Raw genomic sequence first — 57,671 nt, forward strand, 5'->3', positions numbered from 1 at the left:
GCATGCCTTGTCTGCGAGCGCTTCTACACCGTTTCGTTACGCAACCTGGTGAAATATGCGGACTGAACGGATGAGTCTCATTGGAAGTAATAGACTCCGGTTCTGTTGCATGTTCTCTTTCAGTAAGATTCCTCTGTTTCAACTTCTGTTTCTATAAGAATGTAAACCTTCGAATAATCCACAGGATTGGCAAGGTAAGCCAGAATTCCGTGCGGGGATATTCTGAAAGCGACACTGCTGCCGTATGGAAGGTCTGGCGCATTACAGGAATAAAGATACTCTCCCTCTATGCTGTAAATGTCGAAGAGTGGTACAAGGATTCCACCTCTGCGTGCCCAGATCCGTTCGCCATCCGTTTTGATATCTGTAACCGCGTCTGCCCAGGCATGGAATTCAAACTGATCAGCATAAGAAGGATCGCGACCGTTTCTTCGCATCGCAGCCCGCATCATTTCCCGTTCTATCTCGATTTCTTCTTCAGATCGCCTTGTTCTTTCGAATGGTCGATGGATTTCCCAGTCGATCTCACCTTCTGGAGTGTAACAGGTAATAATGTATTCCTCAGCACTCAGAGGCGAAGAGATAACTCTTCCATCCGGAAGTGCACAGCAGTTGATTGCCGTGCTGCGGAATACTTCCTGAGGGTTTTGCTGGTTGAATTCACCCCTTCTTGAGAAATAGGTGAGTTCCGGCTCGGTTTCACCTGGTTCCCACCTGTGAAGGGAGTTGCTGAGGTTCCCCTCTTCATTATTGAAGATGAATCTTGTTCCCACGATATGACCGTCATCAAGGATCACCGGGTTATTTGGGGGATTCGGAATGAAACCCGACAGTTCATGACTGAATTCAAGAAGGGAATCGTAGAAAATGAATTTGCCACTCATCATATCGGTAACCATGAAGCCGCCACCTGGTGAAGGTGTTATTCCGGAGGGAGCGGCATACTCACCTGGTCCTTCCCCCTGCCTTCCACCGGAGCAGATGTACTCTCCCCCGGAAGAGAACATGCTCATCCTCATAGAAGCTATATCCCCTATAACGACGTTTCCGGCTGTGGTGAAATCAGCTGCTCTGATAACACCGAACACATAATTGGAATCACCCATCTCTATCCCGATTGAATCAACAGGTACGAGAATGGTCCGTAGTGTGTTTTCTACTGATGATACTGATTCGGGGTCTGCATCTCCACCGGTGCAACCGATGATGAATAACAGTATCAGGATCAGAACCGGGTTCAGCATTTTCATAATCAGCCCCTCTTTAAACTGGTTAATCAGCGTATTGCGGATATTCTACACCCTCCGTCCAGTAGGGGTAGACATCCGGCATTCGCTGCCACTGTGATCCGCATTCATGCATGAATGCAATGCAGTCATCAGCGGCTTCGAACAAGCTGCCCTCCAGTTCCTCCGGAGTGAAAGAAAGCCTTATCTCGAGGGCGTTCTGAATCTGTTCATCTGTCATCCCCAGGAAGTGCGCTGCTTCAATTGCTTCAGCGGAAAATCCGTTTTCCTCGAGATTATTCAGATATGCCGAAGCCATGGCAACGGTTATGTATGTGTCCTGCAATCCTTCCGAACGGCAGACATCGAGAAGACAGTCGAACCTGTCAGCTGCTATATCCATGAATAAACCGGAAAGATCCTTGTAGAACACGTAGCATAACGCCTGTTCAACAGCCCAGAATTCATCATTGTCATTAAGCGCGCCGCCCATCCTGTCCAGGGATATCTGCGCAGCATCCATAACCGCAATGAGTCCCATGGCGGCTTCAGCGAAGGAGTTAAGCGCGGCAGCTTTCCGAGGTGAAAGCCCGTCCCCCGGTATGAGGGAATCAACATGAACGACTATAGGAATTGCATACTCAGTATAATCCGATCTTGGAGGGTCCATGCCGAGAGCCTTTATGGCATCACTCCACTTGTCAATCAGCATGTCAAGCATATTGCCGGAGATCCAGCCTAGTATCTCGGACCCAACATCAAATATACTGGTAATATCTATCGAAATAATACCGGCTGCTGATGAAAACATATCCATTGAATCCCTGATCTTCTTAATCGCTTCATCGACCTGTTGAGGAGATTTACCGGTTGCTATACCCAGCCTCTGCCTTGCTGAGTTTCCGGGCTGTGCTACACCTATCGGTGGCTTGAACCAGGGCAGAGTACGCGATCTGTACGGTGACGGTGGTGGTGGCGGAACAGGGCAGTCCTTGAGCCAGGGCAGATCCTTTCGCAGTCCAGCACCGCCGGCCTTAGTGAGAGTATTTCCGTATGAGAGTTCAGTGTTCTCATCCTCTGGAACCCATAGTTCTATCCGGGTATGACTGTATCCGCTCGGGAAGTATCGGATGTAGTAACCATTTGGATGCCAGGACCATCTGCCTTCAGGAATATCTCTCTCATTGTACTCTTCGGGAGGATCACCATGGATGATCGCGATTTCTTCCAGTTCCTCGTATGAGGATTCAGCTCTGGAAAGAGTGTTTCTTATTCCGGCTTCAGCTTCCAGCACTGACCTGACCGGTCCGGTAATGTCTCCGAACAGATCATCCATCATACCGTCTGGAATAAGTTCCAGCGCCCCGCCGTTGATTTCGAAGATTTCCTCTGGAGTAAGCAGAATAAATGCATTACTCTGCATATTATCATTCATATCAGAGAGCTTGCATCTTGCGAGGATTGCCCAGATAAGTGATTGAACATCACGTTGAGAAATTTCACCATGATCGGATGAACGATCCAGGATCGCCTGAATAATATCACTTCTGCTCCCTTCCAGAGGCGCGTAAATGTATCCGTTGCCTCCGGTATCGGAAACGTAAGTACCGGCATGAAGACAATAGCTTCTTGCTTCAAGTTCATAAGCTCCCGGAAGAAGGAAGATCAAGCCATCTGAATTCATCGGCATATCGTACAGAGGAGTAAAGAACTCCGGTTCAAAGCCGTCCATTTCAGGACGTTCGAAAACGGCATCTTCCAGTCCAGTTGTTATCACCGGTTCCTGTTCAAGAAGATCTCCGAGGTCAGGGAGATCAATTGGAATGTCAGGTATCGACGGGATCGAGAACTGTGCCTGTGCGGCTCCGGATACCAGGAGGAGTGTGACAAGTAAAGACAGTTTATATCTCATGGCTGTTTCCTTTCAAAAAATGTTACTCAAACTAATACAACTTAAATCATGGTGACTGCATGGGCAAGTCCTCTTCAGATAATCAATTCAGGCTGGTATCCTGAGATAATTTCAGTGACACTCATTAATTGCTGGAGTAGATTGCAGGTTAGAAGCAAAAGAACATCTGAAACGAATCTGATTGGAGAAAAAATGCCAGGTAATCCTGTTATCGAATCGCTTATGCAGAGGAAATCCATCAGGAAGTACACAACTGAACAACCTTCTGATGAAGTTCTGGAAGCAATCGTACGTGCCGGTCAGCAGGCACCGTTCGCGATGCAGCTCGGCAGTTTGCTGCTCTCGCGGGATATTGAAAATAATGTATTCAGATCACCTCTCCAGTTTACCATATGTGTGGATATACACAGGATGGAGAAGATCATGGACAGGCGGGGCTGGAAGAGAGAAGCATCCGATCTGTTTACACTTCTGTTTGGGATTCAGGATGCCGCATATATGGCTCAGAACATGGTTACTGCCGCTGAAAGCTTCGGTCTGGGAAGCTGCTTTATCGGCAATGCTCCATTCATGGCGGGGAAGATAAGGGAGGAGTATGAACTTCCGGAAAGGATCTTTCCACTGGTCATTCTGACGATGGGATATCCTGCGGAGGAACCGCCTGTCAGACCCAGGTATCCTGTGGAATTTCATCTGTTCGAAGACAGATATCCGGAATTCACTGATGAAGTCGTGTCTGCCGCGACGGAAGAAATGGATTCGGGTTTCCTTGACCAGGATTATTACAGGAATGCCGGTTACATGATCCCTCTTGAAGATGGGAGGGAGGAGACCTGCAACTTCGATAATTATTCATGGACAGAGCATATCTCCCGGAAACTGGGACAATGGGGAAAGGATCCAGAGGATCTTCTGCAGAATATCAGAGAGTGCGGGTTCAATATCTGAACGGCGTTTGCATTCTGCGAAATGTAAACATATGTTCAGTATTATATTAATCATTGCCGGGAGGGGTTTCTTTGATCCGAGAGATACAGACCCGCACCATTATTAACAGAGTAAGCGCTCCTGATTCCTGGTTCGGTCTGCATTACAACATGAACCTTTACCGGGGGTGCAGTCATAGGTGTATCTACTGCGATTCCCGCAGTGAGTGTTACGGCATTGATTGTTTCGATAGAGATGTGCTGGTAAAAACAAACGCTGTTGATCTTCTGAGAGACAGGCTTCCCCGACTGAGAATCAAAGGCACAATAGGAACAGGCTCGATGAACGATCCGTACCAGCCTGTTGAAAAGAAGATCGAACTCACCCGCAGGGCACTCGAAGTAATCGCAGAGAACCATTTTCCGGTTCATGTAATCACAAAAAGCGATCTTGTCCTCCGCGATGCAGACCTGCTTGAGAAAATCAGTAAGGTTTACTCCGCAGTTACTTTTACTGTAACAACCGCTGATGAGACACTTGCCGGGAAACTCGAGCCTTTTGCTCCTTCTGTGACGGCGCGGTTCAAAGCGATGAGACAGCTATCGGAGCGTGGCATTCATACGGGAATCACTCTTATGCCGGTTCTACCTTTCATAACGGATAATCCGGCAAATATTCTTGCCATTCTTGACATGGCAGCTGAATCAGGTGCGGAATACATTATTCCTTTTTTAGGCGTTACTCTCAGGGATGGTCAGAGAGAGCATTTTCTGAGGGAGATAGAGCAAGTGTTTCCCGGCATGAACCGGAAATACAGGGAACATTTCGGAAACATGTACCACTGTACGGTAAGCAACGCAGGCCTCCTTGAAGGAATACTCAGGGAAGCCTGCGATAAAAGATCGATTCTTCTTGAAATGCCCTTTTATGATCCTTTCGATAACGGACAGATGGATCTGTTCTAGACCCGCATCCGGAACCAAAACAGTGCCACCCACCATTAAAACGACAAACGAAGGCTAGAACTCATATTCCAGCAATGCCAACAGTTCTAAAACTTCCACTATGAGGTGCCGGAAATTCTGCTTTTACTCCACGAGTTCGAGAGTATAGAGTTTCTGATATCCGTCAGCCGGGTCAAGGGACCAGGCAAGTATCCCGTAATCATCAACCTTGACTTCCCAGAGCAGACCGGAATATCCTGAGATCGCAGGTATGTTAACAGTGAACAGGTGGTTTCCATCGAGATCGAAGATATCGAATGTAGGAATTTCCTCAGTTCCCCTGCGGACCCAGAGTCTTTCCTGGTTATCAATACCCATTGAATGAACCATCCATCGGAATGGATCAGGTTCGAAGTTGGTCCGGGCATTGTATCCCATATTCCTGGCTCTCTGGTTATAGAATGCGGCTTCATCCTGTATTTCCGCTTCGGATTTCTCTACACGAGGCAGATCAAGGGATATTTCAACGAATTCATTTCCATCTGCGTCGAAACCGGTAACAAGGTATTCTTCTGAGTCTCGAGAAGCTATGAATACGATACCATCATAATTGGAAGCCCAACCCCTGGATAAATAGCCTTCCTCAATTATCAGCGTGAAATCGTCGAAATTGACCGGTAATGAGTTTTCCCAGTAAATCAGAGACGGCTCTGTTTTATCGATATCGAATCTTCCGACTTTCGTATTCATAATAAACTGTCCGTCAATTATGTCAAAGGTGGTCAACAATGCTATGTACCTGCAGCTGTCGGCGGCAGTCATATTAAGAACAGGTTCCCTGTTAATTTCCGCGGAAATTCCTTCCCATTCACCATCCGGAAGGAACGTATGGATACCGCCTGCCTGCATATCCATCATAGCGATCCTGCCATCGGACAGTCTCACCATCGAGAGTGGATTCACGAATTCACCAGGGCCGGTTCCACGCCTGCCGAAACTTCTGACGAATTCCCCTTCAGGTGTGTACTCGCGAGTGCAGCATGCCGGTCTGTCAAGAATCAGAATATTACCATCTGCAGAGTGCGAAGAGCTTTCGATGGATCCGAACACATAATTTGAATCGCCCAGTTCGACTCCGATGGAATCAAGAAAGACGAGTTCTCGAACGGTCTCGGGTTCAGCAACCAGTTCGGCAGTATCGGTTTGTTCACCGCCGCAGGATGCCAGCAGTGAGACAAGAAACAGCAATGAAACAATTGGAAATAGATATTTCATAATAACCTCCATGGAAAGTTCAGTTAAAAAGGTAATATATGGATCAGCCGCAAATGTCTAGATTGCATCTGAGTAAAGGTTGACCCATACCTGCGGGAATGAATAGCTTATAATGTATAAAGTATATCAAATGACTGGAGGATAAAAATGCTGCTGATGCTATGTCTTCTGGCTTCCGCTCCGGATACCCTGTGGGCAAATGTTACAAGCGGAGGTGTTTATTCAACCGTATCCCTCGGAGATCTGAACGGTGACAGTGTTGATGATGTTGCCTGCGGAGTGAATTTCTGGGATGAGGAGCCGACTCTCTGGTGTCTTTCCGGGTCTGACGGAAGTGTTATCTGGACAAGTGATCAATACAATGGAATCTACCAGGATGAGGGATTACTTGCCGTTTCTGATGCGAATAGTGATGGGCATAAGGATATCCTCATGGCTACTCCGGGCGGATATGCCCCCCCGGGAAGATGCCTTATCCTGATTTCAGGAATTGACGGTTCTCTTATCTGGGAGTGGAGCGCCTACAATAATATTCCATCCGGAGCCGGCTGGGGTTACAGCTGCGCTGAAATGGAGGATCAGACAGGTGATATTGTGCCTGAATTCATTGGCGGATTCGGCTCTACAGGATCCGCGAACAGCTCTGCTGCCGCATGTCTGAATGGTGCTACAGGTGACACTCTCTGGACAAGAACCGCAGCGGACGCGGTCGAGGACATACTTGTTATTCCGGATGTTACCGGAGACGGAGTTCAGGAGGTTTATCTGGGAATAGGCGGAAGCGGTTATGCGGACAATACGCTTGAGCTTGTTGATGGTTCTGACGGAACTCTGGTCTGGGGTCGGAACGGCGGGGGAGATGTCATGTGTGTGTCCGCCCTTGACAGGGAGGATACTTCTCCCTGGCTGGTGAGTTCTTCATTCGACGGCGGTGTGCAGTGCTATACCCCCGGAGGAGATTCTATATGGGCTCGAGGTCTTGGCGGTTTTCTTCTTGATGTGGAGGGCGGCCCTGATCTTAATGGAGATGGAATTGCTGAAGTAGCTGTCGCCGGAGACAATTCAGGTACGATATGTCTTGATGGAGCGACTGGCGTAACACTGTGGAGCTATCCTACAGGAGCGAACACCTGGAGTGTAGTCTGGTCTGATTCCGTCTATCATGAGGGCCTGTGGATTCCCTGCATTTCCGGGGGGAGCGTTAACGGTAAAAAGATTACACTCGTGAATGCTCTGGATGGCTCTCTGATCTGGGAGCAGTCTTTTACGGAAAGAGTATATAACGTTTCAAGTGTATATATGACGAACCTTTCACCCTCAGCAATAATAATTGCGGGATTACAGGATCAGCAGAGCCAGCCGTATCATGCATGGGCATTTCTTTCGTCTATTGAAACATCCTGTGAGGAAACTTCTTTCAGCAGTTATTGCGGAAATCTGGTGGAACGGAATCCCGCCATAGGAATCATGAATCTGAATCCTCCGGAGGGAATCTGGAGGTTTGAGATATACGATCTGACCGGAAGGCTTGTCTGGGAGGATGATATTTCTGAAGTCAGGTCAGTTAATATCTCAGGGTGGAGTGCAGGTTGCTATCTTGTTCGTGCTTCGTACGGGACCGCTTTACTTACACGAAGAGTTACTGTTCTGAAGTAACTATGTGTGGAATATAAGCAGGATTAACCGAATCCCTTATGTGACAGGCTTGACATTGAAAATAGTATACATATGTTTACTATACAATCATGCTCAATGTAAGTTGCGCTAAGGGAGGGCAACATGAATCCGGTAACCAGGCGTTATGTAAAACGATACAGGAATCTCTGGAAAAGGGGCGAGGCTTACCGTAAAGCAGTATCTCAAGATAGTATTCGTGCCGGATTCTATGCAAGGCAACACCGTTTCGCCCGATCAGAAGCGATGGGGAAGAACTATTTCTCCGAATACACCGAAGAAAAATACGATTCGGTCACCGAATGTCTGGCTTGCTACAGGTGGTTCATAATACCTGATCGACTGAGGCAGGCTTCAGGAAGATTTGATGTAACCAGTATTGATGAACTGCTTGATCTGGCCGGCTACTCCAAATCCCTGATAGCTGAAGAACTGTTTCACATGATCGATTCCTGTCTGGAGTCCGGTGTTTGCCTCAAGAGTGACCTCGAAATGATTCGCTGCGCGTACAATGGTTTATCCGGATTTGAAGATCTTTTTGTGAACAGGATTACCGATTGGGGACCTGTCGGATCTGATCGGAGTGCTATTACCGTTCAGCAGAAAACAGAATTCATTCGAAAAGGTTTTAACAACCCGCAGATATATTCACATGCGGATGTATCCTGATGTGATACAGTCCGGAAGTTCGTAGAACACTTGTTTGTTCGCACATAATTATTGTCTATAATACTTGCGTTGTCTTCTCGGTTTCTTTCGAGAAAAGAGATCTATTCCGTTATTTGTTTGGTAATCTCAATCTGGAGGTTCAGAGATGGATAAGGGCTTCAACGCTTTTGAAATGGCACAAAAACAATTCGATCAGGTTGCAGACCAACTTGATCTTGAGCAGGGAACAAGAGCATTTTTACGCTGGCCGATGAGGGAATATCATTTCATCATTCCTGTACACATGGATGATGGTTCTGTACAGGTATTTCGTGGATTCCGGGTACAGCACAGTGATGTTCGCGGTCCCTGTAAAGGTGGAATAAGGTTCCATCCACAGGAAACCGAGGATACTGTCAGAGCTCTCGCGACATGGATGACCTGGAAAACCGCTGTTGTCGATATCCCTCTTGGAGGGGGCAAGGGCGGTGTTATCTGCGATCCTCACGAACTTTCAATGAGAGAGCAGGAACAGATCTGCCGCGGCTGGATCAGGAATGTCTGGAGAAACATCGGTCCCGTTCAGGACATACCTGCTCCTGATGTAATGACATCTCCACAGCACATGCTCTGGATGATGGACGAGTACGAAACGATAGTTGGCGGGAAGTATCCCGGTGTTATCACAGGGAAGCCCGTTGGGAGCGGTGGATCTCTTGGAAGAACAGAGGCCACGGGATACGGTGTGATTTACACCGTACGGGAAGCGTTAACCAGAATGGGACTTGATATCAGAGAAACTACCATGGCCTGCCAGGGCTTTGGTAACGTAAGTCAGTACGCGGCTGATCTGTTCATCAAATATGGAGGTAAAGTAGTCTGTGTATCCTGCTGGGATCAGAGCGATATGACTTCTTACACCTACCGTAAAATGGATGGAATAGATATTGAGTTTCTGCTGAGCATCACTGACAGATTCGGAACGGTAAATCCCGAAAAGGCCATGGCAGCCGGATACGAACAGCTTTCCGGAGATGCCTGGATTGAAACCGAGGCGGATGTTCTGATGCCGGGAGCCCTCGAAAACCAGGTTAACGGTGAGACAGTTAACAAAATACATGCCAGAGTGAAAATCGTTGCCGAGGGTGCGAACGGCCCGACAACACCTGAAGCGGATGCTTACCTGAAAGAGAACAATATCTTTGTGATTCCGGATTTCCTCTGCAACGCAGGAGGCGTTACCTGTTCATACTTCGAACAGGTTCAGAATAATATGAACTACTACTGGGAGAAGGATGAAGTCCTTTCCAAACTTGATACAAAAATGACTTCAGCTTTCCATGCTGTTGCTGATCTTGCTGACAGCCAGTCAGTATATATGAGAGACGCAGCCTACATGATTGCTATCGACAGAGTAGCAACTGCGGCACGAATGAGAGGGCTTGTCTAGGCAACCCCCTGATGGGTCATAAGCATCATCCGACATGCACGCTCTGGTTCGTGTCCCCGAATAATGCCCCTGCCTCTACCTGTTTCTGATTCGGAAAGGATATCTGATGACTGAAAAAGCCGTAACTCCACATGCAAAATTAAAAGATGAAAACAAACCCGAATGGAAAATCATCGTTGATCTTCTTGGAGATACAGATCCAGTTCTGCTGAAGCGTTTGAGCAGGAAGATGATGAACTACCTTTTCAAACGGAAAGTCAAGAAAATATCCGAGATTATGGAGCAGTTCCATTTAAGAAAAGCAAATGGAAACAAGACGGGTGATCCTTATGGAGAAAATCAACCCGCGCCCAGGATTGATTACCAGGATCTGGAAAGCATCACAAGCCAGGTTTTCAGCGTTGCTGAAGAGGAACTGTCACCTGAGGAGCTTTCTCAAGCTATCCACAGATGGCTCCGATATGAAAGCACCAGGTTTCTTTCTGTAATTGCTGACCGCAGAGATGTTCCTCTGGGACAGCTCAGGGAAGCTCTGGAAAAATATGTTCTGCTTCCGGACAAAAACAAAAAGATGGACAGAAGCGAACAGAGGGGCATAATTGTAGACATTACAAGGCGAATATTCAACGATGATCTGCAGTATATCAACACGATCAGCAAACATGTCCGGATAGAGGATTTCAGTGAAGTGCTTGATCATACTATCGGGCCTCTCAATGGTAACGGAAAAGTCGGCGGAAAAGCTTCAGGATTGTTCCGGGCTCAAAAAATTCTTGATTCACACAGAAAGCACAATGTAGTACTCAGGAATCTCAGGATACCAAGAACGTGGTACATCTCATCCGATTCTATTCTGGAGTTCATTCATTACAATGCGCTTGAAGAGATGCTTGCAATCAAGTATTCGGATACTGATGAAATAAGGCAGGAATACGAGCTTCTGGAGCAGGTATTCAAACATTCCCAGCTTCCATCATGTGTTCTGAGCGGTTTGAACTTTGCGCTGGACCATCTTGGTTCATCGCCTCTGATAGTCAGATCATCAAGCCTTCTCGAGGACAGCTCCGGTGCTGCTTTCGCTGGGAAATACAAAAGCCTTTTTGTTGCCAATACAGGCACCAGGAAAGAGAGACTGGAAGCCATTTCTGACGCGATCCTTGAAGTATACGCAAGCGTATTCGGTCCTGATCCCATTGAGTACCGCCGCGAACGGGGATTGCTGGATTTCAATGAAGAGATGGGTATTCTTATCCAGGAGGTCGTCGGCAACAGGATAGGCAAGTACTATTTCCCACCTCTTGCCGGTGTGGCATTCAGCCGGAACGATTACAGATGGTCTCCGAGGATCAAAAAGGAAGATGGAATGGTCAGGCTGGTTACCGGGCTGGGAACAAGAGCTGTAGATCGAACAGGAAAAGACTTTCCTGTTCTCATGAGTCCCGGACAGCCAAAGATCAGAATCAATGCAGCTGAGGAGGAGATACTTCGCTACGCACAAAAGCATATGGACGTGATCAACCTTGAGAAAGGCTGTCTTGAAACCGTCAGCGTAGAAAGCATTATCAAGGAATGCGGCAGTAAATTCCCATGTCTTTCCTATATAGTCTCCATTGATGAAGGTGACCACATCCAGCTGTCTCCGGGTTCGATGTTCAACATTGAAAACAAGGATACAGTGGTAACATTCCATAATCTTCTCGAGAAGAGCCCGGTTCCTTTACTTTTTAAGACAATGCTCAGTATTCTCGAGGATGAAATTGGTATGCCGGTTGATATTGAATTTGCGTACAGCTCTGATATACATACACCTTACCTGCTTCAATGCAGACCGCAGAGTATTGGAGACGGGCTTGCAGACACATCAATTCCGAAGAACATCCCGAAGGACGATATACTTTTCACAGCGGACAGGTACATCATGTCCGGTCTATGCCATAACATAGAATATCTTGTTTATGTTGATGGAGACGAGTATGACAGGATTTCATCAAGAGAAGGGCTTCTTCAGGTTGGTCATATAATAGGACAGCTGAACAAGAAACTTCCCAATAAGAAATTTGTGCTGATCGGCCCTGGAAGATGGGGAAGTAAAGGTGATATCAAGATGGGTGTTCACGTTGGCTACTGTGATATCAACAACACTGCTATGCTGATAGAGGTTGCAAAGAGCAAACAGGGCTATGTACCAGATCTTTCCTTCGGAACCCACTTTTTCCAGGATCTTGTAGAAGCTAATATCAAATATCTCCCCTTATACCCGGATGAACCAGGAGTGATATTCAGAGAGGATATATTCAGTACATCCAAAAACATACTTCGAAAGCTTGTAAGTAATGCGGAAGAGTTTGAGCAGGTTATCAAGGTTGTAAAGATTTCAAATGAATTTCCCGGAGCGTCTGTCTGTATAATAATGGATAGTGACTCCGATTCAGCACTCGCGTATCTGAAGAGGTGAGAAGGGGTCGGACGTCCGACCCCCCCAGGTTCTAGACTACGCCCTGAGCCATCATGGCATCGGCGACCTTGCGGAAGCCGGCTGCATTTGCTCCAAGCACATAGTTTCCAGGATCACCGTAGAATTTTGCTGCTTCGTAAGCCTGGCTGTGTATACTGATCATGATGTTATGAAGTTTCTCATCGACCTCTTTGCGGGTCCAGCTTGAGAATATGGCGTTCTGTGCCATCTCAAGACCTGAAGTCGAAACTCCACCGGCGTTAGCGGCTTTTCCTGGGCCATATAGAACCTTGTGGTCAAGGAATATGTTTACACCCTCAGGAACCGTAGGCATGTTGGCTCCCTCGGAGACAAGGAAGACGCCATTGTTGATAAGGTTCTGAGCATCCTTCGCGTTGATCTCATTCTGTGTAGCACTCGGGAATGAGCAATCCGCCTTATGATCCCAGAGAGGATTGTAGTCGAGATCAGGATCGACAGCTGTGTAGACAGCGTTCGGATATTTCTCTACGTATTCCTTTATTCTGCCTCTTTTTACGTTCTTGAGGTCCATCACATATGCGAGTTTATCGGCATCGATACCGTCCTCATCGTAAATGTATCCACTGGAATCTGAAAGAGTGACCACTTTACCACCGAGTTCTGTAATTTTCTCGGTAGCAAACTGGGCAACGTTACCTGATCCCGAAACAAGACAGACCTTATCCTGGTAGCTGTCACCACGTGTTTTGAGCATCTCTTCGCCGAAGTAGACAGCGCCGTAACCGGTGGCTTCCGGTCTGATAAGACTTCCGCCATACTCGCGGCCTTTACCAGTGAGTACGCCGCTCCATTCATTGCGAAGCTTTTTGTACTGTCCGAAAAGGAAACCGATCTCACGTCCGCCAACACCAATATCGCCTGCCGGAACATCAGTGTTCGGCCCGATATGACGGAAAAGCTCGGACATGAAGCTCTGGCAGAAGCGCATTACTTCAAGGTCGGATTTTCCCTTGGGATCAAAATCGGATCCACCTTTACCGCCACCCATGGGGATGGTTGTGAGAGCGTTCTTGAAAACCTGCTCAAACGCGAGGAACTTGAGGATGCCAAGGTTCACCGAAGGGTGGAATCGAAGACCGCCCTTATAGGGTCCTATAGCACTGTTCATCTCGATACGGAATCCACGGTTCACATGGATCTCTCCACTGTCATCTACCCATGGAACACGGAACATGATAACGCGTTCAGGTTCAACTATACGCTCAGGAATTTTCGCACTCCTGTATTCAGGGTGCTTATCAAGCACCACTTCAAGCGATTCAAGGACTTCCTGTACAGCCTGATGGAATTCCGGCTGAGAAGGATCCCTCTGTACTACCTTCTGGTAGAGTTCTTCGAGCATTTTCAGTCCCCTTTCAAAGGATAAGTTGAGGTTTCAATAGGATCAAATCTTTACAATGAATGTGTTAGCTTAATCGAGGACGTATCACTCTGTCAATAGCATACCAGTTTTCAGGAATACCGGGTGTTTTATATCTTTACTTGACCTTATGCTTTGTCGGAAGATATGATGCTGACTTGGTGCGCTTATCTGTAATTACATCTGGAGAGTTTTCTTTAAGCAAAGAATCCAGTATCAGCGAGAGGAACTCGTGTGACGGAACTGATCAAGGGAAGAAAAAAAAGGCTTCAGCTGAGGAAAATTGAATCCCGGCTGGACAGCCTTATGAAAACCAGAATTCGGAATATCCTGCTCATATGCAGTCTATATGATTACTATATGATAGAGGAGGATGGAAGACTTGGTGACCTTCTTGGAAACACCTACACGATAAGTGACGCAGGGAATATTCCTGTAATTACTCAGATATCAAATGCTGATACCGCCCTTGAACTTCTCGGAAAAGACGCGGGGCAAAGTATTGATCTTATCATCTGCATGGCAAGAATCGGAAGTATGGATTTTCCTGAATTCATCAGGAACATCAGGACTATTCGCTCCGATCTTCCGATTGTTGTACTGGCTCACAGCCCTGAGGAACTGTTGAGGCTGCAGGAAAAACACTGGACTGATGAAACCAACAGGGTTTTCACCTGGCTCGGGCGCGGAGAGACTGTACTTGGAATAATCAGACTTGTTGAGGATTCAAGAAACGCGGAGCATGACTGCGCTGAACTTGGAGCGCCCTGCCTTCTGCTTGTTGAGGATGATGTCCATTTTTATTCAAGATATCTGTACGAGGTTATGACCATAATACAGGAAAGAACCATAGAAATTCTCGACAGTTTTTCATCTTTTACAAAAAGAAATCTCAGAGCCAGAACCAGAACGAAAGTATTGATGGTTACCTCACTTGAGGAAGCTGAGAAGATACTGGAAACTCATGGAGACGCGCTCATCGGAGTGATCACCGATATGAAATTTCTCAGAAAAGGTGAACTGGATGAAAAAGCGGGAAAAATTCTTATCAGGAAGATAAAGGAAACTCTGCCGGAAATGCCCGTTATCCTGCAGACATCTGAATCAAAAGGGCAGAAGATCGCTGCCGCGCTGGGTGTTGAATACATTTCAAAGAACTCACCGGCGCTGATGAGCGATCTCAGAAAATGTCTTGCAGAGTCCTTCGGATTCGGCGATCTTGTCTTCAGAAATGATGATGGAGAGATCATCAGATCAGTTTCAAATATTAAAGAAATGAATCAGCTGATCGATAAAATACCTGCTGAATCTGTTTATCGGAGTTTGAGTACCGGCGAGCTGGTGCGCTGGCTGAAGATACAGACAGAACTTGAACTCGCATGCAGGGTACAGGAAAATTTATCAATGAACGGAACCCCGCTCGAAGTCAGAACCGGACTGGTTGATATTTTCAGCGATTTCAACAAAGAGAGCAGGCGGGGATATGTGTCAAATTACAGCAGATCCTTCCATGAGGATCAGATTCTTTTCAGCAGACTGGGATCAGGTTCAATGGGTGGCAAAGGAAGAGGGCTGGCTTTCATTGATCGGGTGCTGGCAGCCAATTTTGATGAAAGCAGATTCAAGAAAGTACATGTCTCTGTTCCACGTACACTTATAATAACGACGGAGTTCTTCGATAAATTCGTGTATCAGAACAAATTGCTGGAATTTGCTCTTGAATGCGATAATGATCTCAGAATTTTAAGACAGTTTTTAAAGGCTGACCTTCCCCCGACCATTCTCGGTGATATCAGAGACTATATCAGAGCAGTCCGGTCACCGATTGCAGTGAGATCTTCAAGTCTCCTTGAGGACGCGATGTATCAGCCATTCGCCGGCATCTACGCCACAAAAATGCTTCCGAATAATTCCCGGAGCGAAGACAAGAGATTCAATGAACTGGCGGATGCCATTAAATTCGTTTACGCATCCACATTTCTCAAAGCCGCGAAGTCATATATCACAGCGACGAACCACCGCGTGGAGGACGAGAAGATGGCTGTTCTTCTTCAGGAAGTTGTTGGCAGGAATTACGGACATTCCTTCTACCCGCATTTCGCCGGAGTCGGCCGGTCTTATGATTTCTATCCAACCGGTTCCGCAAAACCGGAGGATGGAGTTGTAAATGTCGCGCTGGGACTTGGGAAATCGATTGTTGATGGTGGCGTATCACTTCGGTTTACGCCGAAGTTCCCGAGGGTTCTTCCTCAGTTCGCAACTCTCAAGGATATGATGAACAACTCTCAGCACAACTTCTATGCTGTGAGTATGGGTCACTCCGAATGGAGTTCTTCCCTTGATGAGGATCAGTACCTGATTCTGCAGGATCCTGGAGTTGCGGAGAGTGATGGAACCCTGGAATACCTGGCTTCAACGTACGATGCGGCTAATGAGAGAGTACTGGATGGCATCACACGATCCGGACCCAGAGTGATCAACTTCGCGCATGTACTCAAGAATAAAGTCTTTCCACTCGCCCCTCTTACTGATGTGCTGCTTACTATGGGCGAGGATGCTATGGGGTGTCCTGTAGAGATCGAGTTCGCGGTTACTCTCGGCAAAAAGCGACCCCTTCCAGCTGAATTCAGTCTGCTCCAGATAAGACCCATGGTGGTCAGTGACAGGCTGGTGAAAGTAGATCTGACCAATATGGAGAAAAAAGAACTCTTCTGCTGGACGGACACAGCGCTCGGTAATGGAATAATCGATACGATCAAAGATATTGTGTATGTAAAACCGGACCAATTCGATGCATCTAAAACCCGTGCAATTGTAAAGGAAGTGGACAAACTAAACAGAGAACTGAGCAATGAAGGTAGATCTTACATGCTCATCGGACCAGGCAGATGGGGTTCAACAGACCCCTGGCTTGGTATACCGGTAACCTGGAGCCAGATTTCAGGAGTGAAGGTTATAATGGAGGCAAGCCAGCAGAATATGAATATCGATCCATCCCAGGGTTCTCACTTTTTTCAGAATATGACTTCTCTTGGCGTTGCTTATTTTACGGTGTCTCATGTCAAGGAAAGTAATTTTATCGACTGGTCATGGCTTGATTCTCAACCGGCCGCAGCCGATGGCGAACTCCTGCGTCACATAAGCCTTGAGTCGCCCGTAAAAGTAATGATTGATGGACGGTCCGGTAATGGAGTAATGGTTAAACCATAACATCGCTGCAACAGTGCGAAAAAAGTGAGGGAGTTGCATATGCACGAGATCCTTTTTAAAGAGGAGATTGGACCTGACATTCATCTATATCGGTTCCATGCGCCCGATGTGGCCAGGTTCAGAAAGCCCGGCCAGTTCGTGATCGTAAGGATCAGCGATGAGGGAGAGCGAATTCCAATTACTATCGCTGATGTAAACCATGACAAGGGTAGTATTACTCTCATCGTGCAGTCAGTCGGGAAGACAACTCTGCAGATGGCCGGGATGAATGTAGGCGACTCAATTCCGGACATAACCGGCCCTCTTGGAGTTCCGACACATATTGAGAAAGTAGGGAACGTACTCTGCGTTGGTGGCGGTATCGGGATTGCTCCATTGTATCCTGTTGCGAAAGCAATGAAGGATATCGGTAATCGTGTGATCAGCATACTCGGCGCGAGATCCTCAAATCTTCTGATTCTCGAGAAGGAAATGAAAGAAGTGAGCAGCGAAGTGCTTATCACAACGGATGATGGAACAAAGGGCCGCAAAGGACTGGTCACGGATGCCATCAAGGAACTTGTCAGTCAGGGTGAGAAATTCAATCTGTGTGTTGCTATGGGACCGCCAATCATGATGAAATTTGTCAGCCTTCTTACGAAAGAACTTGATATTCCAACTATTGTCAGCCTGAATCCTATCATGATCGATGGTACTGGCATGTGCGGAGGCTGCAGAGTAACTGTGGGGGGTGAGACGAAATTTGCCTGTGTTGATGGACCTGAGTTCGATGGACATCAGGTTGATTTCGACGAATTGATGAAACGTCTGACGATGTACTCATCGCATGAAAAACAATCCCTTGACCGTTATTCGTCAAAGACCGGCTGCAAGCTGGCCAGCGTGCTGGAGGGGGATCAGGAATGAACATCAAGGAAAGACTTAAAATTCCGCCAACCATGATGCCCGAGCAGGATCCCGCCGAGCGGATCACCAATGTGGAAGAGGTTCCCCTTGGTTATACCCCGGAGATGGCAATGCTGGAAGCGAAGAGGTGTGTTCAATGCAAAACTCCGTTCTGTGTGGAAGGATGTCCTGTCGGAATTGATATTCCGGGCTTTATCAAATTGATAGAGGACGGAGATTTTCGTGGGGCGATAAACAAGATGAAGGAGAAGAACCTCCTCCCCGCCATCTGCGGCAGGGTATGCCCTCAGGAGGAACAGTGTCAGCTGGTCTGCACAATAGGAAAGGCACAGAAAGATCCCTGCAAAGCCGTGATGATCGGGAAACTCGAACGGTTCGTAGCGGACTGGGAACGGGAACAGGGAGAGTACGATCTTCCGCCCGAAGTCAAACCTTCAGGCAGAAAAGTTGCTGTTATCGGTGCAGGGCCTGCTGGTTTGACGGTTGCCGGCGATCTGATCAGGTTCGGACATTCCGTGACAGTGTTTGAAGCGCTTCACAAGGCTGGAGGAGTGCTGGTTTACGGTATTCCCGAATTCAGGCTCCCCAAAGCAATTGTCCAGGGGGAAGTTGATTATCTCGAGAAACTAGGAGTCAATTTCCGATACAATTTCGTTGTGGGCAAGACAGCTCCGGTGAGTCAGCTTATCGAAGATTATGACGCAGTATTTATCGGGACCGGAGCAGGGCTTCCGCGATTCATGAGGGTCGATGGAGAAAACCTCCTGGGTGTTCTATCCGCTAATGAGTATCTGACAAGGGCCAACCTGATGAAAGCTTACAGTTTTCCGGAAACCGATACGCCTATAGTAACAGGGAAGAAAGTAATCACTGTCGGCGGCGGAAACGTTGCTATGGACTGCGCCAGAACTGCACTGAGAATGGGCGCTGCCAGATCGCTTATCGTTTACCGCAGAGCAGAGGAACAGATGCCGGCAAGACTCGAAGAGATTCATCATGCCAGGGAAGAAGGAGTTGAATTCCACCTTCTGCAGAACCCCGTCAGTCTTATCGGGAATGAGGCCGGATGGATATCTGGAGCCAGACTTATTAAAATGGAACTGGGAAAACCTGACTCTTCCGGGAGAAGAAGACCTGTTCCCATTGAAGGGTCAGAGTTCATCGAAGAGACCGACGCGCTGATTGTCGCGATAGGTAACAGTCCAAACCCTCTAGTACCGGCTTCATTCCCGGAGCTGGAGGTCACAAGATGGGGCGGAGTTGTTGTCAACGAGTTAACAGGTCAAACCTCTGTTCCAGGCGTTTTTGCCGGAGGTGATATTGTACTCGGGGCTGCGACGGTTATTCTCGCGATGGGACACGGCCGGCGTGCAGCAAAGGCGATGAATCTGTATCTGAATTCCGGTCGCTGGGTCGATCTGGACAAAGCAATGGACCTGTCCAGAGCTGAAGTGCGATAACCTGTGATGTTCTTGACTTTACTGAATGTGGAACGTAGCGTTCCCCCATTCATTCAAATATGCCCTAAAGAAGGAGGAATCCATTGAAAGGCCGCGTACTTATTATTGACGATGAAGCTGAGATTCGACGCAATCTTACAGTAGGTCTTACTCAGGAAGATTACACTGCCGTTGCCTGTCCTGATGGTATTTCCGCGATTCATGAACTGAATCAGTCTCGAGAAAAGGGTGTAGCATACGATTATCTTATTACTGACATATTCATGCCGGATATCGATGGTCTGAAGATACTCAAGGTGATAAAAAATCAGTATCCCGACCTTCCCGTTCTCGTAATTACGGGCTTCGGGGATGAGAGACTGATGATGACCGCGCTTTCAGAACAGAACACCGGTTATCTGGACAAGCCATTTGAAATATCGGATCTTGTAGAAGCTCTTGAGGAATTGTCTCCTGGGAAAACAGGAACCGAAACAGAAGAAGCTTCAGTTGATGACGGTATGCGGGAATCGGTAAGCGCCTACCTGACCGTGAAGATAACGGAACCTGACAGAAGCATGGAGATATTTGATATCCTTTACAGGATGGATGGTATCCAGTCATGCGATGCTGTGAGAGGTGATTTCGACATAATACTTCTCGTTCAGGCTTCTTCGACTGATGAAATCCAGGAGATATTCAGCAGAGTCAAAGAACTGGACGGCATTGAAGTGCTGTCCATGTCTCAAATTGAGCGTCCAAAGCTCGACAGAGATGTAGACTCCTTTATCGATACATACCAGAAGGCCGTCAAAAGGGACGTTCAGGCAGAAGCCAGAAGACAGCCGGGAACGATGAGTTATATCATCGTTGACATAGATCCGGATGCGATTCAGCAGATATTTACAACGGTTTTCTTCATCGATGAAGTTGTCTTCTGTGATGTTATCGAAGATGGTGCTAAGCTTGTCGGTATGATTACCGGTCATGGAGCCATGGGGAAAACTCCCCGGATCATTGAGAAACTGAGTCAGATTGATGGTGTTCTTAGAGTTCGTGAAGCCAAAGTAATAAATCTTATTGATGACTGATGGCCGCTCAATCTTTTCAGGGTTGTCATCAGGATAATGAAATTAAACCGGTTTATGATCTGAATCTGTTGTAGCGGACCGAAAACGGAATTCGGGTCAATGAGAGGAAGTGGTGATCACGGCTACAATGAGGGAGAATTTCAGTTACAGGCTATGGAGATATGACGGAGCACCCGGTGAGCTTATCCCTCTTCTGCAGTCTGCCCAGGAACACTTCGGTTACATACCCATCCGCGCGATCAACTACATTTCCGGAGTAACCGGAATACCTGAGTCGGATATCTATGGAGTTATTACTTTTTACAGTCAGTTCAGACTTCGCCCCATGGGTAAGTACATTATTCGTGCGTGCGCCGGAACTGCCTGTCATGTATCCGGGGCTAAAATGATTATAGAGACTATCGAGGATGAACTCGGGATCGAAGTCGGTGATACATCGGAGGACGGGATGTACACTCTGAATACGGTAGCCTGCATCGGCTGCTGTTCTCTTGCGCCTGTTATAATGATTAATGACGAGACTTACGGTCGGCTTACACCTGCATCGCTGCGGAAACTTCTTCGTGAACATATCCGTAAGACCGGCGCAAAAGCCGATTCTGTCGTAGGAGCATCCTGCGGCGGTTAAATGTTTCGATTTATGAAATCCATTTGTGAAAAACGTCTGGAGCGCTGAAATGAAGACAATTGTAGTAGGTATGGGAACATGCGGTCTTTCCGCCGGGGCCAGGGTTGTGTTCGAAAAGCTGGAGGAGCTTGCAAGCGCGAATGCAGATATCTGCCGGCTGACAATATCCGGATGCATCGGCATGTGCTATCGGGAGCCTCTGGTGGAAATCAGGGATGGCGTCCGCAGAGTCTTCTACGGAGGAGTCACCACAGAATCCGCTGAAAAGATCTTTGAGAGCAATGTGCTGAATGATAATAGAATTGAAGACAACAACCTGGTCTACGTTATCGAACGGGACGGATCGACTTCCGGTTCCGAAGCCGGTTTTCTTGACCTTCAGGAGAGAATAGTCCTCCGCAATTGCGGTACGATCAATCCTGAGTCCATTTCAGATTACATGGAATCAGGCGGCTACGAAAGCCTGAAAGAGATTCTTTTCAAGTGGTCTCCTGAGCAGATAATTCAGGAAGTGAAGAATTCTGGACTTCGTGGAAGAGGAGGAGCCGGATTTCCTACAGGTCTGAAATGGTCCTTTGCCGCCTCAAACGAAGCTGACAGAAAATATGTTGTATGCAATGCCGATGAGGGTGACCCCGGCGCGTTTATGGATCGTTCTGTTCTGGAGGGAGATCCTCACTCCGTTCTGGAAGGCATGATCATCTGTGCCAGAGCGATCGGTGCGGACTTCGGTTATATCTACTGCAGAGCGGAATATCCCCTGGCTATTCACCGGCTTGAAATAGCACTGTCAGAAGCCAGAGAGAAGGGCTATCTCGGCAAAGATATACTGGGTTCCGGCTTCAATTTTGACATTAAAATCAAGCAGGGCGCGGGAGCGTTCGTCTGCGGAGAAGAGACAGCGCTTTTTGCCTCGATCGAAGGCGAACGCGGAATGCCCCGTATTCGCCCCCCTTTCCCAGCGGAAAAAGGTCTCTGGCAGAAGCCCACCAATAACAATAATGTGGAAACCTACGCCAATATTCCATGGATAATAGCGAACGGCGCTGACGCATACGCTGCTTTCGGAACAGAGAAAAGTCCCGGCACCAAGGTTTTTGCCCTTGCGGGGAAAGTCGTTCACGGAGGTCTTGCCGAGGTTTCAATGGGAACCACAATAGATGACCTCGTCTTCAGGATCGGCGGAGGCATCAAGGAAGGCAGGGAGTTCAAGGCAGTACAGATGGGCGGTCCATCCGGCGGCTGTATTCCAGCCAGTCTGAAGAATACTCCCGTGGATTTCGAATCAATACCTGCCACCGGAGCCATCATGGGCTCAGGCGGAATGGTTGTAATGGACGATACGACCTGCATGGTCGAGATTGCAAGGTTCTTTCTGGATTTCACACAGAACGAATCCTGCGGTAAATGTACTTTCTGCAGGATCGGCACGCTCAGGATGCTTGAAATTCTTGAGAGACTGACCCGTGGTGAGGGACTTCCTGAAGACATAGAAAAACTTGAGCAGCTTTCAATTCAGATAAAGGAAGCAAGTCTCTGCGGGCTCGGGCAGACAGCTCCCAATCCTGTACAGACAACGATACGATATTACCTGGATGAATATCTGGCACATATCAACGATAAACGGTGTCCGGCAGGAAGCTGCCTAGCTCTGGTCGAATTCAGTATCGATGCTGATAAGTGTGTCGGATGTACGATCTGCGCGAAGAATTGTCCGGTTGACGCAATCTCCGGAAAAGTCAAAGAACTACACGTTATTGATCAGGAAATCTGCGTGAAATGCGGCAAGTGCATTACAAGCTGCAATTTCAACGCAGTAATTACAAGGTAGGAGCGGCCAATGGAAAAAATCAGACTGAAGATCAACGGTCAGGAAATAGAGGCCACTCCAGGGAAAACAATTCTCGAAGTGGTTCAGGAGCAGGAACTCGATGACATACCCACTCTCTGTCACTCACCTGAACTCGAACCTTACGGTTCCTGTTTTGTATGCGTGGTCGAGGTAAAGGGAAGGGCGAATCTTGTTCCTTCATGCGCGACTCGAATAGCTCCGGACATGGAAATACTTACTCGAAGCGATAGAGTTCTGGCATCCAGAAAAACGGCGCTCGAATTGCTGCTGTCCAACCATTATGCTGATTGCGTCTCCCCCTGTATGGAGGGATGCCCCGCCGGAGTTGACGCCCAGGGATATATTGCCCTTTCGGCGATGGGACAGTACAGGAAAGCTGTCGACCTCATTCGCGAAAAGAATCCCTTTCCAGCTGCCTGCGGAAGAGTATGCGTCCGCAAGTGCGAGGACGTCTGCAGAAGAATGGATGTGGATGCGTCCGTTGCGATAAACAACATCAAGAGATTTGTCACTGATTCCCCCGAGGCTTACGCCACGAAACCGGTATGCGCCCCCTCTACAGGTAAAACAGCAGGGATCATCGGCGCTGGACCGGCGGGTCTTACCGCCGCCTGGTTCCTTGGAAAAAACGGGATCAAATGTGAAGTTTACGAAGCCATGGATCGTACTGGAGGAATGCTGCGATACGGTATTCCCGAGTACAGACTTCCGGATGATGTTCTCGACAGAGAAGTGGAGTACATCTGCAGAACAGGTACCACGATTCACTGCGGGGTTCGGGTGGGGAAGGACATCACGCTGGATGAGATCAGGGAAAAGCATAACGCTGTTTTCATCGGAGCAGGCGCATGGACAGGCAAGGCAATGCGGGTTGAGGGTGAGTTTGATACCGAAGGCGTCGTAACCGGCGCTGACTTCCTGGTTGAAAAGGCAGATGATCCTCAGCCGCTGAAGGGTACTGTGGTTGTGGTCGGTGGTGGAAATACCGCCATGGACGCGGCAAGAACTGCCTGGAGACTGAATGCGGACAAGGTCATCGTTCTTTACAGAAGAACCAAAGCGGAGATGCCGGCTGACGCCATGGAAATTGAAGATTGTCTTGAAGAGGGCATTGAGATCATGGAGCTGGCCGCACCAATCGGTATCGTGAGGAAGGATGACAGACTCAGCGCTCTGCGCTGCCAGCGCATGAAGCTTGGTGAGCCGGATGATTCCGGAAGACGAAGACCTGTTCCACTGGAAGGTTCGGAATTTGACCTTCCCTGTGACCTGGCTATTTCAGCCATCGGGCAGAATACAGTTCTTGATGGACTTGTAGAAACCAGAGATGGCGATGTGGACCTGACAAGATGGAATACATACATTGCGGATCTCAGTACAATGGCTACGAACATTGAAGGAGTATTTGCAGGTGGTGATGCTGCGGATGATGGTCCTACCGTTGTTATCGATGCTATCAGAGACGGTCAGAGAGCCGCCAGGGCAATAACAGCCTGGCTTGACGGCGTTCAGCCGAAACCTTACCCGTTCGTGGTTGCAAAGGAATTCTGGTCAAAGCCGGGGAAAGCTGAACTCGGCGATGTAAAGGAATCACCCAGACATGAAGTCCACCAGATAGATGTTGAAGACCGCAGAAACAATTTTACAGAGGTATCGAATGGTTTTGAGCCTGAGGATAACGAACATGAATGCGATAGGTGCCTTTCCTGTGGCTGCGTAAGATTCGATGATTGCGATCTCCGGCTCTATGCTGAGGAATATGGCGTTGATATGGAGTACTTCAAAGGCCATGTAAGAAAACACAAGGTTGATGACAGGCACCCTTACATATCCTACGATCCCAACAAATGTGTACTCTGCGCGAGATGTATCCGAACCTGCCGCCATCGGACTTGTGGGAAGAGGATTCAAAACCGAAATGCGCCCCGCTATGAACAATCCTCTTGTTGAAACAAGCTGCGTGAGCTGCGGAAACTGCGTTGATGCCTGTCCGACCGGAGCGCTTACGGTGAAATATCCATTTCCGGGAAGAGCATGTCTTGAGACTACGGATATACCCACACATTGTGGTTTCTGTTCTATAGGGTGCGAGATTTCTGTAAGGAAGTTCGGAGATGGAAGGTATTTTGTGGCTTCCAACGGAGTCCCCGGAGATTATCTCTGCAGGTATGGAAGGTTCGGCCATGAGCTTTTCATTAAGCAGGACAGACTGGTGCAGCCGGTCGTGAGAAGCGGCAACTCCTATAGTACTGTTGGCTATGATGCTGCCTATGGCAGAATAGTAGAATCCCTGAAGGCTGCAGCTGAAAAATACGGACCTGCGAGTGTTGCCGTATTTGTATCACCGGAACTGACAAACGAGGAATTGTACATTGCCGGCAGGATTGCCAGATCCGGGATTGGCACAAATAACATCGGCTCTCTTGCCAATATTTCGGGCGGTGGGCGTTCAGGTGTTCTCGATAAAGCTCTGGGCTTCACAGCATCTACTGCTGACAGAAAATGCCTCGGGGAAGCCGATCTGATTATCTGTAACAATACATCCATGGAGGCAGATCACCTGGTTCTTGCCGTCGAAGTGATACAGTCAGTCAAAAGTGGAGCCAAACTCATCGTATCAAACTCAATGCTTGATTCGACCGATCAGCATCTTTCCAGTCTTGCGGTGGATCCCATGAGAGGTAGAGCCTCCATTTTCTGGAATGCGGTAATGCAGGTTCTTCTCGATAGTGGAGATATTAAGGGCACATCCTCCTTCCTTTTGAACAGAGATGTGTCCATAGAAGTGGCTGCTGCCAGATCAGGTGTTGAGGAAGATAGCATTCTCGAAGCCGCAGAGCTGCTTAGAAACTCCGGAAAAGTTGTCTTTATCCATAGTCCTGACCGCCCTCAGGATGCTTCTCCTGATGATACAGAGATATTCGCTGATCTTGCAATCATGCTCACAGCCGCGGGAAAGAAGACGGACATACTTCTCCCGAGACTGATCGCGAACAGCGCCGGTCTTGAAGTAATGGGAGCTGATCCTGCTTTTCTGCCGGGAAGAATTTCCACAGGGGGAGAACTGCCGGGCGCCTCTACGATTCAGGATCTGAGAAAGATCCTTGAGAGCGGTGACATCAGGGCCGCGCTCATTATCGGAGAAAACCCGCTTGAGTACAACAGAACCGGTTCCTGGTTCCAGAATGTGGAATTTCTTGCGGCAGTTGACTGGGCCGATACTGAGACAACAAGGTTTGCAGATGTCACGCTTCCGGGAAGTACTTTCCTTGAAACACCAGGAACGAGGTGTAATTTCGAGGGTGAGCTTACATCCTTCACGGGAGCTGTATCTCCGCCTTCCGGTATAACATCTACGGAAGCGCTTACCTGCCTGGCAAAGGCATTCGGGCTTACTATCGCGGATGGTCTGTTCGATGAGATCGACAGGATAGTGAGGAAGAACCTTGGCGATCTTACCCGCTTCTACTGGAATACCGGCGAGAAGAGGAACTGGGATGGTAAAGGAGAACTGGTAGCGATTGAAGCAGATGTAAAAGCTACGTCTATCCTGCCCCCGATGACTCACAGTCAGGAATACAGGAAAGAGATCAGGGAAGTGGGAACGGAACGTTTCCGAGTTCTATGACCCGCAAGCCCGCAAATTTTCTGTAGAACTGTCCGGGCTAAATCACATCTGGCGGAAACTTCTTTATTCTGTTAGTGTAAAATACATGTGTATTGTATAATGTAATGTTAAGGCTATTCTTACATGTTTTGCGGGAGTGTTGCTTTGGACAGGAATCTGAAAGACTTTGAATTTGTCTCTATCGGTACAGCGATAATATCCCTCGAAAAGAAAATTCTGGACGCAGACGACCGTTTCTGTGAAATTCTCGGTTACAACCGTGATGAACTTCTTGAAATCTCGTGGAAAGAAATCTCATTTCCTGCTGATATTAAAAAAGAGTCTACTTATTTCAGATCTCTACAGAAAAGCAAGATAAACGAGTTTTCCATAGATAAACGGTTTCTAAATAAAACAGGAAAAATCGTTTTTACAAATATTTCGGTGAAATGTTTTCTATGTGGAAAAAGATCACCCGGTTATTATCTCATCTTAGCTCATGATATTACAGATCGTAAACATATGGAACAGAACCTTCATTCTCAGATTGAGTTAGAGAAGCTCATTGCTGCAATTTCAACAGGTTTTATCGTTTCACCGGGCGAGATCGACAGTAAAATTAACAACGCTTTGAAGGATATTGGGGAATTTTCAGGTATTGACCGCTGTTATGTCTTTCAATTTTATGATGATGGAAAGACGATGAACAACACACACGAATGGTGCAAAAAAGATATAGAACCACAAATTAATATTCTCCAGAATATCTCAGTCGAGGAAGAATATCCTGATTTCACTAAAAGGATCAGGGCATTTGATATAATTCATGTTCCAGTTGTCGATGACCTTCCTCCTGAAGCCAGTATCGAAAAAGTAAATTTTCAGAATTTGGGAATAAAATCACTTATCCTTGTTCCCATTGTTTATGCAAAGGTACTCATCGGATTTCTAGGGTTTGATTCGGTGAAGACAGAAAAAACCTGGAAAGAAAACGACATCAGATTACTGAAAATGATCGGTGAAATTTTCGCAAATGCATTAGAATGCAACCGCACAGAAAAGGAAATTCAGAATCTTCAGGATTACAATCGGGGATTGATCGAGGTCAACCTCGACCCCCTGGTTACCTTTGATCCGGATGGAATCATTCTTGATGTAAATCAGGCAACCATACAGGCTACAGGAAAATCCAGGGAGGAACTGATAGGTTCTGATATTACAGGCTATTTCACGAACCCGGAAAAAGCTCTTGAGGGCGTGAAATCGGTTTTCAAGTTTGAAGAGATACGTGATTACGAACTGGTTTTGAAAGCTGTTGATGGTTCGGAAACAGAAGTCGCCTATAATGCTTCGGTCTTCAGAGATAATTCAGGTAAAGTCATCGGTGCCTTCGCAGCAGCACGGGATATAACCAGACGGAAGCAGGCGGAGGAAATACAGGAGGTACTATTTCAGATCTCACAGGCAGTAAGTGCCTCGGATAATCTGCAGGAGTTCCTTGAGATTGTACATCAACAATTCGGGAGACTTGTAGATACAAGCAACTTCTATGTTGCTCTGTACGACGAAGAAAATGATTTGTACTCATTTCCCTGTATTTTTGATGAATACGATAAGAATCCTGATTTCAGCAAACAGCAGATGAAGAAAAGCCTGACGGATTATGTTCGCAGAACCGGCAAATCCCTTCTTGCTGATGATAGAATTCATCAGGAACTCATCCGAAAGGGTGAGGTCGAAATGGTTGGTAAGCAATCACCGATCTGGCTGGGTGTTCCCCTCAGAACTTCGCATGGAGTCATTGGTGTTGTTGCTGTTCAGAGCTATTCCCAGAGTTCGCTCTATTCGATGCAGGATCTGGAAATGATGTCGTTTGTTGCTGAAAACATATCCCTTGCAATTGAACATAAAAAAGTTGAGGAAAAACTTGTCAGATATCACAGTCATCTCGAGGAACTGGTCAGGAAACGAACTGAGGAGCTGACTGAAACCAATCGTAAACTTGAAATGAAAATAAGCGAACATAGGCAGACTGAAGAAGCACTGAGGGATTCAGAGCGAAGGATGTCTGAAATCATAGACTTCCTTCCCGATGCCACGCTTGTTGTGAACAGGGATTCACAGGTTATCGCATGGAACAAGGCAATGGAAGAGATGACAGAAGTTCCAGCCGATGAAATGCTGCGTAAAGGTGATTATGAATATGCAATTCCTTTCTACGGCAGGAGAAGGCCAATCCTTATCGATAGAATCTTTGACTCTCACTCGGAAACGGACAATCTTTACACTACTATCAGGCAGGAGCTTAACACTCTTGTCGGTGAAGCTTTTACCCCCGCCCTTGGCGGTCAAGGTAGATATCTCTACGCTACAGCCAGGGCTCTTTATGATTCTCAGGGCAAGCTTGCCGGAGCTATCGAATCCATTCGCGACATCACTGAACGAAGAAAAGTCGAACAGGCCCTTGCTGAATCGGAAAAACGTTATCGAACGCTTCTCGTTAATCTTCCTGTAGGTGTATTCCAATCCACAATTGACTCTGAAGGACATGCGATTTCGTGTAATATCTCACTGGCAAGAATGCATGGATTCGACAATCCTGAAGAGATGGAAAAAGTCAGTTTGACAGACATGTATGTAAACCCGGATGACAGGAAGAGGTTTGTGGAAGCAGTCTGTTCAAATGACTCGGTTGCTAACTTTGAAGTCCAGCTGAAGCGTATTAACGGGGGGAAGTTCTGGGGTTCCATGACAGCACGAGCAGTAAGGGATTCTGATGGACAGATTAACTGCATTGACGGTATTCTGGAAGACATCACTGAACGAAAACTGGCAGAAGAGGAACTGCAAAAATCAGAAGAGCGCTTTCGCGATCTTGTTCTCAGTACATCAGACTGGGTCTGGGAAGTCGATACTCAGGGACGTTATACCTACTGTTCTGAACAGGTTGCAAATGTACTTGACTACACCGCTGAAGAAATTATTGGGAAAACACCTTTTGATCTGATGCCACCCGAGGAAGGCGCTCGAATACGCGGTATTTTCAATAATATCGTCGAAAACCTTGCGCCTATCGTTGAGCTGGAAAACTGGAACATCAGGAAGGATGGTCGAAAGATCTGTCTTCTTACAAATGGTGTACCCATGTTTGATGAAACCGGCTGTCTTATCGGTTACCGTGGCCTGGACCGGGATATCACCAACCGTAAGGAAGCCGAGGCAGAAAAACAGAAACTGGAAAAACAGATACTGCAGACGCAGAAACTGGAAAGCCTTGGTGTGCTGGCAGGGGGAATAGCACATGATTTCAACAATCTGCTTGTAGGTATTCTTGGCAACGCTGACCTGGCACTGGACTCACTCTCCCCTGTTTCACCCGCCTGTCCCAACATACACGAGATCGAAACCGCAGCTAAACGGGCAGCTGAGCTTTCCCGCCAGATGCTGGCATACTCCGGCAAGGGTCAGCTTATCGTCGATGTCATCAGTCTCAATGATGTTGTTAAGGAAATGGCGCACCTGCTTGAAGTTTCAATTTTAAAAAATGTTGTCCTTAAATTTAATCTGAGTGATGATCTACCAGCTGTTGAAGTTGATGTAACACAGATTCGACAGGTTATAATGAACCTGATTACAAACGCCTCTGAAGCGATTGGTGAAAAAAGCGGAGTCATTTCTATCACAACCGGAATACTGGAATGCGACAGCAATTACTTTGACGGAACCTATCTTAAGGAGGATATGAAGGAGGGGATATACGTTTATCTTGAGATCGCTGATACCGGTTGCGGTTTGAATATCGAAACACAATCAAAGATTTTTGATCCCTTCTTCACCACTAAATTTACCGGTCGTGGTCTTGGACTCGCTTCTGTTCTCGGTATAGTTCGCGGTCACGGTGGTTCGCTCAAACTATACAGTGAAGAGGGGCATGGTTCTACCTTCAAAATTCTGCTTCCGGCAGTTGAAAGGCGCAGGATATCCCTTGAAAAAGAAACTCCAGTAGATATGAGCTGGAAAAGCAGCGGGACTATCCTTCTGGTCGATGATGAAGAAACAGTACGGACTGTAGGCGAAACGATGCTTCAAAGGCTTGGTTTTACCGTGCTAACTGCAACGGATGGTCGAGATGCAATTGATATTTATCGCAAGAATTCTGATGAAATCAGGTGCGTTATACTCGACCTGACAATGCCGCATATGAGTGGTGAGGAAGCCTTCATTGAACTCAGGCGTATAAGGAATGATATTAAAATTCTTCTTTCCAGTGGTTACAACGAGCAGGATGTTATTCAACGATTCTCCGGCATGGATATTGATGGCTTCATACAGAAGCCGTACAGGTTTGCAGATCTTGTCTGCGAATTACGAACAATACTTGAGAAATAATCATTTCCTCAAGCTCTTCATAGTAATTCTCCCGGTTCATATATTCTATTTACCAGGCAGTTCTTTCTATCGAAATGGATCCCTTCCATCGAAAGCAGCCTTCTTTTCATATTGGTACCGCCCTGATAACCGCCGGGAGTTCCGTCAGATCGAATAGTCCTGTGACAGGGAATGATTATCGGGAAGGGGTTTCTGGCAAGAGCATTTCCAACCGCGCGGCTGTTGCCCGGACTGCCAAGTCGCTCCGCAATGCGCTGATATGTAGTGACATGTCCGCGGAGAACTGAGTGTTCTGTAACAAGCACTTTCTGCTGGAATTCTGAACAGAGATCCATTCGGACAGATGAAAGTGAAAAGCTGATATCAGCTCCATTCAGGAATGCTTCGATATCTCCCGCAATTGAATCAATCACGCGGCATGTACCTGGACTGCAATCATGAAAGTACTCTGATATGTACGCTTCAGCAGTAATACCCTGCCCTGAGAGAAGTACTCTGAAGATAGCAGGCTCACCACGGAACATTGACCACAGCACGGCAGTTGACCCGAAGATTGGTGAATGAATATACAGAAAGAATCTTCCGGGATCATCAATTTTCATTATCAAATGATTCGATTGGTTAATCTGAACCCGATTTCTTTTCCGTGCTCTTCCTGTTTATTCTTCGGTGAATATCCGGATAGTGTATCTCCATACATTCAGGACATATCGAATGAGTGACCTGAGCATTCGTATGGGTGGCAATATAATCGTCTACCTGTTGCCAGTAGTTCTTGTCATCACGTACTTTCTTGCAGAATGAACAGATTGGAAGGATTCCCTGCAGGGTTTTTATATGATCGAGCGAGTTCTGGAGGTCTTTCGCATGACTCAGCAATCTGTCCTGCATTTCAATGATCCGGCGGCCCGCGCTGATACGGGCACGGAGTTCTTCAGGATAGAAGGGCTTCGTTATATAGTCGTCTGTTCCGGTATCAAGACCTTCAACGATGTCCTGCTTGTTGTCCTTCACGGTGAGCATGATGATGTAAAACGGATTGTCACCATCCATTGAACGGATTCTCCTGCACAGATCAAGGCCGCTCAGTCCGGGCATCAGCCAGTCAAGCAATATGAGCCTTGGTGTATCCGGCTGTCTGGTAACTGTCCATGCCTCTTCACCACCTGATACAGCAATCACATCATGACCACACTTCTGGAGTAAGCTCGACAGGGTATTACGGGTGGAGAGATCATCCTCCACGATCAGGATTTTCATAGTATTATCTCCCTGATTTCCTTTTCAACTTCCGTGAACCGATTATCCAGTTCGGCTAACAAAGAAAGCGCAGTACTAAGATCGTTTGTTCTGCTGGCTTTCTCAATCCTGGATGCGACCTTCTGGAGCTTCATAGCAGCCATGTTGGCGGCTGAGCCATTTATACTGTGAGCCAGAAGCTCAGCTCCACGGATATCATTTTCATTGAGTCTGTCCTTCAGCAAGTCTATTCGGCTGCGGATATCTGTCAGAAAAATTTCCGCAATCGATTTTGCGAGCACTATGTCTCCCATCATGCGTTCCATGAGGTCATCAGGATCGAAGATGGATCTATCAGACACTGGTAAGGACACTGATTCACTCCCGATTCTAGTTGTGCTTGAATTCTAACGGATTCAACAAAATAATCATAGTGAGTAGTTAATAATTCCGGAAAATGAACTGTAGTTCACACTTTAAAGCTAACAAAGCCAACGAACCTTCGTCAATATGGGGTTACTCTGGAGCTGCTTCTCCTGGAGGATCGGCAGCATAAGGATGTGCATAATAGAACCTGTGCTTGACGGGTCATGCAAAATCCTGCATCTAATAAACTAATTATTCATTAAGATATGCTGAGAACCACCGCCGAAAAAGAAACGGCTTGACTGACTTATCACAGGAAAGAGAAGAAATAAGAGGTAGCGTTCATGATTCGTCTTGAGAACCTCTACTCACTGATCGAAGGAAACTTTGATTTTCTCCTTGCAGTAGATGGCAATGAGAAGATTATCCATGTCACTCCCCTTCTGAAGCATACATGCTCACAAGATGTTTCTGACGTTTCAGGAGCCCACCTGATAGATATTCTTGAAACTGAATCTCTCTCATCTTTGCGTAAAGCAATAGTCGAGGTTAAAAAGGGTACCAGGGGAGTACATGCTCTGCTGTCCACCAGATCTGAGAGATCAACACCGATTCCAATGAACGTCGGTTACATAGAGAGTGTTCAGGGTGGTATTTACCTTTTCTTCGGCGCGCAGGCTGACTCGCTTCGCAGAATAAGTGACTGGGAAAAGGAAGAAAGGGTGAAGGAGCTGTCCTGTCTTTACTCGGTTTCGGAATGGATAGAGGTTTCCGAGTCCATCAGTGATTTTTTCACAAGACTTCCGGAATATCTCTCTCGAGGTATGCGTTTTCCGGAAGAAGCGGTTGTCTGTTCCACATATCAGGGTTTGGAGTACGGTCAGGAACTGGCGGGAAAGGAATTCATAACAGTCAACCTGATTGTTAACGGTGAGCAGAAAGGCGAAATAAGAGTTGGATACCTGAGCGAAACACGTAACATGTTGCCTGAAGAGCAGAAAATGCTGTTCGAAATAGGAAGAATGCTCAGTCTGGCGCTCGAAAGGAAAGAACTCTCCGAAAAAATTGTTCTCAAACAGGAAGAGGAAGAGGAGTTCAACAAACATCTGAAAGAGCTTGAAAAAGAGATCGGCAAACGGGAAAAGGAGCTTAAAGCCCAGAAGCAGAAATTGAGTACGGCTGATTCCTATCTGAACCGCGTCAACAAAAGCTGGGATGAAGCCAGCCGCAGGCTTGAAACCATGTTCCAGGCTATCCCTGATGAAGTAATGCTCATTGATCTTAACAGAAACGTGGTTATGAGCAATCAGGAGAATATCGCTCCCGGTGACAAATGCTATAGAACCTATTTTAAGAGAGAAACTCCCTGTGAGGATTGTCGATTGGCAAAGATAAAACGGGACAAGACACCGATTACCATTACAATAAGAGATGATGAAAGATATCTTCAGGTTCACGCTCTTCCTATATACAACCAGGAAGAGGAAGTCGATGGAATCCTTGAATTCTACAGGGATATCACGCTTGAGAAGACCTACGAACAGCAGCTGCAGCAGGCCGACAAACTGGCTTCCCTGGGTCAGCTTGTAAGCGGTATCGGCCATGAGATCAACAATCCAAACCAGTTCATAAGGGGAAACATCAAGATCATCAATCAGGCGATAACGGACATGCTGCCGATTGTGGATGATTACTACAAAGAACATCCGGATCTCAAAATTGCCAGGCTTAAATACGATTTCTTCAGAGAGCATATCATGACCCTGGTAGATGACATGTCTCACGGTTCGGAACGGATAAAGGGTATTGTGGAGGGTCTTCGGGGTTTTGCCAGAAAGGATGAGGGGCTTCTTCTGGATACTGTGGATGTCAACACGTTAATAGAAGCTACGACCAGGCTGGTTCAGAACGAAGTACACAAGCATGCTGAGATCGAACTGGGGCTGAGCAAAGGTGTAAAAACGTTCACGGGCAATTCCCAGAAGATCGAGCAGGTTCTTGTAAACCTCATAGTGAATGCTTCTCAGGCTATCCCGGATGATATAAAGGGTTTGATTACCGTCAGAACCAGGATGGATAAAGATACCGTTGTCATAGAGATTGAGGACAACGGCAAAGGAATGGATGAGAAAACCCTTAAGCTGATCTTCGATCCTTTCTTCACGACAAAACGCACAAAGGGCGGAACAGGGCTGGGTCTCGCGATTGCCTTCAGAATCATCGAGGAGCATGGCGGAAGCATTTCGGTAAGTAGCAAACCTGGCTCAGGAACACTGTTCACTATCAAAATTCCATTGCCGGATCATGAAGGAGACAGGAAGGCGAAGAAATGAATAAGATCCTGATAGTTGATGACGATGTTGCTGTAACCAACTACTTCATGGTTTTTCTGATGCAGACCGAAGTGTTTGAACCCACAGTTGTCAACGATTCAAGAGAAGTTGAGACCATTCTTGACACTGAGTTGTTTGATATAATCATGCTCGATCTTGATATGCCGAACGTAAGCGGCATGGATATTCTAAGAATGATGCAGGAAAAAAGTATAAATATCCCCGTGGTAATTCTTACAGGTGTCAACGATATTGAACTTGCAGTTAAATCGATGAAACTGGGAGCATTTGATTACCTGACAAAACCTGTTGACGATGAATACCTTCTTGAAGTTCTGAATAGAGCCATAGAATATGGCGCAATGCATGAAACCATTGATAAATTGCCCGAGATGCTTTCCAGAGAGGATCTGGATAACAAGGCAGCCTTCGAAAGACTCCCTACACAGGATCCTGGCGTGATACGGCTTTTTCATCAGGCCGAGAAAATGGCTAAAGGAGATCTCAGTGTATTCATCTGGGGGGAAAGGGGTACAGGGAAGGAATCACTTGCACGAGCTATTCACAATGCTTCTCCAAGGGTCGACAGGCCCTTCATTGCTCTTGACAGCGCTTCTCATTCTCAGGAAGAATTCTCCGAGGAGCTTTTCGGCAGAGCCAGGGACTGGAGCGGAAGAAGCGAGGAGATGCCCGGTTTTCTTGAAACGGCGTCAGGTGGAACACTGTTCATTGATAATATCGAGCATATGAGTCTGCCGGTTCAGGTAAGACTCAAGAGAGTAATCCAGACAAACGAGTATTACAGGAATAACTCGACAGAGATATTAGGTTGTGATGTTCGTTTCATAGTGGCTTCCACTCATGATCTTACCAGTTCAAAATATCGCGATTCCTTCTCGCGGGATCTGCTGTACCATCTTATGGTGAATTCTATCCGGATTCCGCCTCTGAGAGACAGGTCTGACGATATCCCGCTGCTGACGAAATATTTCCTGAAGATGGAGAACGAGCGAACAGGAATAAATATTACCGGTATTTCCGACGAACTCATGGATCTGCTGCAGCAGTATAGTTTTCCCGATAATATGCAGGAGCTGAGAAATATCATTGCAGGGGCGATAGTGAGTGCTGAGGGAGATACAATTACTCCTGATTCCCTCTCTCCTTATATCCGCGAACGGATAACACCGGGAGAAGTGACCGGTGGATTTGCTCCGATGAAGCTCCAGGAAGCAATAATTGATTTTGTAACAAAAACAATGGAGTACTGCGGTGGTGATATGAAGGATGCTGCCAGACTTCTTGGTATTTCAAAGGACGAACTGGATCAGTATATCAACCAGGATAGCTCTCCTGAATAATTTCAGGACAGAAAAATAAAGTATGCGGGTTATTAATCAGCTGCAGGAAATATTCAATATTCAGAGTAGAATCATAGATATTCACCCCATTCTGGAGCGTGTATTTCCTGTTGCTCTTGTCGAAGGTGATAAGTTCCTTATTTATGATATTGACGAATCCGGTCAGCGATATGTCTTTGTCATGGATGCTCCGACTCCGATGCCGGTTCCACTGAAAGTGCGAGCTGCATTTTCTCTTGAGTGTTACGGAGGAAAAACAGCTTGCATTGTTACAGGCGATGTATTCGATTCTCTTGAAGGGTATGTGACCATCTTCCACGAGTTTGTTCACTGTCAGCAGTCTGAAACCTGCGAAAATGAACTCAAACAGACACTGGGAATTGCCCGCAGGGCTCAGGTTGAGAACGATCACATGTGGGAGATCAATTATCCGTTTCCATACGATTCTCCAGATTTCAGAGATCTTTATGCATTGTTCCTTGACGAACTGGATAATGGCAGGAAAGGCAATGTCTCGGAAACTCGATTGCGGTTGAAACAGATACTGAAAAAAAACGATTACGAGTATATGGTCTGGCAGGAATGGAAAGAGGGCTTTGCGCGATTTATCGAGAACTTGATCAGAAACAGGCTGGATCTTGCTGAGAACCATGGGGGTTACAGGAAGCCGTATGATCGTGTCCTTTTCTATGAAGGCGGAGCCGGATACATCGGATTCCTTGGTTTGCGTGAGCCGCGATTGCTGGTGGAGATTGAAAAGCTGTTTCACGTTATGATGTGCGGAGAATAATAGAATCATGACTGATTGCATTGATACGACAACGGACTTTGTTTTTTATGGAAACTTTGATTTCCAGAGCAGACATAATTCTCATACCCGGAGGGTTTCATGGGTTATATAGGCTGGATACTGTTACTCTTTGTTCTGGGGATAATCAACCTGATCGCAGGAGTTAAAGGGATAAGAAGTTTTCTTTCTCAGGATTCATCTATCAGAACGTACCAGAATCTTGAGAATTTTAAAAGTATGGTGCGGAAACAGATGTATCAGGCTCTTCTTCAGCTGGTCATTCTGGGAACTATGACAGTGATAGGGATAGTCGGTATGCTTGTTGGAAAATTGAATTTCAGCGGAACGTTGCTGTTCCTGACGCTCAACGTGATAAATATCTTTGCCGGCAAGTGGGGAAAGGGATTTGAAAAGAAGGCAAGATCTCTGAAAGTTGAAAGTCCGAATCTTCTTGACGAATATAAATCAGTATGCAGAACCTGGTTCAGGAAACCGTTCCCCGATTTCTAATACCTGTCCAGATACCTTTCGATTTCCCAGTGATGAATCACCCTGATGTACTCTTCCCATTCCCTTCTCTTGTTGTACATGAAATGTTCGTATATGTGCTCTCCCAGTGCCTCAATTATCACATTATCCTTCTCCAGATAGTTGAGAGCTTCAAAAAGGCTGGATGGCAGATGATGTATCTTCAGCCTTGCTTTCTCCCGCTTGCTCATTTTGAAGATGTTCCTGTTAACCGGCCTGCCGCAGTCCATTCCCTTTTCTATTCCGTCCAGACCCGCAGCGAGAAGCACCGTAAGCGCCAGGTAGGGATTGCATGAGGGATCCGGTACCCTAACCTCACACCTGGTATCGTTTCCCTTTCTTGCAGGGACGCGAATGAGCGGAGAACGGTTCTTTTCCGACCAGGCAACATTTATCGGAGCTTCGTGACCGGGGACAAGTCTTTTGTACGAATTAACAAGCGGATTGGTTACAGCCACAAATGCTCTTGCATGTTGAAGAAGACCGGCAATGAAACCTCTCGCTGAAGGCGACAGACCGTCATCACCATCAGGGTCATCAAATGCATTATCCCCTGAAAGCGTGAACAGGGACATGTTCATATGCATCCCAGATCCGTTAACATCGGAAAGCGGTTTAGGCATGAATGTTGCGTGAAGCCCGTGTGAAAGGGCTACTTTTTTAACTACGAATCTGAATGTAACAATATTGTCGGCTGTCTTCACAGCATCGGTATACCTGAAATCGATTTCATGCTGTCCGGGGGCAACTTCGTGATGAGCGGCCTCCACTTCGTACCCCATTGACTCAAGAACCAGTGCTATATCCCGCCTGGCTTCCTCTCCTTTGTCCACGGGTGAAAGGTCAAAATAGCTTCCTCTGTCGTGCGTTTTGGTAACGGGATTACCGGAAGCGTCCATCTGAAAGAGGAAAAATTCTGCTTCAGGACCGGCCATTACCCTGTATCCCATTTTCCTTGCCCGTTGAACCTGATTTTTCAGCAGTGTCCGGGGGCATCCCGGAAACGGATTGCCATCGGGGTCTGCTACATCACATATAAGGCGGCCGACCTTTCCATGCTCAGTTCTCCAGGGAAATACTCCGAATGTCTCAAGATCGGGTATGAGGACCATGTCCGACTCTTCAATTCGCGTAAATCCCTCGATTGAGGAGCCGTCGAACATTACCTGTCCATTAAGAGCTTTGACAAACTGACTTTCAGGTACTTCAACATTCTTGATGATACCGTCGATATCTGTGAATTGAAGCCGCAGAAAGTGTACGTTATGTTTCTCGCATTCGGATAGTAGTGATTCCACTGAAACTGTCATTTGCAGCCTTCTTTCGCATCATTATGAATATTTCGAGGCTAGAACTTAAGCAAATTATCTATAAGTTTGCATTTCGACTCCGAAATATATCCAATTCTGCATTATTCGCAATCAGGGCTGAATACGGATGAACAGTATGCTGGCAAGTACTGATTACTTGAGTTCGGGTTCCTCCCAGGCAACCACGATTGCCAGGTCGTTTTCTTTAAGGATGCTTCCGCTATCGCGTCTGGGATTGATACGGATATCGCCTGATGAGTTTATTCCCAGGAGAAGAAGAGGATTATCTGCCGACCTGGTTCTGTATATATGCTGACCAAGATCAGAGAAGCTCTTTCCGATGAACTCATCAGGGATGGGAATCTGATATATTTCGTTGGAATCTCCCGATATTGTCAACAATCTCCGGTATACATTGCTGAGGTTATGAGAGAGGGCGGATTGAGCGAGGAGTCTCATTCCGAAATCTTCCGAACAGACGATTTCTTCCGCACCGGCTTGTTCGAGATGATCCACGTTTGTAAGATCCACTCCCTGAGCACATATATGAATATCTCGTTCCGAGTCCAGCTTTTCGCAGGTTCTTCTGATGTTCAGACATATCAGGATGGATTTGGCGTCAGCAAGCTCTTTCTGATCACGGTCAGCAAGTATGATAACCGAAAACACATTCTGAATATTTGCTCTCTTAAGAACCGCTTCCAGAGTTGGTTCTCCTTTAATTAGATAGACATTCTCGAAAACCGCATTATCATCCTCGTCAGGGAAATCAGCTGCTTCGTGGTTTTCGCTGATGATAACGACAGGGCGCTTGTTGTGAACGATGTCAGCATGAAGCTGCTCAATGAGTGGTATTCCCATTTCATTCCAGTTACATATGATGATATGATCTCTGAGTTCGTACGATGGTATCTTCATTTTCCCTCTCAATCGTTTTTCAATCAGGAAGGATGCTATGGCCGCCGTGAAGACAGCTACAACACCCGCGCTCAATACCAGGATGACAGTTGTGATTATCCGGCCTGCAATCGTAACCGGGACTCCACTGTCCAGTCCGCTGAAAAGATAGACGGCAATATTCCAGAACGACTTGTAAAGAGTATCAAACTCCGGGTTTGATCTGCCCTCGGTGAAAAGCAGAATGGAAGCTCCGAAAAGCCAGATTACAAATACAGCCGCGAGTATTCTGATGAACTCATGCTTCTCGAAGAATATGAACATCTTCTTGAAGAGGCTGTCTGCTTTCTTTCGTTTCAATTTATGCTATCCTGACTTCAATTCGGGGTAAACATGAAACCTGGCGGATCCGAACCTGCATACTAATCCTAAACTTTAACTGGCGCATCAGGCAAGACCGCATGAAAGAGAATCCGTGACAGCACCTGTTTCCTCTGGTATCTTAACCAGATGTTTAGAATATCCGCTGAAAGAACCAGGAAAAACGAATCCAGAATTTTACTTGTGCTGTTCATACTGGCTCTGGTTCTGCGACTCATAGTTATCCTTCATAATCCGATCCCGGCAGGGGATGGTATAGCATCCAATCTTGAGATCGCTGAAAATCTCAGATATGGTTACGGTTTCTCAACCATGAGAAAATGGACGCTGTTCGATCAGTCAATCGATCCGATCAGGCCTGAATCCAACAGACAGCCAATCATGTCCCTGCTCATTTTATTACTTTTCACGACTACCGGACCCGGATTTCTCCCCGCACAGATGCTGTCACTGTTAATCGGACTTGTATGTCTTGCGATGTGCTGGTTCTGGACAAGAAAGATTTTCGGTGTAATTCCAGCACTGATGTCAACGCTTGTTCTGGCCATCCATCCGTTATTTGTCTACTATTCAACACAGCCTGACAGCCTTCTTTTATTCACTGCATTGTTCTTTACAATCCTGCTGGCTGCGGACAGGGAGAAAATCACCTTCAGACAGGTAGTTCTTCTGGGTGCTCTATCCGCCCTGGCGTATCTTGTGCGGACTCAGGGTATGCTCCTTGCCTTTTCAATGTGTATCTGGATTCTAATCAGGGGCGGCAGCCGGAAGTTCCTGAAAGTTCTGATGTTCCTGCTTGTATTCCTGCTTGCATGCATGCCCTGGTTTATAAGGAACTCGGAGAAGTTCGGCTCGATGACTTACTCACAGAATGGGCTGTTTCTTCTCAACGAGAATCACTGGGCTGCATGGGAAGTCCGGGAAAGCGCGCCGGGACCCATGGATATGATCAGATTTCAGGGACCTGCTGCCGTAATGATATATACAGCAAAAGGATTTCTGAGAATATTTGAACCCATTACGACCGGCACATTACACAGGGGTGAAATCTACGCGCAGCCGCCTCTCATCGGCTTCGCGATACTCGCATTGCTTGCTTTGAAGAATCGGAAGCTTCGAAAAAAGATGCTGCTCCCTTTGATAGCAGCTCTTCCGGTCATGGCTGTTCTTGTATTGCATGAGCATAGCGGAAGGTATCTTTCCTTTTTGAATGTAATTGTCATTGCTCTGGGATGTGCGGGGCTGGTCAGACTGCTTCAGATAGCAGGTAAACGAACTGCGGCTGTTGCAGGTATTCTTCTTATTGTTCCATTTGCCTTACCACTTGGTTCTCTAGTGATTGCGGATTCATCAGAGAAAGCAGCCGAAGCTGAAGAAGTTGCTGATTGGATTATTGAAAACAGTTCTTCCGATGACTGGGTGGTTACATTTCCCAATGTGGAACTGTTCATATGGAAATACAGACGTCCTACACTGTCGATGCCAAACGATTATGAGATGCTTCTATGGCCCTGTCTCGAAGAGCATGACGTGCGATATGTTGTTATAGACAGAGATATCAGCTATTTAAGACCCAGGCTGTCAACAAGATGGAGAAGAAGTCCTGATGGCAGTGAATGGGAAATAGTAGATCCCCCTGATTTTCTTGAAGAGGTGTACAGAACACGCTCTGGCTTTACCATCGTCTACGAGATGATCGGTGAGGTTCCTGATGGATTCATGTATGTGGATAACCTCCCTCGCGACAATTTGCGCGCATTAGCGCCTGGTGGAGCGAACTGATTCAAGTAGATTCTTTCCAGCGCATTCCTACAGTTTCGGTGTTATATCTTCGATATCTTGTTGTTTAGTCCTGTCGAGAGGCAGATGAAGAATATCCTTACCGAGCATTGAAAAATCCAGGTCTTTCAAATACAGAGCTCGAACACGCCGATTATGCTGAGTGTGATAATGAAGCACCCGCCCGGAAAGATCCCATGCAGTAGTCCATTGAGTAGAACTGCGCATGCCTTCTGTAATGCAGTGACCATCAGAGCCTTCAGCTGCGCCAAGAGGTACATTGAAGTTATCCAGAATTCTGAATACTTCATAAACAGTTTCAGCAGATGTTTCTGTAAGGCGTGCGGTCTGAGTCCATGCTGCAGCACGTACGAAGCGTGAAGGTGGCGTGAAGTCACCAGGTAATCCAATCATACCGCTTCCGGCACCCAGTGGTGCGAAATCAAGGTCATCAATCATTCTGTCAGGCAGAGCAACAGGTGAAAGACTCAGATAATTCCGCAAATTAGTCATATGCCAGTCGAAATTTGGCGCATTTGTAACAACCCCTAGAGGATTATCGAAAATTTTCATCTCACCATCGATGAATTCAATGACAATTGATTCTCCATCCGGACCTGTCACCATCCAGTGAGCAGCAACAGGAATCCCTATTTCTTCTTCCACTACAGGAACAACCCTGACTTTGCTCATACCCTGGCGGACCTCATCTATAGAAGCAAACTGGGCAAGGATAAACGCTGTAACATCGATTGCTGTAATGGAATTATCTGCTTCGTTCGTTTCGTAGCCGGGGTAACAGGTAAATCCAGGGAGATAGAATAAACCAATCGCCAGACCCTTCTCGTTCATACCGTCACTGAGATAATCTTTTCCATCAGCATCGATCCCGACAACACCATATTTTGCTTTCCATTTTCTGCCGTTCAACCCATCCGGGGTTAAACCCGCGAAAGAATATCCGCGAGGAATAACAGCAACGCGGGAATGCATATCGAATGCTCCCCATTCATTTGTACGTCCGTAAACAACTCCTTTGTCAGCTGCTATCAATCTGATTCCAGTGCAGGCCTGGAAAGAATCCACATTGGCGCCTGCCATACTATTATTCTGTTTCACTTATTTCTCCATCTATTGTTAATTGTTGTGATACGCTTGGCTGCACAAATTATGAACCGTCTGGACATCTCGCCTTCTACTCCTTAAGACTAATTCCTCATGTAATGTGTTGTCAATCGAAATATTTATAGGCAGTGAAATCAGTATTCCTTTCCGGAGTATGCGGATAATATGTAGCTTTGGAGTGGATTTCTGTATAATCTCTTGCTATTATGTAGCTGGTGCATTATGTAACTACTACATAATAGTAGAAAGGTCATGTCATGAGGTTGGATTTTCTGAATAGACATAGTGAATTGAAAAGACTTGAAAAAGCTTTCAGCGGAAAGAAGTCTTCTTTTGTCTGTCTTTACGGCAGGAGAAGATGTGGTAAAACACGTCTGTTGAGGGAATCTCTTAAAGTAATCACGCATGTCTACTATTCCGGTGCAAAGCGTGAGCGAAGTATGCAGCTCTCCTTACTGGCAAGGGAAATCTCAAGGCTTCTACCAGGATTCGACAGAGTGGAATATCCGGGATGGGACGAACTGCTCCAGCGATGGTTCAAAGATTCTCCTCCGGGTGCGGTTCTTGTGCTTGATGAGTTTCCATGGATTGTCGAACAGGCACCAGAATTGCCCGGAATACTTCAGGAGCACATTGATCGTGATTATGATAGTACAAGGCATTTTGCCATATGCGGCTCATCTCAGAGAATGATGATGGGTCTGTTGCTTGATGCATCCGCACCACTTTACGGTAGAGCTACTGAGCTTATCAGACTCGCTCCGATGGGAATAGAATATCTTGTTGATGCACTGAACACATCTACTCCACGCCAATCCCTCGAAAACTGGGCAGTCTGGGGGGGAATACCAAGATACTGGGAGATAGCGTCAGACTTCGATGATCTATGGGAAGCAGTATCAGAAACAGTTCTCGATCCACTTGGAGTATTTCACAGAGAACCTGAGAGGCTTCTTTTAGATGATATGAGAGATATAGTGCAACCGTTATCCATATTGTCCCTGATTGGAAGAGGTTCACACAGAATATCAGAAATAGCAGGGAGACTTGGCAAGCAGGCCACATCAATTTCAAGACCAATTTCAAGGCTTCAGGAACTGAATTATGTTGAACGTCGCATACCCTTCGGGCAGTCACCTCTTAAATCGAAGCTGAGCTATTACAACCTTAAGGATTCCTTTCTCCGTTTCTGGTTCCGATTCGTCGAACCGGAAATGTCCCTGCTCGAATCTGGCGGTAAAGATCTTGTGATGAAGTCTATAAGAATCTCCTGGGATCAGTTCCTCGGGTATGTGTGGGAGGATCTGGCACGAATCAGTCTGCCGCGGATAATAATCGATAATCGGCGATGGGGACCCGCTTCAGGCTGGTGGTCCGGAAGGAGAGAGCGTGGAATAGAACTGGATGTAGTATCAGCAAATCCTGAGAATGAAAGGGAGCTTCTGATTGGCGAAGTGAAACTCCGGGTATCCGGGAAAGATATTGAACCCCTGCTCGGAAACCTTCGAAATAAAGTGAACCACACGCCCTTTGCTTCAGGTGCGGAAACCATAAGATACCGGTTGTTTGTACTTGATAATGATATCAGCCACCCTGAAGTCATTTCAGGAGAACAAATTATAACAGCATGTGCGGGCTCAGATAACTGATGGCGAATTGATCTATCAAGTATTCCTTCAATGCATCCCTGTTATTTTGCTTCTTTTATAATCTGTTTAGCCTCCGAATAGAGTTTTGCTTTCTGCTGGGCAATGATGAGTTTAACATCGGCCCAGACCAGTCCCTGTGATTCGCCAAATTTCTGAAGAAGGTTCTTCTCACCGCTTGTGATCCTTCCATCCGCAAGAACTACCCTTGCCATCACTGCGAGAATTTCTCTGGCTTCCTTCTGATTCTGCGGAACAGGGAGTATTTTCTGCCCGGATGAAACAGTCTGGATTATGCTGGCCAGTTTCTCTTCAGAGATCCTTCTTGCTTTAGCGAAAGTCGAGAGAGCTTCCATTTCCTTGGCATCTACTTCGCCATCGGCGTACATGGCTGAAACCATGGATGAAAGAAGGATTTCCGGTGAAACAAGAGCAGTTCTCTGAACGTCAGATACAGCCTCTGTTGTGATTCTTGAGGCAGAGAAACGATGTACCGATTCCAGAACCCATGTTTGGCTTCCATCATTCAGGGATCTCCCGCAGTAATCGCATTTCCCCGTACTGCCTCCTTCGTATGGAGCTCCGCAACCCGGACAGTGTGAGGAACGGAAACTGTTATCAACAGATGTTTTTCTCCCATGCTTTCGAACCAGTGTGTATATCTGTGGTCTGATTGCTTTATGACCGGTTGATCGAATCCTGCCTTCAGCATTACGCCTTGCATTTATACCGGACCATTTTACCAGAATTTCAATTTTGTCCATTCTGTTCGGAGTACCTGGAATGATGCTTTGAACCTCCACCGTTCCAACAGCGGCATCCTTGAAAAAGAGCCATCCCTCATCGGTCTTCGTATTCGCAAGTTGTTTACTGAAACTTTCAATGAAAGTGGGAAGAGCAATCTTCCTTGAGGCGGAAACGTCACCTGTGAACCATGATTTTATCAAACGCCAGAAAATCACAGATGTTCTGTCTTCAATGTGCTGGATGTTGAACCCGGGATCCAGAGACGTCATGCTTTCCTGGCCCGGAATCATCGATACATCAGATACTATGTTCCACTCAACGGATTGAGTTATTTCTGCGAGTACCCAGTCGTATTCACCACTTGTCAGAATTGAGTCACAGTTCGCGCATTTACCCGTATCGCTGAGTTCAAGCGCAGCTCCGCAGTTGGGGCAGAATCCATCTACAAGACCTTTACCTTGCAGAGTCTGAACTCCCGGTTTTCGAAGGAAACTCCAGTATTCGGTGAATGAATTCGATGAGTTCTTCCTTATTCTTTTTCCGGTTGAAAGATCTATATCACAGTCATCAGCTATGGCGTTAATTTCCACATGGATGGTGTCGAAGTGCAAATCGCTGAAAACCCCTACTATCTTCGAACTCTGGACAGCTATATTTTCCATCAGGTTGCGATAGCCTTCAGTTTTCTGCATTTCTATCTGCAGGCTGAATCTTTCATTGATTCCATCGGAAATGAACTGATTCACCTTTCCCAGATCCTGATTGGACCATGCCTCCTGAAGGGCAATGAAGGCTTTATTGGTTCTCTGGAGGAAAGCTTCCTTTGTAAACCCCTCATCGCGAAGTTTCAGCGCATTCAGAGCTTCCTGCATCTTCTGTTGTTCCTGCTGTTTGTTCAGTTTTCTCGCACGGGTAATTGTATGAGTTTCCAATCCTCCCTTTGCTTTCTTTCCAAACTTAATCATCAAAACGATCACTACAATCAGCAGCGGAACTCCAATCAGTGGTTTGTGAATAGCAAGGCGGATAAGAAGATAGAGAATGTATCCTGAACCGCCTCCCCCGCCGCTTCCGCCTCCCCCGCCGCTGGAACCTCCATAGCTGCCTCCGCCTCCTGCTCTGGCGAAAGAAGCTGAAGCTAGAATAAGCAGAACAGCAACGACACAAAGCAGTAACAGTCCTTTTCTGTTTCGACCTGGAAGCAACACGATTACCCTCCTTGAAAAATCTTGAACACTCTTGATGGCTATAGTGTATATTTTTATCATGTATGTGTCCATAGAAGAATTTCAGTAGACTTCATATAGTTGACGTACAGGTATACTTCATATTTTGTAGTATATGACCGGCAGAAACACAGGAAGGATTTCTCATATGCGTACTATTATGATAATTATATCAGGTTTTATATTACTGATATCCTGCGGAGAATCACCGCCTCAGGGAGAATTGGATTTTTCTCTCGATGAAGAGATTGTATCCGATCATATCCCAGAGGTTACCGATACTGCTTTGTTAGAAGATACACTTCTCATGGCTTCCGAGAATGAAGAGGTTATCAGCACTGAAGGCCCCGAAGGGACCTGGACAACAACAATGGGAGTAATGGAATTAAGCATTGATGATCGGGGACATGTGAATGGTGCTTATCCTCTTGGATCCATTAATGGTGAACTTGATGGAACTGTCCTGGAATTCACATACTCAGAAGGTACGCTTGAAGGCTCCGGTTCCTTCGTTTTCAATGAGGAGTTCAGTTCTTTCCAGGGGATTCAGGATATCGCGGGCACTGAGCTTATCTGGAACGGTCAGAGGATGTAGAGTAAATGATTTCGCGATTGACAATTCCGGAAGAACTGCAGAAAAGAGCACTTTCCATCAGAGGTGACGTTCCGTCTCCTCTCACATCCTTGATGATAAGAACTGCATGGGAGCCGGTCATATCCCGATTGGAGGAGTTTAGATCGGGGGAGACGGTAACCCTCGTGGTCAATGATTCAACCAGACCAGCATCATTTCGCATGCTGGCTCCGGTCGAACATGAACTCAGAAGTAATGTAAGAATCCTTTTTGCAACCGGGACGCACCGCCCGGTTACATTCGAAGAGAAAAATCTGCTTCTGGGTGGATTATTTCCTGAAGCCGCATGGAAAAATTCTGATTGTGATTCAAGTGAAATGATACTTATCGGCATAACTTCGAGAGGTACGCCGGTCAGTGTTGATCCATGGATTCTTGATGGAAATCCTGTGGTGTCAGTGAATTCCGTTGAACCTCACTATTTCGCGGGATATACAGGCGGCAGGAAATCATTTCTTCCCGGTGTATCTGCGAGGGAGTCAATAGTACTGAATCATTACCTGGCCTGTCTGCCCGGCGCCATGCCCGGAAAACTCAACGGTAATCCGGTACATCTTGATATGATGGAAGCCCTTGAATTGATTGAAGAACACGTTGAAATCGTACAGGGAAACGGCGTAGTGCATGACGGTGAACTTGTGCACTTCATAACGGGATCCTGTGAAGGATCATTCATGGCTGCTGTAGATGTCTGTTCCCGTTTGTCTACTCTTGCGGAAACCGATAAATCACCTGTTGTCGTTCTTCATCCCGGCAGTCCGCTGGATATAAGCCTGTACCAGTCGGAGAAGGCCATATACAATTGCCATTCCCTTGTTGAGGATGGAGGCGTTCTCCTGCTTGTAAGTTCCTGTACGGAAGGGCTGGGAGCAGATCACATGGAAAAGGCTTTTAAAGCCTCAATGGATTCGGACTGGGAAGCACCGGAGATTGACCGGTACAATCTGGGAGATCACTCGATTGTCAGATTGACGGACATGAGAAAGAGAATCCGCCTTGCTCTGGCAAGCGGTCTTCCGGACGCGATTGTTTCCGGAATGGGTATAGAACCCGTACATGATATATCGGATTGGTTGCAGCAACAGGGATGCTTCAATCCTCTGTTTGTTCCTAGAGCAGGATTTGTTGTGCCTTTGCCGGAGAGAGAGACTTAACATGTGGAATTTCAGAACAAGACTCCTGCCTATGATTGTTACAGGTATTCTGATCTGGGTATTTTTTCTGTACAGTCACAACCTTGTATCAAGGCTTAAAGAGACAAGAGCGAGCGCAAATGAGACTATAGCCTGGTTCTGGGCAGGCACTCAGGTTCCAATGAGCAGATTATCGGAACTGGGATCATTGAGTGTATGTTCCCAATGTGGATCCTCCGAACCATTTGATTCGGTTCTGCCTGATACCACTATTTCTCGTTTCTGCCGGGAATGCGGCCGGGAAACGGAATGGCATGTAGTTTCTATAATTGATTTCGAAGAAAGAAATCTGATTTCCAGAAGAACAAGTGCTTTGTTTCAGGAACTGGTGAACAGACTGGAATACTATACTATCCTTTCCGATCAATTCATGGTCCCCCAGGTAGTTAACGGGACTGCAGTTCCTGATACGATTAGCGAGCGTGATATGAAATCGTATCAGGAAATGATTATTACACTTGACGAGCTGAATCCACCAGTCCCTATGGAAGGAGCTTCCGGAGAAATCATTGGATATCTTCACTATGGATCGGATGATCTTACCAGAGAATTGACACTTGTACCGTATATCGAACTTGGAATGCTTTTCCTTCTGGCTTTTCTTTTCATGTATGCGATCAGGATTGAAACGAAAAGAGAAAAGGAGTTATCCTGGATAGGATTCGCCAAAGAAACAGCTCACCAGATAAGTACTCCGCTGACCTCTCTAATGGGATGGCTGGAACTTCTTCACGAGAGACCTGAAGCACATACGGACAAAGAATTTTCCGAGGCTCTTGAATACATTGAAAACGATGTTGAAAGATTAAAGCAGATTGCAAACAGATACGGTCAGATGGGAAAAAAGCCCAAACTTGAGAACAACCTTGTTAATCCCATAATACTTGATACTGTTCATTATTTCTATGGGCGCCCCGGATTAATAAATGAAGAAATCAAACTGGAGACAGATCTTTGCTCGGAACAGATAGTGTATCTCAATAGAGTGTTGTTCGGCTGGGTTGTTGAAAACCTTCTCAAGAACTCGCTTTCATCGCTTGGTTCAGAGAGATCCGGAATGATCATGATAACTTCCAATGATATCGAAGAGGGTCCCGGATTAGTCGAAATTGAAATTGCGGATAACGGGAAAGGTATTGCCTTCCGTGATCAGAAAAAAATATTCAACGCTGGATTCAGTACGAGGCGTGGTGGATGGGGCCTTGGCCTTACTCTCAGTAAGAGAATCATTGAAGAATATCATAATGGGAGCATTCGTCTCAGGGCAAGTTCACCCGGTAAGGGAACAACCTTCACAATAGTACTTCCAGCCGCACCAAAAGGTGAAGAATGATAACTGTACTATGGGTGGATGATGAAATAGCACACCTCCAGAGTCATATACGATTCCTCGAGAAGCGTGGATATAAAGTCCTGACCGCAAGCAGCGGGAACGCAGCTCTTGATTCATTGAGAGAGAATCGGGTGGATATAGTACTGATGGATCAGATGATGGTAGGGATGGACGGACTGGAGACTGTTTCCATCCTGCGAAAAAATTATCACGCACTTCCCGTTGTTATGGTTACTCAGAGCGAAGAAGAAGAACTGATGGATCTTGCTATTGGTGGTGAAGTAGATGATTACCTTACCAAACCTGTCAATCCCAGTCAGATACTCCTTGTAATAAAGAGACTGGTTATGGGAACCCGTTTAAAAACTCAGAGAGCCGCAAGAGAGATTGTTGATCAGACCACCAGGATAATGGACATACGAAGCCATGAGATGGACTGGCAGGAGTGGGTTAATATTTACAGATCATGGGTGGAGATGGATGTCGCATCCAAAGGATCTCTTGCCGATGAAATGAAGACAGTTCAGAAAACCAGGTTCGATGATCTTGCAATAGATTTTTCAAAACATGTTGAGCACAGTTATCCTGACTGGATTGCCGGTACAGGTTCTGATTCACCCTTGATGTCTCATAATTATCTTGAAAGAGTGGTTATCCCTCAACTGGAATCATCAAGCGAAATTGTTATGCTCATTATTGACTGCATGCGGTATGACCAGTGGCTGACGATGGCGCCTGTGCTTGAAAAATGGTTTCATATTGAGACTGAGTTTATGTTGACAGTACTTCCCTCAGCCACGCCTTACAGTCGAAACTCTATTTTTGCCGGTCTGCTTCCACGTGATATATGGAGATTTCATCGTCACAGATGGATTGAGCATTACGGTGTCCCTGGATTGAACAGGTATGAACATGAATTCCTGTCTGAAGCATTGAAACGGCTTGGATGTGTAAGACATTCCAATCCGGATTACGTAAAAATCAGTAACAGGAAAGAAGGAGAAGTTCTCCTGCATTCACTTTCCCGGAATTTGCAGAATGGATTCCTTGCGGTTGTTGTAAATTATATTGATCATCTTACCCACGGCAGGTCTGAACTTGATCTCATACGTGATCTTGCTCCGGACGTTGCCAGTTTTCGCAGTCTTGCCGAGACTTGGTTTAAATCATCCTTCCTCAAAATTCTGTTCCAGACACTTGCCGCACGGGGCACCACCGTACTTGTTACCAGCGATCATGGTTCTGTTTTTACAGCCAGAGATACCAGGATCATGGGTAGAGGAGTATCAGGCAGTATAAGATACAGATACGGGAGCAACCTGTCTGTGGATCCCAGAACGGCAATAACTGCCAGGAAACCCGCAGAATGGGGTCTGCCGGATGATACTCCGGCAAAAAATTATCTGTTTGCAAGGTCTGATTATTTCATGATGTTTCAGAATGTACCCCGGAATGAAATGCAGAAATTCAGAAACACATTCCAGCATGGCGGTGTGTCTCTTGAGGAAGTGATAGTTCCAAGCATCGTTCTGAAACCAAAGAATATGAAATGATGAACCGGATTGATCTTGAACATCTTGCAGAGAAGATCGCTTTGAGTATGTATCCAGGAGATAACATCTTCCTTGTAGGTGATCTTGGAGTGGGCAAATCAGTATTCGCGAGAGCTGTTCTCAGAACACTCGGAGTGACAGGTAATATTCCAAGCCCGAGCTTTATAGTTGACGCGGTTTACTACACTGGAAATAAGGAAATCCATCATATTGATCTCTACCGACTTGAGGGAGCCCATCGGGAGCTGCACTCCCTTGGTATCTTTGAAGCGCTTGATTCAAGCTCTCTGGCAGTTGTAGAATGGGCGGATCGGCTTGAAGAGGAGATTCTGGATAATGGAGTACTGATAAACATCGGTTTTACAGATGATCCGAATCTGAGAGAGGTGGTCGTGGATGACCGGCGTCTGGCTGGGAATTGAAACATCAACCTCCACCGGAGGTGTTGCACTGGTCAGGAATGGGAAACTTGTTGCCGAGGAGTACCTGCCTGTCGCTGCTGTTCACTCTGAAAAAGTTCTCCCGTGTATATCAAACCTCCTGGAAAAAACAGAGATTTCTCCCGAAGAGATCTCAGGAATCGCGGTTTCTTCCGGTCCGGGATCCTACACCGGTTTGAGGATCGGCATTGCCACAGCCATTGGTCTGTCTGCAGGCTGGGAGATCGGTCTGAAAGGTGTTGAGACTCTCAGGGTTCTTGCTTCATCAGTTACCACTGAGAATCCTGTTCTGGCGTGTATCAGAGCCAGACAATCTGAAGTTTTTGCCGCGCTGTATGAAAGCAGTTCTCCAGATGCAGAGATTCTTATCCCTCCCGGGGTTTATATGGTTTCAGCACTATTGAAGGAATTATCAACAGGAGATGAATTGATCGCTGTAGGAAGTGGAAGAAGTGAAATTTCGCTCCCTGATTCAGTACAATGGGTACCCGAACTATGGGATATTCCCAGACCATCTCTTGTTGCACTGATCGGCAGTATCAGGGCTGGAGCCGAGGGATTCGACAGGACCATAACTCCTGTCTACCTGCGGGGTTTCAACGAGAAGGCGAAGAGCAGTGTGCGCTGAATTGCGAGTTGCTTCGAAAAGAGACATCACTGAAATTCTGGAGATCGAGAATAAGTACTTTCCATGCCCATGGAGCGCAGAACAGATAACTGCCTGCATAAACACGCCTTTCGTGCGAACATGGACAGCAAGAACTGATGGGAAGGTAGCAGGATACGTTACCGCAAATCTTGTGTCAGAGGAAATTCATATTATCAACCTTGCCGTTCGTGATGAATTCCGGAGACAGGGAATCGGTACATTTCTTCTAAAAGCAGCGGAATATTGGGGAAGTCGACTGGGAATAGCCGCTTCAAGGCTTGAGGTTAGGGAATCCTCAAAACCTGCAATTGCGTTCTACTTGAGGAATGGATACAGACAGACGGATCAACTGAGCTGTTACTATCCTGATTCCGAGGATGGCCTGGAGTTTCAGGCGATCCTGGTTCCTGATGAAACAGATGTCGGTATTGCACGGTCAATTGCTAGTCTCTGTGAGAGTATTCCGCGTGTTGGTATCGTACTCGGATCGGGCCTTTCATGGCTTGCCGATTCATTCGGGAATGGAACTGAAATTACGTATCCCGAAATAACAGGATTTTCTCATGCCAGATTGCCCGGGCATCCCGGGAAGCTTGTATTCAGCGAGTGCGGCAATTTTGTGTTCCTGCTGGGAAGGCGTCATTATTACCAGGGTTACAGCGGTGATCAGGTATCTCTTCTTCCAGGCGTGCTTGGAGATCTTGGTGTATTATCATGGGTATTGATGTCTTCTTCAGGAGCGGTGGATCCAGCCCTTGATTGTGGTGACATTATTGTCTTCAGTGATCATGTCAATTTTTCGGGTTGTATTCCCGAATCCACTAAAGGAAGAGTTGGGCGATACGTTTATTCAGAAGAACTACGGGAACTGGCACTTTCGATTGCTTCAGAAACTGGTGCTTCTGTCGATAAAGGGATTTTTGCCTGTGTATCCGGTCCGGCCTATGAAACGTCTTCAGAAATACGGTTTCTGAGAAGAAACGGCATTTCATCCGTTTCCATGTCAACAGTACCGGAGGCTCTGCTGTTATCTTCACGTGGATTTGACGTTGTGGCTCTTTCTCTAATCACAAATGCCGTGTTACCTGGCGAAAAGGTGACTCATGATGATGTGCTGGCTTCACAGACTGTAATTCGAAGGAAGCAGGAAGAATTCCTTATTGCTTTTCTCAGGGAGATTGCCGCTCGTGAATTACGCTGAAGCGGAAGAATACCTTTTCGGGAGAAGACGAATGGGTATGAAATTCGGCCTGGATCGTGTTCGCTGTCTTCTGAATGATGCCGGCAATCCACAGAAACACTTCAGGACAATCCACGTTGTCGGAACAAACGGGAAAGGCAGTACAACTGCCCTGCTTGCTGAGATCCTGTACCACCTTGGTTATAAAGTCGGCAGAATCACATCACCTCATCTCCTTCATTATCGGGAAAGAACAGCGATTAATAATGTCTGGATACCTGAGGAAGCCGTAATTGAGTTTATGGAGCTTTTCAAAGAAAGGATAGAGAAACACAGCGCGACTTTCTTTGAAATAACAACGGTTATGTCGGCATGGTTCTTTGAAAAGGAAGGTGTTGATTTCGTTGTCGCCGAAGCAGGTCTTGGCGGAAGACTTGATGCCACGAGACTCCTGGATGGCGAATGCACTCTTTTCACAGGTGTTGAACTCGAACACAGGCGAATACTTGGATATACAGAAACCCTTATTGCAGCTGAAAAGGTTGCGATTGCCCGGAGGGGTTCAACTCTTATTGCCTTTAAACAGAAGCCTGAAGTTGAAGAGGTATTGACCGCTGCTGAAAAAGCCGGAAGTCTCATTCGCATAAGACCTGAATCGACGGAGTTATCACCTCTTCCAGGAGCGCATCAGAAACGTAACTCCGGACTGGCTCTGTCCGCTGCCCTGATGTTTTCCGGTTACACGAAGGAAGATGTACAACCAGCATTCGAAAAATCATGCAAAACTCTCAGATGGCCGGGACGACTTGATCTCCATTCAGGATCACCGTCCATACTTTTCGATGTGGCGCACAGCCCGGGTTCGGTTGAGTATCTGGTTTTCTATCTGAAGAAGAACTGGAAACTTCCTGTACCGGCCGTAGTGGGATTTCTGGAAGACAAATTCTGGAAGGAAATGACAGAACAGCTTTGCGAGGTTCTGAATCCTGTCATAACAACTACACCTCTCAACGAGAGATCTCTTCCTGCAATCTCTCTGGCGGAGCAGTTTCAGGATGCTGGAGTGGAAACGTTCTGGAGAGATGATATCGGTGAAGCGATGAATCTAGCCCGGTCTTTTCAGTCTGATCTGATTGTTGTGACCGGTTCTTTCTTCGTTGTGGGATGTGCTATGCATCATGCCTGGCGGAATGAGTGGATAGCTCTGCCGGAAAAAGGGGATGAGCAGAATCAGCTGTTCCAAAACGTTGACAGTTATCATCGGACTGATGTATAGGTATTGCTTATGAAAAATAGAGATTCAGTTCAGAAAACTGGAGGTTGAATTAAATGACCGATAAGAAAACCGTTGTTTCCGAGCAGATGGATTCGTCGAAAGAAGATAACAGGGCAGCACCTTTTACGCTGATAAATTACCTGCTGTTCGCAATCGGGTTGCTGGACATAGTAATCGGATGGTTCCTGCTTCGGGGAGGACACATTACAATCGCTCCCATCATGCTTATCGTGGGTTACTGTGTGATAATACCTTTCGCGATCATGTTCAGAAAGAAAGCAACGGAAAACGCCTGAGGTGAAATTCTTTCCCGCTGTATTTTTAACGATTATGCTTTTATCGTGCGAGAGTAATAATGAAATGTTCTTTCTTCCTGAACCTCTTCCACTGACCGAACAGGACAACGCCTTCGTAACTGTTCCCGGAGGATTATACATAACAGACGAACATGATACTCTTTCGATTAATGGTTTTCGCCTTGGAAGATACGAAGTCACAAACAGACTGTTCTACAGTCTTGCTGATGATGCCGGAATTGAATTACCGCCAGATCCTGTTTTTTCGGGAATGGAAAAGTATCTTTTCAATTATCCCAACTATCCTGTTGTGAATGTCAGTATGGATGAAGCCGCTGCAGCAGCAGCTGAAATGGGAGGCAGACTGCCCACCCGCGCGGAATGGGAATATGCTGCTTCACTTGGGATATCAGGAGACATGTCAGGGCAGTATCCTTGGGGATCACTTGATCCTTCCGATGCTGAATACCCGGCCAATTACCTTTCATCCGATGAATGGGAGACAAGAGGATTAGATGGATACCTCTGGACAGCTCCGGTGGATTCTTTTCCTCTTAATGATGCAGGTTTCGCCTGCCAGGCTGGAAATGTCGCTGAATGGACCATGTCTACGGATTCACTTGTGCCGGTCTGCGGTGGTGCCTGGCTGTCACCAGCGGGGGATATTACGATCAGCAGCGTCAAATACCTGGCATCTGGCGACCGTGCCCGACATATCGGGTTCCGCATCCTGCTCCCGGGGACGTAGTCTGTTTCGTCAATTTAGACAGCATTAATGGGTATATATTAAATAATAAATAGACCTAATACGTGCAATTTGATTAATTACAATAAATATTAGATAAGCATTCAATGAGCAGGATAAAGTAATCTGAAATGAGAGACTACAGTTAATATCCTATAAGAGCATCAGGCTCACATCAGGGGCAGGTCTGCTGAAGGGAAATCACATTGCATATAAAGAAAACAGGTCTTCTGCTGAGTTTGATTCTAATTTCTGCAAGCTTAACCTTGGCTGATTGGCAAAGCTTCCAATTGACCGATAACAGTTATGCGGAATCAATGTCCTCAGTAGACTTAGATCCATCCGACATTCCTCATTTTGCCTGGTGCTCCAATAACGATGGTGACTATGATATTTACTATCTTTCTGAAATCACCGGAACACCAGTAAAAGTTACCGATAATAACACTAATGACCTGTATCCTCGTTTAAGGATAGATCAGGCAGGGAATGCACATATTGCCTTCAAGGGACATGATGGTCATGATTATGAAGAATTTTATGTGAACAACATTGGCGGCAGTTTTTGCGACCCGGTGCAGGTTAGTTTCACAGAAACAGATGTTGGTGTCTTTGTCCCTGAACACTCATGCTTAAGTATTGATCCTGCCGGCGTTGCCCATATTGCTTACAAATATGGGTACTATGAATATGGTAACTGGGATATTTATTATGTAAACAATGAGGGAGGGTCATTTGGATCATCGACCAGAGTCACTGATGAAACAGGAGGAAAAAGTTACGTCAGACCTTCAATGGCTCTGGATAGTAACAGTTTCGTTCATACTGTATTTGAAAATGGAGCCAATATACTCTACACAAACAATGTTGCAGGGACATTCGACAGTCTGACAACAGTAAGTGCAGGAACGATTTGTTGGCACTCTTCGATAGGGATCGATTCCTCAGACAACGTTCATGTCTCTTACTCTAAATACCATGGGGGAGCTTACTATATTAACAATGTGGGCGGAAGTTTTGAGACCACAGTAACCTTGACAACCGCAAACAGTATTAATGAAGTCACAGCTTTAGTAGTGGATCATTTAGATAATATTCATGTTGCCTATATCGGCGGGGATTTTGGAACCCCTAATACTCATGAGCTGTATTATGTGAATAATTGCACCGGGAGTTTTGAGGTTCCCGAACAGTTAACCTTCAATAGTGAGCATACCGCAAATATATCATTAAGCATTGATTCTGTTTGTGCTGGTCATATAGCATTCCTGGAGGGATTATATGGAAGTAATGATTATGAAGTCTGGTATTGCACAAATAGTGAATTTGTTGGCATATCTTCTGACAATGCAAGCTACTCAGGTAGCAGCCCTTCTACATTTTCGTTACAGAACCATCCAAATCCGTTCAATCCGACAACAACCATCAGCTATCAATTATCAGTTAATGCGAATATAACCCTCAGCATTTACAACATACTGGGACAGAAGTTGCGGACATTGGTAAATGAAAATAAACCTGCTGGTTATCATTCAGTACTCTGGAATGGCACCGATGAAAACAGCCAGCCTGTTCCTTCAGGAGTGTATTTTTATCAGTTAACAACAGG

The 57,671-nt window shown here is 46.4% G+C and carries 43 protein-coding genes (1 of these 43 running past the window's edge); 32 read left to right on the forward strand and 11 right to left on the reverse strand.

Annotation, left to right across the window (positions count from 1 at the left end):
• Nucleotides 1–119: 119 nt before the first annotated feature.
• Together K8R76_01910 and K8R76_01915 are read right to left on the reverse strand one after the other, a co-directional pair.
• A complete protein-coding gene (locus tag K8R76_01910; GenBank protein MCD4846928.1) occupies nucleotides 120–1,250 on the reverse strand; it encodes a hypothetical protein in 1,131 nt (376 codons plus the stop codon).
• 22 nt (nucleotides 1,251–1,272) lie between these two features.
• The gene (locus K8R76_01915) at nucleotides 1,273–3,138 is read right to left on the reverse strand and encodes a hypothetical protein (GenBank protein MCD4846929.1); all 1,866 of its coding nucleotides are present in this window, start codon (nucleotides 3,136–3,138) and stop codon (nucleotides 1,273–1,275) included.
• A 192-nt stretch (nucleotides 3,139–3,330) separates the two neighbouring features.
• Here K8R76_01915 and K8R76_01920 point away from each other — a divergent pair, with 192 nt between their 5' ends.
• Nucleotides 3,331–4,086 carry a nitroreductase family protein gene (locus K8R76_01920; GenBank protein MCD4846930.1) on the forward strand — a complete coding sequence of 252 codons (756 nt, stop codon included), beginning with the start codon at nucleotides 3,331–3,333 and terminating at the stop codon, nucleotides 4,084–4,086.
• A 71-nt stretch (nucleotides 4,087–4,157) separates the two neighbouring features.
• Nucleotides 4,158–5,030 carry a radical SAM protein gene (locus K8R76_01925; GenBank protein MCD4846931.1) on the forward strand — a complete coding sequence of 291 codons (873 nt, stop codon included), beginning with the start codon at nucleotides 4,158–4,160 and terminating at the stop codon, nucleotides 5,028–5,030.
• 123 nt (nucleotides 5,031–5,153) lie between these two features.
• On the opposite strand, the gene K8R76_01930 is transcribed toward K8R76_01925, so the two are convergent.
• The gene (locus tag K8R76_01930; GenBank protein MCD4846932.1) at nucleotides 5,154–6,284 is read right to left on the reverse strand and encodes a hypothetical protein; all 1,131 of its coding nucleotides are present in this window, start codon (nucleotides 6,282–6,284) and stop codon (nucleotides 5,154–5,156) included.
• A gap of 147 nt (nucleotides 6,285–6,431) precedes the next feature.
• On the opposite strand from K8R76_01930, the gene K8R76_01935 reads away from it, so the two are divergent.
• The 4 genes from K8R76_01935 to K8R76_01950 all read left to right on the forward strand — a co-directional run bounded on the left by K8R76_01935 (nucleotide 6,432) and on the right by K8R76_01950 (nucleotide 12,511).
• On the forward strand, nucleotides 6,432–7,940 hold the full coding sequence (locus K8R76_01935) for a PQQ-binding-like beta-propeller repeat protein (GenBank protein MCD4846933.1): 1,509 nt from the start codon (nucleotides 6,432–6,434) through the stop codon (nucleotides 7,938–7,940).
• 123 nt (nucleotides 7,941–8,063) lie between these two features.
• Nucleotides 8,064–8,627: a hypothetical protein gene (locus K8R76_01940; protein ID MCD4846934.1), complete on the forward strand. Its 564-nt coding sequence runs from the start codon at nucleotides 8,064–8,066 to the stop codon at nucleotides 8,625–8,627.
• A gap of 145 nt (nucleotides 8,628–8,772) precedes the next feature.
• On the forward strand, nucleotides 8,773–10,056 hold the full coding sequence (locus K8R76_01945) for a Glu/Leu/Phe/Val dehydrogenase (GenBank protein MCD4846935.1): 1,284 nt from the start codon (nucleotides 8,773–8,775) through the stop codon (nucleotides 10,054–10,056).
• Nucleotides 10,057–10,162: 106 nt separating this feature from the next.
• Nucleotides 10,163–12,511: a PEP/pyruvate-binding domain-containing protein gene (locus K8R76_01950; protein MCD4846936.1), complete on the forward strand. Its 2,349-nt coding sequence runs from the start codon at nucleotides 10,163–10,165 to the stop codon at nucleotides 12,509–12,511.
• A gap of 31 nt (nucleotides 12,512–12,542) precedes the next feature.
• Here the strand turns inward: K8R76_01950 and gdhA are convergent, their stop codons facing one another.
• On the reverse strand, nucleotides 12,543–13,895 hold the full coding sequence (gdhA, locus tag K8R76_01955) for an NADP-specific glutamate dehydrogenase (GenBank protein ID MCD4846937.1): 1,353 nt from the start codon (nucleotides 13,893–13,895) through the stop codon (nucleotides 12,543–12,545).
• A 252-nt stretch (nucleotides 13,896–14,147) separates the two neighbouring features.
• On the opposite strand from gdhA, the gene K8R76_01960 reads away from it, so the two are divergent.
• From K8R76_01960 to K8R76_02000, 9 genes are all read left to right on the forward strand, one after another.
• On the forward strand, nucleotides 14,148–17,123 hold the full coding sequence (locus K8R76_01960) for a histidine kinase (GenBank protein MCD4846938.1): 2,976 nt from the start codon (nucleotides 14,148–14,150) through the stop codon (nucleotides 17,121–17,123).
• A 39-nt stretch (nucleotides 17,124–17,162) separates the two neighbouring features.
• Nucleotides 17,163–18,029: a sulfide/dihydroorotate dehydrogenase-like FAD/NAD-binding protein gene (locus K8R76_01965; protein ID MCD4846939.1), complete on the forward strand. Its 867-nt coding sequence runs from the start codon at nucleotides 17,163–17,165 to the stop codon at nucleotides 18,027–18,029.
• On the forward strand, nucleotides 18,026–19,489 hold the full coding sequence (gene gltA / locus K8R76_01970; protein MCD4846940.1) for an NADPH-dependent glutamate synthase: 1,464 nt from the start codon (nucleotides 18,026–18,028) through the stop codon (nucleotides 19,487–19,489). Before K8R76_01965 ends, gltA begins: the two co-directional genes overlap by 4 nt.
• A gap of 83 nt (nucleotides 19,490–19,572) precedes the next feature.
• Nucleotides 19,573–20,559 carry a response regulator gene (locus K8R76_01975; GenBank protein MCD4846941.1) on the forward strand — a complete coding sequence of 329 codons (987 nt, stop codon included), beginning with the start codon at nucleotides 19,573–19,575 and terminating at the stop codon, nucleotides 20,557–20,559.
• A gap of 127 nt (nucleotides 20,560–20,686) precedes the next feature.
• Nucleotides 20,687–21,187 (forward strand): NADH-quinone oxidoreductase subunit NuoE, encoded by a 501-nt coding sequence (nuoE, locus tag K8R76_01980; protein MCD4846942.1) that lies wholly within the window; start codon nucleotides 20,687–20,689, stop codon nucleotides 21,185–21,187.
• 49 nt (nucleotides 21,188–21,236) lie between these two features.
• A complete protein-coding gene (locus K8R76_01985; GenBank protein ID MCD4846943.1) occupies nucleotides 21,237–23,018 on the forward strand; it encodes an NADH-quinone oxidoreductase subunit NuoF in 1,782 nt (593 codons plus the stop codon).
• A gap of 9 nt (nucleotides 23,019–23,027) precedes the next feature.
• Complete coding sequence (locus K8R76_01990; GenBank protein MCD4846944.1) at nucleotides 23,028–24,989, forward strand: FAD-dependent oxidoreductase; 1,962 nt, start codon at nucleotides 23,028–23,030, stop codon at nucleotides 24,987–24,989.
• Nucleotides 24,970–26,667, forward strand: a complete 1,698-nt coding sequence (locus K8R76_01995; protein MCD4846945.1) for a molybdopterin-dependent oxidoreductase — start codon at nucleotides 24,970–24,972, stop codon at nucleotides 26,665–26,667. The genes K8R76_01990 and K8R76_01995 overlap by 20 nt, the downstream gene beginning before the upstream one ends.
• 144 nt (nucleotides 26,668–26,811) lie before the next feature.
• The gene (locus K8R76_02000; protein ID MCD4846946.1) at nucleotides 26,812–31,035 is read left to right on the forward strand and encodes a PAS domain S-box protein; all 4,224 of its coding nucleotides are present in this window, start codon (nucleotides 26,812–26,814) and stop codon (nucleotides 31,033–31,035) included.
• A 17-nt stretch (nucleotides 31,036–31,052) separates the two neighbouring features.
• On the opposite strand, the gene K8R76_02005 is transcribed toward K8R76_02000, so the two are convergent.
• Genes K8R76_02005 through K8R76_02015 form a run of 3 tightly spaced genes read right to left on the reverse strand, consistent with a single transcriptional unit; the run spans nucleotide 31,053 to nucleotide 32,648 of the window.
• Nucleotides 31,053–31,637 carry a methylated-DNA--[protein]-cysteine S-methyltransferase gene (locus K8R76_02005; protein ID MCD4846947.1) on the reverse strand — a complete coding sequence of 195 codons (585 nt, stop codon included), beginning with the start codon at nucleotides 31,635–31,637 and terminating at the stop codon, nucleotides 31,053–31,055.
• Between the two features lie 19 nt (nucleotides 31,638–31,656).
• On the reverse strand, nucleotides 31,657–32,295 hold the full coding sequence (locus K8R76_02010) for a response regulator transcription factor (protein MCD4846948.1): 639 nt from the start codon (nucleotides 32,293–32,295) through the stop codon (nucleotides 31,657–31,659).
• Complete coding sequence (locus tag K8R76_02015; protein MCD4846949.1) at nucleotides 32,292–32,648, reverse strand: Hpt domain-containing protein; 357 nt, start codon at nucleotides 32,646–32,648, stop codon at nucleotides 32,292–32,294. Before K8R76_02015 ends, K8R76_02010 begins: the two co-directional genes overlap by 4 nt.
• A gap of 336 nt (nucleotides 32,649–32,984) precedes the next feature.
• Between K8R76_02015 and K8R76_02020 the strand changes: the two genes are divergently transcribed.
• The 4 genes from K8R76_02020 to K8R76_02035 all read left to right on the forward strand — a co-directional run bounded on the left by K8R76_02020 (nucleotide 32,985) and on the right by K8R76_02035 (nucleotide 37,634).
• Entirely contained in the window at nucleotides 32,985–34,973 is a 1,989-nt protein-coding gene (locus tag K8R76_02020) for a GHKL domain-containing protein (GenBank protein MCD4846950.1), read from the forward strand.
• A complete protein-coding gene (locus tag K8R76_02025) occupies nucleotides 34,970–36,334 on the forward strand; it encodes a sigma-54 dependent transcriptional regulator (GenBank protein MCD4846951.1) in 1,365 nt (454 codons plus the stop codon). The genes K8R76_02020 and K8R76_02025 overlap by 4 nt, the downstream gene beginning before the upstream one ends.
• Nucleotides 36,335–36,356: 22 nt before the next feature.
• Nucleotides 36,357–37,124 (forward strand): hypothetical protein, encoded by a 768-nt coding sequence (locus tag K8R76_02030; protein ID MCD4846952.1) that lies wholly within the window; start codon nucleotides 36,357–36,359, stop codon nucleotides 37,122–37,124.
• Nucleotides 37,125–37,223: 99 nt separating this feature from the next.
• Nucleotides 37,224–37,634, forward strand: a complete 411-nt coding sequence (locus K8R76_02035) for a hypothetical protein (protein ID MCD4846953.1) — start codon at nucleotides 37,224–37,226, stop codon at nucleotides 37,632–37,634.
• On the opposite strand, the gene glnA is transcribed toward K8R76_02035, so the two are convergent.
• On the reverse strand, nucleotides 37,631–38,962 hold the full coding sequence (glnA, locus tag K8R76_02040; protein ID MCD4846954.1) for a type I glutamate--ammonia ligase: 1,332 nt from the start codon (nucleotides 38,960–38,962) through the stop codon (nucleotides 37,631–37,633). The genes K8R76_02035 and glnA overlap by 4 nt on opposite strands.
• A gap of 153 nt (nucleotides 38,963–39,115) precedes the next feature.
• Nucleotides 39,116–40,219, reverse strand: coding sequence for an NAD-binding protein (locus K8R76_02045; protein ID MCD4846955.1), 1,104 nt, complete (start codon nucleotides 40,217–40,219; stop codon nucleotides 39,116–39,118).
• Nucleotides 40,220–40,369: 150 nt separating this feature from the next.
• Here K8R76_02045 and K8R76_02050 point away from each other — a divergent pair, with 150 nt between their 5' ends.
• The gene (locus K8R76_02050) at nucleotides 40,370–42,022 is read left to right on the forward strand and encodes a glycosyltransferase family 39 protein (protein ID MCD4846956.1); all 1,653 of its coding nucleotides are present in this window, start codon (nucleotides 40,370–40,372) and stop codon (nucleotides 42,020–42,022) included.
• A 27-nt stretch (nucleotides 42,023–42,049) separates the two neighbouring features.
• Here the strand turns inward: K8R76_02050 and K8R76_02055 are convergent, their stop codons facing one another.
• Nucleotides 42,050–43,120 (reverse strand): choloylglycine hydrolase family protein, encoded by a 1,071-nt coding sequence (locus K8R76_02055; GenBank protein ID MCD4846957.1) that lies wholly within the window; start codon nucleotides 43,118–43,120, stop codon nucleotides 42,050–42,052.
• A gap of 281 nt (nucleotides 43,121–43,401) precedes the next feature.
• Between K8R76_02055 and K8R76_02060 the strand changes: the two genes are divergently transcribed.
• Nucleotides 43,402–44,793 (forward strand): ATP-binding protein, encoded by a 1,392-nt coding sequence (locus K8R76_02060; protein MCD4846958.1) that lies wholly within the window; start codon nucleotides 43,402–43,404, stop codon nucleotides 44,791–44,793.
• 41 nt (nucleotides 44,794–44,834) lie between these two features.
• Here the strand turns inward: K8R76_02060 and K8R76_02065 are convergent, their stop codons facing one another.
• Nucleotides 44,835–46,745: a TIM44-like domain-containing protein gene (locus K8R76_02065; protein ID MCD4846959.1), complete on the reverse strand. Its 1,911-nt coding sequence runs from the start codon at nucleotides 46,743–46,745 to the stop codon at nucleotides 44,835–44,837.
• 166 nt (nucleotides 46,746–46,911) lie between these two features.
• Between K8R76_02065 and K8R76_02070 the strand changes: the two genes are divergently transcribed.
• The 11 genes from K8R76_02070 to K8R76_02120 form a co-directional block, all read left to right on the forward strand.
• Entirely contained in the window at nucleotides 46,912–47,358 is a 447-nt protein-coding gene (locus tag K8R76_02070) for a hypothetical protein (GenBank protein ID MCD4846960.1), read from the forward strand.
• 5 nt (nucleotides 47,359–47,363) lie between these two features.
• Nucleotides 47,364–48,551, forward strand: coding sequence for a lactate racemase domain-containing protein (locus tag K8R76_02075; protein ID MCD4846961.1), 1,188 nt, complete (start codon nucleotides 47,364–47,366; stop codon nucleotides 48,549–48,551).
• Between the two features lies 1 nt (nucleotide 48,552).
• Nucleotides 48,553–49,923 carry a hypothetical protein gene (locus K8R76_02080; protein MCD4846962.1) on the forward strand — a complete coding sequence of 457 codons (1,371 nt, stop codon included), beginning with the start codon at nucleotides 48,553–48,555 and terminating at the stop codon, nucleotides 49,921–49,923.
• Nucleotides 49,920–51,476 (forward strand): bifunctional response regulator/alkaline phosphatase family protein, encoded by a 1,557-nt coding sequence (locus K8R76_02085; GenBank protein ID MCD4846963.1) that lies wholly within the window; start codon nucleotides 49,920–49,922, stop codon nucleotides 51,474–51,476. The genes K8R76_02080 and K8R76_02085 overlap by 4 nt, the downstream gene beginning before the upstream one ends.
• Complete coding sequence (gene tsaE / locus K8R76_02090) at nucleotides 51,473–51,898, forward strand: tRNA (adenosine(37)-N6)-threonylcarbamoyltransferase complex ATPase subunit type 1 TsaE (protein MCD4846964.1); 426 nt, start codon at nucleotides 51,473–51,475, stop codon at nucleotides 51,896–51,898. The genes K8R76_02085 and tsaE overlap by 4 nt, the downstream gene beginning before the upstream one ends.
• Nucleotides 51,873–52,544 carry a tRNA (adenosine(37)-N6)-threonylcarbamoyltransferase complex dimerization subunit type 1 TsaB gene (gene tsaB, locus K8R76_02095; protein MCD4846965.1) on the forward strand — a complete coding sequence of 224 codons (672 nt, stop codon included), beginning with the start codon at nucleotides 51,873–51,875 and terminating at the stop codon, nucleotides 52,542–52,544. Before tsaE ends, tsaB begins: the two co-directional genes overlap by 26 nt.
• A complete protein-coding gene (rimI, locus tag K8R76_02100) occupies nucleotides 52,534–53,766 on the forward strand; it encodes a ribosomal protein S18-alanine N-acetyltransferase (GenBank protein ID MCD4846966.1) in 1,233 nt (410 codons plus the stop codon). Before tsaB ends, rimI begins: the two co-directional genes overlap by 11 nt.
• Nucleotides 53,753–55,021 carry a hypothetical protein gene (locus tag K8R76_02105; protein MCD4846967.1) on the forward strand — a complete coding sequence of 423 codons (1,269 nt, stop codon included), beginning with the start codon at nucleotides 53,753–53,755 and terminating at the stop codon, nucleotides 55,019–55,021. The genes rimI and K8R76_02105 overlap by 14 nt, the downstream gene beginning before the upstream one ends.
• A gap of 53 nt (nucleotides 55,022–55,074) precedes the next feature.
• Complete coding sequence (locus tag K8R76_02110) at nucleotides 55,075–55,317, forward strand: hypothetical protein (GenBank protein ID MCD4846968.1); 243 nt, start codon at nucleotides 55,075–55,077, stop codon at nucleotides 55,315–55,317.
• Between the two features lie 64 nt (nucleotides 55,318–55,381).
• The gene (locus K8R76_02115) at nucleotides 55,382–56,065 is read left to right on the forward strand and encodes a formylglycine-generating enzyme family protein (GenBank protein MCD4846969.1); all 684 of its coding nucleotides are present in this window, start codon (nucleotides 55,382–55,384) and stop codon (nucleotides 56,063–56,065) included.
• 203 nt (nucleotides 56,066–56,268) lie between these two features.
• Nucleotides 56,269–57,671 carry the 5' portion of a T9SS type A sorting domain-containing protein gene (locus K8R76_02120; protein ID MCD4846970.1) on the forward strand. The gene runs 43 nt beyond the window's last position, so 1,403 of the gene's 1,446 nt are visible here — the first part of the coding sequence; it begins with the start codon at nucleotides 56,269–56,271; its stop codon lies beyond the right edge, outside the window.

This window comes from Candidatus Aegiribacteria sp. (assembly GCA_021108435.1).
Taxonomy (GTDB): domain Bacteria; phylum Fermentibacterota; class Fermentibacteria; order Fermentibacterales; family JCC-6; genus Aegiribacteria.

Coding starts and splice junctions, on each gene's coding strand:
- K8R76_02080 (MCD4846962.1), top strand. CDS start 48,553: ATGTGGAATTTCAGAACAAGACTCCTGCCTATGATTGTTACAGGTATT.
- K8R76_02010 (MCD4846948.1), bottom strand. CDS start 32,295: ATGAAAATCCTGATCGTGGAGGATGATCTCTCCACCCGTAATACCCTG.
- K8R76_02085 (MCD4846963.1), top strand. CDS start 49,920: ATGATAACTGTACTATGGGTGGATGATGAAATAGCACACCTCCAGAGT.
- tsaB (MCD4846965.1), top strand. CDS start 51,873: ATGACCGGCGTCTGGCTGGGAATTGAAACATCAACCTCCACCGGAGGT.
- glnA (MCD4846954.1), bottom strand. CDS start 38,962: ATGACAGTTTCAGTGGAATCACTACTATCCGAATGCGAGAAACATAAC.
- K8R76_01920 (MCD4846930.1), top strand. CDS start 3,331: ATGCCAGGTAATCCTGTTATCGAATCGCTTATGCAGAGGAAATCCATC.
- K8R76_02060 (MCD4846958.1), top strand. CDS start 43,402: ATGAGGTTGGATTTTCTGAATAGACATAGTGAATTGAAAAGACTTGAA.
- K8R76_02110 (MCD4846968.1), top strand. CDS start 55,075: ATGACCGATAAGAAAACCGTTGTTTCCGAGCAGATGGATTCGTCGAAA.
- K8R76_01915 (MCD4846929.1), bottom strand. CDS start 3,138: ATGAGATATAAACTGTCTTTACTTGTCACACTCCTCCTGGTATCCGGA.
- K8R76_01910 (MCD4846928.1), bottom strand. CDS start 1,250: ATGAAAATGCTGAACCCGGTTCTGATCCTGATACTGTTATTCATCATC.
- K8R76_02035 (MCD4846953.1), top strand. CDS start 37,224: ATGGGTTATATAGGCTGGATACTGTTACTCTTTGTTCTGGGGATAATC.
- gdhA (MCD4846937.1), bottom strand. CDS start 13,895: ATGCTCGAAGAACTCTACCAGAAGGTAGTACAGAGGGATCCTTCTCAG.
- K8R76_01965 (MCD4846939.1), top strand. CDS start 17,163: ATGCACGAGATCCTTTTTAAAGAGGAGATTGGACCTGACATTCATCTA.
- K8R76_01985 (MCD4846943.1), top strand. CDS start 21,237: ATGAAGACAATTGTAGTAGGTATGGGAACATGCGGTCTTTCCGCCGGG.
- nuoE (MCD4846942.1), top strand. CDS start 20,687: ATGAGGGAGAATTTCAGTTACAGGCTATGGAGATATGACGGAGCACCC.
- K8R76_02070 (MCD4846960.1), top strand. CDS start 46,912: ATGCGTACTATTATGATAATTATATCAGGTTTTATATTACTGATATCC.
- K8R76_01940 (MCD4846934.1), top strand. CDS start 8,064: ATGAATCCGGTAACCAGGCGTTATGTAAAACGATACAGGAATCTCTGG.
- K8R76_01950 (MCD4846936.1), top strand. CDS start 10,163: ATGACTGAAAAAGCCGTAACTCCACATGCAAAATTAAAAGATGAAAAC.
- K8R76_02030 (MCD4846952.1), top strand. CDS start 36,357: ATGCGGGTTATTAATCAGCTGCAGGAAATATTCAATATTCAGAGTAGA.
- K8R76_02115 (MCD4846969.1), top strand. CDS start 55,382: ATGTTCTTTCTTCCTGAACCTCTTCCACTGACCGAACAGGACAACGCC.
- K8R76_01935 (MCD4846933.1), top strand. CDS start 6,432: ATGCTGCTGATGCTATGTCTTCTGGCTTCCGCTCCGGATACCCTGTGG.
- K8R76_01995 (MCD4846945.1), top strand. CDS start 24,970: ATGAACAATCCTCTTGTTGAAACAAGCTGCGTGAGCTGCGGAAACTGC.
- K8R76_01990 (MCD4846944.1), top strand. CDS start 23,028: ATGGAAAAAATCAGACTGAAGATCAACGGTCAGGAAATAGAGGCCACT.
- K8R76_02025 (MCD4846951.1), top strand. CDS start 34,970: ATGAATAAGATCCTGATAGTTGATGACGATGTTGCTGTAACCAACTAC.
- gltA (MCD4846940.1), top strand. CDS start 18,026: ATGAACATCAAGGAAAGACTTAAAATTCCGCCAACCATGATGCCCGAG.
- K8R76_02020 (MCD4846950.1), top strand. CDS start 32,985: ATGATTCGTCTTGAGAACCTCTACTCACTGATCGAAGGAAACTTTGAT.
- K8R76_02075 (MCD4846961.1), top strand. CDS start 47,364: ATGATTTCGCGATTGACAATTCCGGAAGAACTGCAGAAAAGAGCACTT.
- K8R76_02005 (MCD4846947.1), bottom strand. CDS start 31,637: ATGAAAATTGATGATCCCGGAAGATTCTTTCTGTATATTCATTCACCA.
- K8R76_01945 (MCD4846935.1), top strand. CDS start 8,773: ATGGATAAGGGCTTCAACGCTTTTGAAATGGCACAAAAACAATTCGAT.
- tsaE (MCD4846964.1), top strand. CDS start 51,473: ATGATGAACCGGATTGATCTTGAACATCTTGCAGAGAAGATCGCTTTG.
- K8R76_02050 (MCD4846956.1), top strand. CDS start 40,370: ATGTTTAGAATATCCGCTGAAAGAACCAGGAAAAACGAATCCAGAATT.
- K8R76_01930 (MCD4846932.1), bottom strand. CDS start 6,284: ATGAAATATCTATTTCCAATTGTTTCATTGCTGTTTCTTGTCTCACTG.
- K8R76_02055 (MCD4846957.1), bottom strand. CDS start 43,120: ATGGCAGGCGCCAATGTGGATTCTTTCCAGGCCTGCACTGGAATCAGA.